Annotated in this window: 54 protein-coding genes and 1 pseudogene (2 of these 55 only partly in view); 25 read left to right on the top strand and 30 right to left on the bottom strand. The window is 68.0% G+C overall.

The features are described from left to right. On the top strand, positions 1 to 365 hold the 3' portion of the coding sequence (locus ACRARE_RS18525) for a bifunctional folylpolyglutamate synthase/dihydrofolate synthase (RefSeq protein WP_432658061.1). 874 nt of this gene lie to the left of the window's left edge; the window shows 365 of its 1,239 coding nt (coding positions 875-1,239); its start codon lies beyond the left edge, outside the window; it ends in the stop codon at positions 363 to 365. A 460-nt stretch (positions 366 to 825) separates the two neighbouring features. Here the strand turns inward: ACRARE_RS18525 and zapE are convergent, their stop codons facing one another. Continuing rightward, positions 826 to 1,893 carry a cell division protein ZapE gene (gene zapE, locus ACRARE_RS18520; RefSeq protein WP_432657949.1) on the bottom strand — a complete coding sequence of 356 codons (1,068 nt, stop codon included), beginning with the start codon at positions 1,891 to 1,893 and terminating at the stop codon, positions 826 to 828. 143 nt (positions 1,894 to 2,036) lie between these two features. Between zapE and ACRARE_RS18515 the strand changes: the two genes are divergently transcribed. Beyond that, positions 2,037 to 3,281, top strand: a complete 1,245-nt coding sequence (locus ACRARE_RS18515) for an MFS transporter (protein WP_432657948.1) — start codon at positions 2,037 to 2,039, stop codon at positions 3,279 to 3,281. Positions 3,282 to 3,298: 17 nt separating this feature from the next. Here the strand turns inward: ACRARE_RS18515 and ACRARE_RS18510 are convergent, their stop codons facing one another. Genes ACRARE_RS18510 through ACRARE_RS18490 form a run of 5 tightly spaced genes read right to left on the bottom strand, consistent with a single transcriptional unit; the run spans position 3,299 to position 6,982 of the window. Continuing rightward, positions 3,299 to 4,240 (bottom strand): alpha/beta fold hydrolase, encoded by a 942-nt coding sequence (locus ACRARE_RS18510; protein WP_432657947.1) that lies wholly within the window; start codon positions 4,238 to 4,240, stop codon positions 3,299 to 3,301. Between the two features lie 6 nt (positions 4,241 to 4,246). Then, positions 4,247 to 5,167: an ornithine cyclodeaminase family protein gene (locus ACRARE_RS18505; protein ID WP_432657946.1), complete on the bottom strand. Its 921-nt coding sequence runs from the start codon at positions 5,165 to 5,167 to the stop codon at positions 4,247 to 4,249. Further along, positions 5,164 to 5,793, bottom strand: a complete 630-nt coding sequence (locus ACRARE_RS18500) for an HAD family hydrolase (RefSeq protein WP_432657945.1) — start codon at positions 5,791 to 5,793, stop codon at positions 5,164 to 5,166. Before ACRARE_RS18500 ends, ACRARE_RS18505 begins: the two co-directional genes overlap by 4 nt. Positions 5,794 to 5,811: 18 nt before the next feature. After that, positions 5,812 to 6,264 carry a YaiI/YqxD family protein gene (locus ACRARE_RS18495; RefSeq protein ID WP_432657944.1) on the bottom strand — a complete coding sequence of 151 codons (453 nt, stop codon included), beginning with the start codon at positions 6,262 to 6,264 and terminating at the stop codon, positions 5,812 to 5,814. Between the two features lie 25 nt (positions 6,265 to 6,289). Continuing rightward, positions 6,290 to 6,982, bottom strand: a complete 693-nt coding sequence (locus tag ACRARE_RS18490; RefSeq protein WP_432657943.1) for a nitroreductase family protein — start codon at positions 6,980 to 6,982, stop codon at positions 6,290 to 6,292. A gap of 140 nt (positions 6,983 to 7,122) precedes the next feature. Between ACRARE_RS18490 and ACRARE_RS18485 the strand changes: the two genes are divergently transcribed. Continuing rightward, complete coding sequence (locus ACRARE_RS18485) at positions 7,123 to 7,758, top strand: TetR/AcrR family transcriptional regulator (RefSeq protein ID WP_432657942.1); 636 nt, start codon at positions 7,123 to 7,125, stop codon at positions 7,756 to 7,758. Continuing rightward, positions 7,755 to 8,042 (top strand): I78 family peptidase inhibitor, encoded by a 288-nt coding sequence (locus ACRARE_RS18480; RefSeq protein WP_432657941.1) that lies wholly within the window; start codon positions 7,755 to 7,757, stop codon positions 8,040 to 8,042. Before ACRARE_RS18485 ends, ACRARE_RS18480 begins: the two co-directional genes overlap by 4 nt. Positions 8,043 to 8,067: 25 nt before the next feature. On the opposite strand, the gene ACRARE_RS18475 is transcribed toward ACRARE_RS18480, so the two are convergent. Continuing rightward, complete coding sequence (locus ACRARE_RS18475; protein WP_432657940.1) at positions 8,068 to 8,505, bottom strand: c-type cytochrome; 438 nt, start codon at positions 8,503 to 8,505, stop codon at positions 8,068 to 8,070. Positions 8,506 to 8,746: 241 nt separating this feature from the next. Between ACRARE_RS18475 and ACRARE_RS18470 the strand changes: the two genes are divergently transcribed. Then, entirely contained in the window at positions 8,747 to 9,097 is a 351-nt protein-coding gene (locus ACRARE_RS18470) for a DUF2794 domain-containing protein (protein ID WP_432657939.1), read from the top strand. 27 nt (positions 9,098 to 9,124) lie between these two features. Here the strand turns inward: ACRARE_RS18470 and ACRARE_RS18465 are convergent, their stop codons facing one another. The 3 genes from ACRARE_RS18465 to ACRARE_RS18455 form a co-directional block, all read right to left on the bottom strand. Next, positions 9,125 to 9,988, bottom strand: coding sequence for a C40 family peptidase (locus ACRARE_RS18465; protein ID WP_432657938.1), 864 nt, complete (start codon positions 9,986 to 9,988; stop codon positions 9,125 to 9,127). Next, on the bottom strand, positions 9,985 to 11,391 hold the full coding sequence (locus ACRARE_RS18460; protein WP_432657937.1) for a leucyl aminopeptidase family protein: 1,407 nt from the start codon (positions 11,389 to 11,391) through the stop codon (positions 9,985 to 9,987). The genes ACRARE_RS18465 and ACRARE_RS18460 overlap by 4 nt, the downstream gene beginning before the upstream one ends. A gap of 125 nt (positions 11,392 to 11,516) precedes the next feature. Beyond that, positions 11,517 to 11,897 (bottom strand): hypothetical protein, encoded by a 381-nt coding sequence (locus ACRARE_RS18455; RefSeq protein ID WP_432657936.1) that lies wholly within the window; start codon positions 11,895 to 11,897, stop codon positions 11,517 to 11,519. A 257-nt stretch (positions 11,898 to 12,154) separates the two neighbouring features. Between ACRARE_RS18455 and ACRARE_RS18450 the strand changes: the two genes are divergently transcribed. After that, on the top strand, positions 12,155 to 12,805 hold the full coding sequence (locus ACRARE_RS18450; RefSeq protein WP_432657935.1) for a carbonic anhydrase: 651 nt from the start codon (positions 12,155 to 12,157) through the stop codon (positions 12,803 to 12,805). A 117-nt stretch (positions 12,806 to 12,922) separates the two neighbouring features. Here the strand turns inward: ACRARE_RS18450 and ACRARE_RS18445 are convergent, their stop codons facing one another. The 7 genes from ACRARE_RS18445 to ACRARE_RS18415 all read right to left on the bottom strand — a co-directional run bounded on the left by ACRARE_RS18445 (position 12,923) and on the right by ACRARE_RS18415 (position 21,605). After that, positions 12,923 to 14,578 (bottom strand): mucoidy inhibitor MuiA family protein, encoded by a 1,656-nt coding sequence (locus tag ACRARE_RS18445; protein WP_432657934.1) that lies wholly within the window; start codon positions 14,576 to 14,578, stop codon positions 12,923 to 12,925. Between the two features lie 252 nt (positions 14,579 to 14,830). Continuing rightward, a complete protein-coding gene (locus ACRARE_RS18440) occupies positions 14,831 to 15,853 on the bottom strand; it encodes an aspartate-semialdehyde dehydrogenase (protein WP_432657933.1) in 1,023 nt (340 codons plus the stop codon). A gap of 219 nt (positions 15,854 to 16,072) precedes the next feature. After that, entirely contained in the window at positions 16,073 to 16,309 is a 237-nt protein-coding gene (locus tag ACRARE_RS18435; protein ID WP_432657932.1) for a DUF2798 domain-containing protein, read from the bottom strand. Between the two features lie 124 nt (positions 16,310 to 16,433). Then, positions 16,434 to 18,023, bottom strand: coding sequence for an ABC transporter ATP-binding protein (locus tag ACRARE_RS18430; protein WP_432657931.1), 1,590 nt, complete (start codon positions 18,021 to 18,023; stop codon positions 16,434 to 16,436). Beyond that, a complete protein-coding gene (locus tag ACRARE_RS18425) occupies positions 18,020 to 18,910 on the bottom strand; it encodes an ABC transporter permease (RefSeq protein ID WP_432657930.1) in 891 nt (296 codons plus the stop codon). The genes ACRARE_RS18430 and ACRARE_RS18425 overlap by 4 nt, the downstream gene beginning before the upstream one ends. After that, positions 18,910 to 19,854, bottom strand: a complete 945-nt coding sequence (locus ACRARE_RS18420; RefSeq protein WP_432657929.1) for an ABC transporter permease — start codon at positions 19,852 to 19,854, stop codon at positions 18,910 to 18,912. Before ACRARE_RS18420 ends, ACRARE_RS18425 begins: the two co-directional genes overlap by 1 nt. Positions 19,855 to 20,105: 251 nt before the next feature. Further along, on the bottom strand, positions 20,106 to 21,605 hold the full coding sequence (locus ACRARE_RS18415) for an ABC transporter substrate-binding protein (RefSeq protein ID WP_432657928.1): 1,500 nt from the start codon (positions 21,603 to 21,605) through the stop codon (positions 20,106 to 20,108). A 172-nt stretch (positions 21,606 to 21,777) separates the two neighbouring features. Here ACRARE_RS18415 and panB point away from each other — a divergent pair. Further along, positions 21,778 to 22,605, top strand: a pseudogene (gene panB, locus ACRARE_RS18410) (3-methyl-2-oxobutanoate hydroxymethyltransferase); the annotation flags it as partial. Positions 22,606 to 22,629: 24 nt separating this feature from the next. After that, the gene (gene panC, locus ACRARE_RS18405) at positions 22,630 to 23,523 is read left to right on the top strand and encodes a pantoate--beta-alanine ligase (protein ID WP_432658060.1); all 894 of its coding nucleotides are present in this window, start codon (positions 22,630 to 22,632) and stop codon (positions 23,521 to 23,523) included. 43 nt (positions 23,524 to 23,566) lie between these two features. On the opposite strand, the gene ACRARE_RS18400 is transcribed toward panC, so the two are convergent. Then, a complete protein-coding gene (locus tag ACRARE_RS18400) occupies positions 23,567 to 24,865 on the bottom strand; it encodes an acetylornithine deacetylase/succinyl-diaminopimelate desuccinylase family protein (protein ID WP_432657927.1) in 1,299 nt (432 codons plus the stop codon). 71 nt (positions 24,866 to 24,936) lie between these two features. On the opposite strand from ACRARE_RS18400, the gene ACRARE_RS18395 reads away from it, so the two are divergent. Continuing rightward, entirely contained in the window at positions 24,937 to 25,494 is a 558-nt protein-coding gene (locus ACRARE_RS18395; RefSeq protein ID WP_432657926.1) for a helix-turn-helix transcriptional regulator, read from the top strand. A gap of 171 nt (positions 25,495 to 25,665) precedes the next feature. Beyond that, positions 25,666 to 26,784: a sensor histidine kinase gene (locus ACRARE_RS18390; protein ID WP_432657925.1), complete on the top strand. Its 1,119-nt coding sequence runs from the start codon at positions 25,666 to 25,668 to the stop codon at positions 26,782 to 26,784. A 104-nt stretch (positions 26,785 to 26,888) separates the two neighbouring features. Here ACRARE_RS18390 and ACRARE_RS18385 read toward each other — a convergent pair whose 3' ends face one another. The 5 genes from ACRARE_RS18385 to ACRARE_RS18365 form a co-directional block, all read right to left on the bottom strand. Further along, on the bottom strand, positions 26,889 to 27,917 hold the full coding sequence (locus tag ACRARE_RS18385; protein ID WP_432657924.1) for an LLM class flavin-dependent oxidoreductase: 1,029 nt from the start codon (positions 27,915 to 27,917) through the stop codon (positions 26,889 to 26,891). Positions 27,918 to 28,047: 130 nt separating this feature from the next. Next, on the bottom strand, positions 28,048 to 28,662 hold the full coding sequence (locus ACRARE_RS18380) for an alpha/beta family hydrolase (RefSeq protein ID WP_432657923.1): 615 nt from the start codon (positions 28,660 to 28,662) through the stop codon (positions 28,048 to 28,050). A gap of 63 nt (positions 28,663 to 28,725) precedes the next feature. Continuing rightward, entirely contained in the window at positions 28,726 to 29,415 is a 690-nt protein-coding gene (rpe, locus tag ACRARE_RS18375; protein ID WP_432657922.1) for a ribulose-phosphate 3-epimerase, read from the bottom strand. Positions 29,416 to 29,634: 219 nt separating this feature from the next. Further along, positions 29,635 to 30,576 (bottom strand): class 1 fructose-bisphosphatase, encoded by a 942-nt coding sequence (locus tag ACRARE_RS18370; protein WP_432657921.1) that lies wholly within the window; start codon positions 30,574 to 30,576, stop codon positions 29,635 to 29,637. A 363-nt stretch (positions 30,577 to 30,939) separates the two neighbouring features. Further along, a complete protein-coding gene (locus tag ACRARE_RS18365; RefSeq protein WP_432657920.1) occupies positions 30,940 to 32,160 on the bottom strand; it encodes an acyl-CoA dehydrogenase family protein in 1,221 nt (406 codons plus the stop codon). Positions 32,161 to 32,317: 157 nt separating this feature from the next. Between ACRARE_RS18365 and ACRARE_RS18360 the strand changes: the two genes are divergently transcribed. The 4 genes from ACRARE_RS18360 (at position 32,318) to ACRARE_RS18345 (ending at position 37,228) form a co-directional block, all read left to right on the top strand. After that, positions 32,318 to 33,868, top strand: a complete 1,551-nt coding sequence (locus ACRARE_RS18360; protein ID WP_432657919.1) for a class I adenylate-forming enzyme family protein — start codon at positions 32,318 to 32,320, stop codon at positions 33,866 to 33,868. A 3-nt stretch (positions 33,869 to 33,871) separates the two neighbouring features. Beyond that, entirely contained in the window at positions 33,872 to 34,654 is a 783-nt protein-coding gene (locus ACRARE_RS18355) for an SDR family NAD(P)-dependent oxidoreductase (RefSeq protein WP_432657918.1), read from the top strand. Next, positions 34,651 to 36,330: a long-chain-fatty-acid--CoA ligase gene (locus ACRARE_RS18350; RefSeq protein ID WP_432657917.1), complete on the top strand. Its 1,680-nt coding sequence runs from the start codon at positions 34,651 to 34,653 to the stop codon at positions 36,328 to 36,330. Before ACRARE_RS18355 ends, ACRARE_RS18350 begins: the two co-directional genes overlap by 4 nt. A 79-nt stretch (positions 36,331 to 36,409) precedes the next feature. Next, on the top strand, positions 36,410 to 37,228 hold the full coding sequence (locus tag ACRARE_RS18345) for an IclR family transcriptional regulator (RefSeq protein WP_432657916.1): 819 nt from the start codon (positions 36,410 to 36,412) through the stop codon (positions 37,226 to 37,228). A gap of 366 nt (positions 37,229 to 37,594) precedes the next feature. Here ACRARE_RS18345 and ACRARE_RS18340 read toward each other — a convergent pair whose 3' ends face one another. Next, on the bottom strand, positions 37,595 to 38,563 hold the full coding sequence (locus ACRARE_RS18340; RefSeq protein ID WP_432657915.1) for an NADPH:quinone oxidoreductase family protein: 969 nt from the start codon (positions 38,561 to 38,563) through the stop codon (positions 37,595 to 37,597). Between the two features lie 266 nt (positions 38,564 to 38,829). Between ACRARE_RS18340 and ACRARE_RS18335 the strand changes: the two genes are divergently transcribed. Then, complete coding sequence (locus ACRARE_RS18335) at positions 38,830 to 40,470, top strand: long-chain fatty acid--CoA ligase (protein WP_432657914.1); 1,641 nt, start codon at positions 38,830 to 38,832, stop codon at positions 40,468 to 40,470. Positions 40,471 to 40,689: 219 nt separating this feature from the next. Continuing rightward, a complete protein-coding gene (locus tag ACRARE_RS18330; protein WP_432657913.1) occupies positions 40,690 to 41,016 on the top strand; it encodes a DMT family transporter in 327 nt (108 codons plus the stop codon). A 422-nt stretch (positions 41,017 to 41,438) separates the two neighbouring features. On the opposite strand, the gene ACRARE_RS18325 is transcribed toward ACRARE_RS18330, so the two are convergent. From ACRARE_RS18325 to ACRARE_RS18305, 5 genes are all read right to left on the bottom strand, one after another. Continuing rightward, complete coding sequence (locus ACRARE_RS18325; RefSeq protein WP_432657912.1) at positions 41,439 to 42,161, bottom strand: ABC transporter ATP-binding protein; 723 nt, start codon at positions 42,159 to 42,161, stop codon at positions 41,439 to 41,441. Beyond that, positions 42,158 to 42,925, bottom strand: coding sequence for an ABC transporter ATP-binding protein (locus ACRARE_RS18320; RefSeq protein WP_432657911.1), 768 nt, complete (start codon positions 42,923 to 42,925; stop codon positions 42,158 to 42,160). The genes ACRARE_RS18325 and ACRARE_RS18320 overlap by 4 nt, the downstream gene beginning before the upstream one ends. Next, complete coding sequence (locus ACRARE_RS18315) at positions 42,922 to 44,172, bottom strand: branched-chain amino acid ABC transporter permease (RefSeq protein ID WP_432657910.1); 1,251 nt, start codon at positions 44,170 to 44,172, stop codon at positions 42,922 to 42,924. The genes ACRARE_RS18320 and ACRARE_RS18315 overlap by 4 nt, the downstream gene beginning before the upstream one ends. 5 nt (positions 44,173 to 44,177) lie before the next feature. Further along, positions 44,178 to 45,110 carry a branched-chain amino acid ABC transporter permease gene (locus ACRARE_RS18310; protein WP_432657909.1) on the bottom strand — a complete coding sequence of 311 codons (933 nt, stop codon included), beginning with the start codon at positions 45,108 to 45,110 and terminating at the stop codon, positions 44,178 to 44,180. A gap of 109 nt (positions 45,111 to 45,219) precedes the next feature. After that, positions 45,220 to 46,458: a branched-chain amino acid ABC transporter substrate-binding protein gene (locus tag ACRARE_RS18305; RefSeq protein ID WP_432657908.1), complete on the bottom strand. Its 1,239-nt coding sequence runs from the start codon at positions 46,456 to 46,458 to the stop codon at positions 45,220 to 45,222. 140 nt (positions 46,459 to 46,598) lie between these two features. Between ACRARE_RS18305 and ACRARE_RS18300 the strand changes: the two genes are divergently transcribed. The 9 genes from ACRARE_RS18300 (at position 46,599) to ACRARE_RS18260 (ending at position 54,516) form a co-directional block, all read left to right on the top strand. After that, positions 46,599 to 47,792 (top strand): acyl-CoA dehydrogenase family protein, encoded by a 1,194-nt coding sequence (locus ACRARE_RS18300; RefSeq protein ID WP_432657907.1) that lies wholly within the window; start codon positions 46,599 to 46,601, stop codon positions 47,790 to 47,792. Between the two features lie 10 nt (positions 47,793 to 47,802). Further along, positions 47,803 to 48,924: an acyl-CoA dehydrogenase family protein gene (locus ACRARE_RS18295; RefSeq protein WP_432657906.1), complete on the top strand. Its 1,122-nt coding sequence runs from the start codon at positions 47,803 to 47,805 to the stop codon at positions 48,922 to 48,924. Continuing rightward, positions 48,924 to 49,748 carry an SDR family NAD(P)-dependent oxidoreductase gene (locus ACRARE_RS18290; RefSeq protein WP_432657905.1) on the top strand — a complete coding sequence of 275 codons (825 nt, stop codon included), beginning with the start codon at positions 48,924 to 48,926 and terminating at the stop codon, positions 49,746 to 49,748. Before ACRARE_RS18295 ends, ACRARE_RS18290 begins: the two co-directional genes overlap by 1 nt. Beyond that, positions 49,745 to 50,209, top strand: a complete 465-nt coding sequence (locus ACRARE_RS18285) for a MaoC family dehydratase (RefSeq protein ID WP_432657904.1) — start codon at positions 49,745 to 49,747, stop codon at positions 50,207 to 50,209. Before ACRARE_RS18290 ends, ACRARE_RS18285 begins: the two co-directional genes overlap by 4 nt. Next, entirely contained in the window at positions 50,206 to 51,129 is a 924-nt protein-coding gene (locus ACRARE_RS18280) for an SDR family NAD(P)-dependent oxidoreductase (protein ID WP_432657903.1), read from the top strand. The genes ACRARE_RS18285 and ACRARE_RS18280 overlap by 4 nt, the downstream gene beginning before the upstream one ends. Positions 51,130 to 51,194: 65 nt before the next feature. Then, positions 51,195 to 52,397 carry an acetyl-CoA C-acyltransferase gene (locus ACRARE_RS18275; RefSeq protein ID WP_432657902.1) on the top strand — a complete coding sequence of 401 codons (1,203 nt, stop codon included), beginning with the start codon at positions 51,195 to 51,197 and terminating at the stop codon, positions 52,395 to 52,397. Then, a complete protein-coding gene (locus ACRARE_RS18270) occupies positions 52,397 to 53,059 on the top strand; it encodes a histidine phosphatase family protein (RefSeq protein WP_432657901.1) in 663 nt (220 codons plus the stop codon). The genes ACRARE_RS18275 and ACRARE_RS18270 overlap by 1 nt, the downstream gene beginning before the upstream one ends. 9 nt (positions 53,060 to 53,068) lie before the next feature. Further along, complete coding sequence (locus tag ACRARE_RS18265) at positions 53,069 to 54,094, top strand: phosphotransferase (RefSeq protein ID WP_432657900.1); 1,026 nt, start codon at positions 53,069 to 53,071, stop codon at positions 54,092 to 54,094. A 20-nt stretch (positions 54,095 to 54,114) separates the two neighbouring features. Continuing rightward, positions 54,115 to 54,516 carry a PaaI family thioesterase gene (locus tag ACRARE_RS18260; RefSeq protein ID WP_432657899.1) on the top strand — a complete coding sequence of 134 codons (402 nt, stop codon included), beginning with the start codon at positions 54,115 to 54,117 and terminating at the stop codon, positions 54,514 to 54,516. Positions 54,517 to 54,801: 285 nt separating this feature from the next. Here the strand turns inward: ACRARE_RS18260 and ACRARE_RS18255 are convergent, their stop codons facing one another. Beyond that, positions 54,802 to 55,155 carry the 3' end of an NAD(P)/FAD-dependent oxidoreductase gene (locus ACRARE_RS18255; RefSeq protein ID WP_432657898.1) on the bottom strand. Its footprint extends 687 nt past the window's final position, so the window shows 354 of its 1,041 coding nt (coding positions 688-1,041); the start codon falls outside the window, past its right edge; it ends in the stop codon at positions 54,802 to 54,804.

Genomic DNA, 55,155 nt, shown 5'->3' with positions numbered 1-55,155 from the left:
AGATCTGGCTGGACGGCGGGCACAACCCGGCGGCGGGCGAGGCCCTGGCCGAGTTCCTGGCCACCCGCCCGGCGCGACCCACCCATCTGATCTGCGGGATGCTGAACACCAAGGACGCCAGCGGCTATCTGCGCCCCCTGGCCGCCCGGGCCGACAGCCTGACCGCCGTGACCATCCCGGGCGAGGAAAACTCCCTGCCCGCCGAGGCCCTGGCCGCCACCGCCCGCGCCTGCGGGCTGGAGGCCGGGACCGCCGACAGCGCCGAGACCGCCCTGGCCGTCCTCACGGCGCGCGACCCCAAGGCGCGGGTGATGTTCTGCGGATCGCTGTATTTCGCGGGCGAGGTGCTGCGCCGGAATGGCTGAGACGCCCCCGGCGCGCTCCCGGCCCCCGCAGCCCCACGATTGCGGAAAAAACCGTCACTTCAAGAGCGACTCGTAACACCCTGATCCGAATCGGGTTTCCGAATCATCGCTTGACCGGGGTCGCGAAACCCTTGGTGAACCGATTCGTTTTGCATTGACCGATTCGACCCGATTCGCATAAAGTCCTTTTAGATCAGGCGTTCATCTGCATGGGTCGTTTCGCACAGCAGCCTATCACCGCGATTCGCATCATGTCGCAGACTTGGGATCTATCGGGCAGAACACAGGGGGTCGGACAACGACCCCCTTTTTGCTTTGTGGCGGCGCCCCTGTGGGGCGACGGGCCGGACAACGACCCCCTTTTGCTTTGTGGCGGCGCCCCTGTGGGGCGACGGGTCGGACAACGACCCCCTTTTACGTTCAGGCCAGCTGCTGTCAGCACGGCGGGATAAATCCCGCCCTACGTCTCCGCGCCCCAATCCTTGTCCTGCATCTCGCGCAGGCGCGAGGCGGTGCGCTCGAACTCGAAGACGCCCTCGCCCTCCATGTAAAGGCTTTCGGGCTGGTCGGCGGCGGAGCAGATCAGCCGCACCTTGGCCTCATACAGCGCGTCGATCAGCGTGACGAAACGTTTCGCCTCGTTGAAATTCGTCCGCCCCAGGCAGGGGATATCTTCCAGGATCAGCACCTCGACCGCCTCTGCCACGGCCAGGTAATCGCCCGGGCCCAGCATGGCACCGCAGAGATCGTGGAACCGCGCCCGGCCGACGCCCGAGCGGTAGGCGGGCAGCACCACTTCGCGCCCCTTCACCTTCAGCACCAGCGGCGCGCCCTTGCCGGTATCCCCGGTCAGATCGTGCCAATAGGCCTCGATCTGGGCGCGGGCCTCGGCATTGGCGGGGGTGAAATAGACCTGGGCGCCCGACAGGCGGTGCTGGCGGTAGTCATGCGGGCTTTCCAGCTCATGCACCACCAGCCGGTCCTTGATCAGCGCGATGAAGGGCAGGAACAGCTGCCGGTTCAGCCCGTTCTTGTACAGATCATCGGGGATCCGGTTGGAGGTCGTGACCACCACCACCCCCGCCTCGAACAGCGCCTCGAACAGGCGGCCCACGATCATGGCATCGGTGATGTCGGTGATCTGCATCTCGTCGAAGGCCAGCACCCGCAGCTCGGTGGTGATCTTTTCCACGACGGGTTTCAGGCTGTCCTCGACCCCCGCCTGGCGGGCGGCGTACATCCCTTCGTGGATCTCTTGCATGAAGGCGTGGAAATGGACCCGGCGCACCGGCACCTCCAGGCTTTCGACGAAGAGATCCATCAACATGGACTTGCCGCGCCCGACACCGCCCCACAGGTACAGGCCCTTCGGCGCCTCGGGGGCCTTCTTACGCCCGAAGAAGCCGCGCTTCACCGGCTGGGCAGTCAGCCCCTCGCGGATACGGTCGAACTCGGGCAGGACATGTTCCTGCGCGGGATCGGGGCGGATCTCTCCGCTGGCGACGCGGGCGTGATAGATGTCGGACATGCATTGGGTCATGGGGGGCTAGATAATACGCCGCCCCCGGCTGGGAAAGCGCACATTCGCGAATGGCCCACCTCACGAAGGCTGAATTGACTGCGCGCGACCAAAGTCTAATCTGCGCCCAATCTTTGGAGGAGATCCCCACCATGACAGCCGCCCCGCGCCTGCTGACCCCCGTGCTGATTGTCGGCTGCCTGATCATCCTGGTGAACTTCGCCATTCGCGCCAGTTTCGGGGTCTTCCAGATCCCGATCGCCGAGGAATTCAACTGGATGCGCGCCGACTTCTCGCTGGCCATCGCGATCCAGAACCTCGCCTGGGGGATCGGCCAGCCGCTGTTCGGTGCCTTCGCGGAAAAGCTGGGCGACCGGCGGGCCATCATCCTGGGCGCGGTGATCTATGCCGCCGGCCTCGTGGCCTCGTCCTTTGCGGTGACCCCCGAGGCCCATTGGGGGCTGGAGGTCTTGGTGGGCTTTGGCATCGCGGGCACCGGCTTTGGCGTGATCCTGGCGGTGGTGGGCCGCGCCGCGGCGCCCGAGCACCGGTCCATGGCGCTGGCCATTGCCACGGCGGCGGGCAGCGCGGGCCAGGTGGTGGGCGCGCCGGTGGCCGAATTCCTGCTGGGCATGATGCCCTGGCAGAACGTCTTCCTGGTCTTTGCCGCCGCGATCCTGGCGGTGCTGCTGTTCCTGCCGCTGATGCGCAGCCCGACACCCCCCGCCAGCAAGGCCGAGCTGGAAGAGACCCTGGGCCAGATCCTGCTGCGCGCGGGCAAGGATCCGACCTTTGCCATGATCTTCCTGGGCTTCTTTTCCTGCGGCTATCAGCTGGCCTTCATCACGGCGCATTTCCCGGCCTTCGTGACCGAGCTTTGCGGGCCCATTGCCTCGGGCGGGATCCTGGCCTCGCTGGGGATCACCACAACCTCGGCCCTTGGCGCCATCGCGATCTCGCTGATCGGCATCTTCAACATCGCGGGCACGCTGACGGCGGGCTGGCTGGGCAACCGGCTGCCGAAGAAATACCTGCTGGCGGGGATCTATACCCTGCGGACCATCGTGGCGGGGACCTTTATCGTGCTGCCGATCACCCCGGCCTCGGTGCTGATCTTCTCGGCCCTGATGGGCGGGCTGTGGCTGGCCACGGTGCCGCTGACCAGCGGGTTGATCGCCCATATCTACGGGATGCGCTACATGGGCACGCTTTACGGGATCGTCTTCCTCAGCCACCAGATCGGCGGCTTCCTAGGGGTCTGGCTGGGCGGCAAGATGTACGACATCCACGGCGATTACACGCTGGTCTGGTGGGTCGGCGTGGGCGTCGGCGCCTTCTCGGCGCTGATCCACCTGCCGGTGCGGGAAAACCGGCCCGGGCTGCCTGCCTCGGCCTGACCCCAGGGGCGGCGGGATCAGATCTCGCCGTCTTCCCACAGCCAGTCGCGGAAGGCGCGCACCACCGCCTCGGGGTGTGACAGGGGCAGCCAGTGGCCCGCCCCCGCCACCTCTTTCTGCACCGAGGCGCGGTTCCAGCGCGAGATGACGCCCATCCCCTCCAACGGGATCACGCGGTCTTCGCTGGCCCAGATCGACAGCAGCGGCAGGCCTTCCTTGGCGATCTTGCGATGTTCCAGCGCCATCGGATCGCGCAGCACCCCGCGCAGGGCCGACAGGACGGCGGGGGTAAAGCCGCGCCAGTCGGCCTCGGCGGCCTGCATCCGGGCATAGCTGCGCGACACGCCCTCGGCCTCGGCGGTGCGGGCGCTGCGGCGGTGCTGGCGCGGGTAGAGCAGATGGAACAGCCAGCGCCCGGTCCAGCCGCCATCGCGCATCCAGCGGGTCAGCCCGGTGGGAAAGCCCCCCATGCCCGCCGGGGCCACCAGCACCAGTTTCTCGATCTGCGCCGGATAGCGCGCGGCAAAGGCCGCCGCGATGGCGCCGCCCATGGAATAGCCAAACAGGGTCACCGGCTCGGCCACGCTCAGCGCCTCCAGCAGGTCGACCAACTGGGTCAGGAAGAAATCGGCATCCTGCGCGCCCGGCGGCCGGTCGGACCAGCCGCGCCCGTACAGATCATAGCTCAGCACCCGGTAGCCCATGTCGACCAGCCCCGGCACCACCCCGTCCCAGACATAGGACGGCGTGGTCAGCCCGTGGATCAGCACGGCGACCGGCGCGTCCTCATCCTCGCCATGCCAGCGGTAATGGGTGCGCCCCTGGGGCAGATCGGCCACCTCGCCCGGCGCCTTGTCGCGGCGTTCGCTGGCGCGGGGGCGGGCATCCTCGGCCAGGAAGGGCGCCCAGGCCAGCGCCCCGCCGCCCAACAGCAGACCGATCAGGGGCGCGACGGTCATCTCAGGTCACCGGGCCGCGCGCCAGGCGTCCAGCACATGGCGCGCCGTCATCAGGTCCAGGTGCGCGCCACCGCCGTTCTTGAACAGGGTGATCTCGTCGTCGCTGCCCCGGGTGAAGGCGCCTAGGTCGTAGTAATCGGCCAGCAGGTCGGCGCGGGTGATGGCGCCGCTGTCCAGCGGGATCTGGATCTCGCCGATATGGCCAATGGTCGTGTCGAAACTGTCGACGAAGATCCGCGCCCGTTGCAGCACGCTGTCCATCGCCTCGCGCATGTCGGGGCGATAGGCGCCGATCAGGTCCACATGGGTTCCAGGGCGCAGCCAGGCACCGTCCAGATAGGGCTGGGTCGCCATGGTGGCGCAGGTGACGATGTCGGCCTGGGCCACGGCCGCCGCCAGATCTGTCACCGCCTCGACGCCTGGGTAGCGCGCCGCCAGGGCCTCGGCCCCCGCAGGCGTGCGGTTCCAGACCAGGAACCGCGCCTGCGGGAAGGCCGCACCATAGGCTTCGCGCAGCGAGGCGGCGACGGCCCCCGCGCCGACGATCAGGATGACCTGGCTGTCGGGCCGCGCCAGGCGGCGCGCCGCCAGCAGGCTGTCGCCGGCGGTCTTCCACTTGGTCACCAGGTGAAAGTCAACAATGGCCTCCAGCGTGCCGTCGGCGTCCGACATCAGGTTCACCGCCCCGTTCACCGCCGGTTTGCCGACCGCCTTGTTGCCCGGAAAGATCGTCGCCGCCTTCACCGCCACGCCCAGCCCGTCGATCCAGGCCGAGCGGGTCAGCAGCGTGTCGTCACCGCGATAAAGGAAGGTATCCCCGATCTCGGCCTTGGGCAGGTCATGGGCGGCGGCCAGGGCATCGGTCAGCCGCAGCCAGTCGAGGACGCTTTCGCCCTCTTGATAAGAGATCATGGCAATGTCGCTCATGCCGCCTCCTCCTCGCTCAGCAGCCCCTCCGCCACCAGGCGCGTGGCCAAGCCTTCGGGGTGTTCGAACTGATGGGTGCGCCAGCCGCGCGCGGCGGCGGCGGCGATATTGTCGCCCCGGTCGTCGGTGAACAGCAGCGCCGCGCCCGACAGCCCGCTGCCCTCTTCCAGGATCTCGTAGATGCGCGGATCGGGCTTGATCACGCCCAGGTGCCCCGAGACATAGCCCTGATCGAATTCATCCAGCACCGGGTATTCGGCGCGGGCGATCTCATAGGTGCCGATGCCGAAGTTCGAGAGAGAGAAGACCGGGATCCCCTTGGCGCGCAGCGCCCGCAGCAGGCGCCAGGAATGGGGAATGGCGGGCGAGCACATGGTCAGCCAGTCCTCGTGCCAGGTCATGATCTCATCGTGCCATTCGGGATGGTCGGCGGCCAGGCGGCGGGTCAGCTCGCCCATGTCCTCGCCGCGATCGACGCGGTCGTTCATGGCGGACAGATCGACGGCGGCGAAGATCTCGCGCCGTTTCTCTTCGCCGTATTTGGCGTCGTAATGCGCCTCCGGGTGCCACTCTAGCAGAACGTTGCCGATGTCGAAGACGACGGCCTTGATGGGCGTTGCGGTCATAGGTCTTTGGTCCGTTTTCTATTTCGCAGCGCTGCGCAGTGCGGTTTCCAGAGCATCCAGAAAACGAGAGCGGTCCGCCTTTGTAAAGCCCTTGCCCCCGCCGCCCGCACCCAGGGGATTGGCGGCGCGCAGATCGGCCATCAGATCGCGCATCGCCAGCTGCTGGCCGATGTTGGCTTCGGTGAACCGCTCGCCGTTATGGCGCAGACAGGTGGCCCCGGCGGCGACGCATTTCGCCGCCAGTGGGATGTCCCCGGTGACCACCACATCGCCCGGGCCCGCCCGCTCGGCGATCCACATGTCGGCCACGTCGGGCCCTTCGGCCACGATCTGGTGGCGCACGTAAGGATTGGCCGAGGGGCGCAGCCCGCCGTTCGACACCATCCACAGGGTCACCTTGTGGCGGGTCGCCACCTTCTCGGCCTCGGCCTTCACCGGGCAGGCGTCGGCATCAACGTAGATCTGGGTCATCGGGCTCCGTTTCGGGGGTCGGGGGTCAGGGACAAAGGGTCAAGATCTCGTCCAGGGGTTTCTTGATCTTGGCCACCTCGGGCACCGTGGCCTCTGCCGCCGGGTGGCCCACGGCCAGGATCATCACCGGCTTTTCATGCTCGGGCCGGTCGCAAAGATCGTTGAGGAACCGCATCGGGTTGGGCGTATGGGTCAGGCAGGACAGGCCCGCCGTATGCAGCGCGGTGATCAACATCCCCGTGGCGATGCCGACGCTTTCGGGCACGTAATAATTCTTGTAGCGCTCGCCCTCCTGGGTCAGCCCGTAGCGCTGCGCGAAGATGACGATCAGCCAGGGCGCGACCTCAAGATGCGGCTTGTCCACGCCGGTCCCGATGGGTTCCAGCGCGGCCAGCCATTCGTCGCCCGCGCCCCCCGCATAGAACCTTTCCTCTTCGGCCTCGGCGGCGGCACGGATGCGCGCCTTCATCGCCGGATCGGCGATGGCCACGAAATGCCAGGGCTGGTGGTTGGCCCCAGAGGGCGCCAGCCCTGCGGCGGCCACACAGGTGGAAATCACCTCGGCCGCCACGGGCCGATCGCTGAACTCGCGCACCGAATGGCGCTGCGCCATCAGGGCGCGAAAGGCCTCGGCCTCGGCCTGCATCTGCGCCGGCTCCAGATCGCGCCGGTCCGGCAATGGCAGCGCGCGATAGGCCACCTGTCCCTTGCTGTACATCGTCCCTCCCTCCGGGCGGCAACAGCCCGGTTTCTTTGCGCCCGATCATCGCAGAGGCGCCTGTGGCGTCAACCACCGCCCGCAAGGCTTGCCGTACCCCCGCGCAGCGGCCATTATCCCTGCGCAAGCGCGGAGGTTACATGACCCGTCAAACATCCCCCGGCCGTCGGGGGCGCAAATACGATCAGGTTCTGGAAGGCGCCCGGCGCATCTTCCTGAAGGACGGGTTCGACAATGCCAATGTCGACGACATCGCCAAAGAGGCCGGGGTGTCGAAGGCGACGCTGTACAGCTATTTCCCCGACAAGCGCCTGCTGTTCATCGAGATCGCCCGCAGCGAATGCCGCGCCCAGGCCGAGGCCGCGCGCCAGTTCGTCCTGCCGGACCTGCCCGCCAAGGAGCTGCTGACGGCGGCGGCGCGGCGCATGGTGCAGAACCTCAGCTCGCCCCTGGTGGTGTCGATGTTCCGCCTGGCCGCCGCCGAGGCCAATCGCTTTCCCGACCTCGCCCAGGCCTTTTACGAGGCCGGGCCGCAGATGGCGCGGACCAAGATCGCGGCCTTTCTGCGCGATGCCACCGCAGCGGGCGAGCTGAACGTCGACGACCCCGAGCTGGCCGCGGACCAGTTCATCGAGATGTGCAAGGCGCGGATCATGCCGAAATTGCTGTTCGGCATCATCGAGGCGGTCCCCGCCGCCGAGGGCGAACATATCGCCGACGAGGCGGTAAAGACCTTCCTGTGCCGCTATGGCGTTCCGGCAAAGGCCCCGGCATGAGGGGCCGCCGGATCCACCTGGCCCCGAGCCTGACCCTGTGCCTGGCGCTGCTGGCCAGCCCCGGCGCCGCCCTGGCGATGAGCGCGGGGCCAAAGACCCCCTGCGGCATGGAAAAGCTGGACCACATTCTGGGGCAGCCATGGTCCGAGGATCTGATCCCGCCGCGCGACGGGCGCGTGCGGGTGCTGCGGCCCGGCGACATGATGACGATGGATCACCTGCCGGACCGCCTGAACGTGCATCTGGATACCGACGACCGGGTGGCCGAGCTGCGCTGCGGCTAGGCACCCACCGTCCGCGCGTCCCGCGTCAGTCGACGCGATAGGCCTGATGGCAGGCGCCACAGCTGCCACCGATCGGGCGGAACCCGGCCTGCACGCTTTCCAGCGAGGCGGTGTCCAGCGCCGCCACGGCAGCCTCGAAATCGGCGGCATCGGCGGTGAAGCCCTCCCAGTCGTCCCAGATCGCCGGGGCGGCCTCGGATTCGGGGTCGGTCTCGTTGGCCTCGAATTTCGCCGGGATCATCGCGGCGGCGGCGGCCAGGGCGGCCTTGGCCTCGGCGGCGGTGGCGGCTTCGAAGGCGGTCTTGCCCTGCACCATGCCGCCCAGGGTGGCAAAGTTGGTGCGGATCTCGCCCATCAGGGCCATCCGCTCTTTGACGACGGGATTGGCGACATCGGCATGGGCCAGGGCGGCGGCGCCAAAGGTGACGGTGGCGGCCGCGAGGGCGAGGGTCTTCAGCTGCATCGGAGGGTCTCCACGTTGCGAAAAGGGGCGTTGCGGATCACCTTACAGCCATTGCACGCAGGACCAAATGCCGCAGTCCGCAGATCACGAAAAGGTCAGGATCCCGCCGCCGGTTCCGGCCCGAGGGCCCGGCCCTGCGTCCGCCTGATCGCGCGAATTTGAGGCACTCTCGCCCCTGATCGGGCCGGGCCGGGGGCGAAACCTGCTTGCTTTTGCCCCGGGGCGGGCGCAGGCTCGGCGGATGAACATGCAGACCAATGCCCCGATCCCGGGCGTTTCCGCCGACCAGGTCGCCTTTCACCGCACCGAGCTGAGCGTGATCCTGTCGCTCTACGGGCGGTTCGTGGCGGCGGGCGAATGGCGCGACTACGGCATTTCCAGCCTGCGCGAAGTGGCGGTCTTTTCGGTGTTCCGCCGCTCTGCCGAATTCCCCCTCTACCGGATCGAGAAGCGGCCCAAGCTGCGCAACAAGCAGGGCATGTATGCGGTGGTGGGCATGGACGGCCAGGTGCTGCGCCGAGGCCATGACCTGAAGACCGTGCTGCGGGTGCTGGAACGCAAGCTGATCCGCGCGGTGGACGCGGCAGACTGAGGGCCCGCGCCCCGGTTCGCGGGCCTCTTACCCGGGCAGCCGTCGCCGCGCCGTCACCGGCCCCTCGCCCGCCGCCGCGATCCGCGCGCAGGCCGCCCCCAGCCCCTCATAGGCCACCGACATGCTGTGGGCATTGGCGTGCAGGATCCGGTCCGGCCCCGCCACCCAGGCCACATGGCCTTTCCAGAACAACAGATCACCGCGCCGCAGCGCAGCCCCCTCGGGCAGGGCCTCGCCCAGCTCGGCGGCCTGCTGATCGCTGTCGCCAGGGCAGGGAATACCCGCGGCCTGACAGGCCAGTTGCACCAACCCGGAACAGTCGATGCCGCCTGCGCCATTGGCGCCCCAGAGATAGGGCAGGCCCAGCAGACGCTCGGCCAGGGCCACCGGATCGGCGCCCTGCACCGCGCTTTGGCTCAGATGCGACAGGGGGATATGACCCGCGTCGGTCTCGGCCCAGCCCTCGGCCTGGGCCAGCACCCGCACCCCCGCCCCGAAGGACAGCCGGGCGCGGGCCATGGCGCGGGCCTTGGGCGCCTCCCACCCCAGGGTTTCGCGGATCGCCACCCAGGCATCTGGCGCGGGCGCGCCCTCGGGCGCCAGCATGTCGGCGGCGACATAGCCGGTATAGCCGTCCGCCTCGGCCTCGACGAAGGCGACCCCCTGGTGGATCTCATAGACCCTGAGGGCCACGCCGCGCAGCAGCTGCCGGTCGCGCGCCCCGCCCGGCGCCGCCAGCAGATCCGCCGCCGGGGCGCCCAGCAGGCGGCGGGTGCCCTCGACATAGGCCACGTCGCCCGCCCGTCCCTGCAAGTGCCGCGCCGCCACCCGGGCATTGGCGGGCCAGCGGCGCCGGTCTGCGCCCGGCGGAACCGCCCCCGCCGCGCTCACAGCGCCAGGATCCCCGGCAGGGCGGCGTGCAGGGCGCGGATCCCCTGCCCCGCGCCGCCCTTGGGCCGCCCGGGCAGCGAGCTGGGCACCCAGCCGTAGATGTCGAAATGGGTATAGCGCACCCCGGGCCCGGCAAAGCGGCGCAGGAACAGCGCGGCGGTGATCGCGCCGGCAAAGCCGCCCTTGGGCGCATTGTCCAGATCCGCGATGCCCGGTTCGATCATCGTCTCGTAGGGCTCGTGGAAGGGCAGTTGCCAGACCGGATCGGCCACCACAGGCCCGGCCGAGGCCAGGGCCGAGGCGACATTGACGTCATCGGTGAAGAAGGGCGCGATATCGGGGCCCACGGCCACCCGCGCCGCGCCGGTCAGCGTGGCGAAAGAGATCATCAGGTCGGGGGTGTCCTCGGCCCCCAGGGCCAGGGCATCGGCCAGCACCAGCCGCCCCTCGGCGTCGGTGTTGTTGATCTCGACCGTCAGCCCGTTGCGCGCCGTCAGGATGTCCTGCGGGCGGAAGGCATCGCCCGCCACGGCGTTTTCCACCGCCGGGATCAGCACCCGCAGGCGCAGCGGCAAACCCCGCGCCATCAGGATCTTGGCCAGCCCCAGCACATTGGCCGCGCCGCCCATGTCCTTCTTCATCAACCCCATCGAGGCTGCGGGCTTCAGGTCCAGCCCGCCGGTGTCGAAACAGACCCCCTTGCCCACCAGGGTCAGCGCCGGGCCGTCATCGCCCCAGCGGATGTCGATCAGACGCGGCGCGCGCGCCTCGGTCGCGGCACGGCCCACGGCGTGGATCATGGGAAAGTTCTGCGCCAGCAGCGCGGCGCCGGTGGTGACGGCGATGCTGGCCCCATGGGCCTGGGCCAGCTCGCGCGCCGCCGCTTCCAGCTCGGCCGGGCCCATGTCGGCGGCGGGGGTGTTGATCAGGTCGCGCGCCAGGGCCTCGCCCGCCGCGATCGCCTCGATCCGGGCGGCGTCCACACCTTCGGGCGCCACCAGGCGGGCGCCATGGGCGGGCTGGGCGCGGTAGCGGTCGAAACTGTAGGCCGCGAACAGCCAGCCGGTCGCCTCGGCCTCCAGCGTCTCATGGGGCAGCGGGGTTGCCAGGCGATAGGCGCCCGCAGGCAGTTTCGCCGCCGCGCCCCCCAGCCAGAACCGGCCGCGCGCCCGCGCCGCCGCCTCGCCATAGCCCACCAGGGCCAGGGCGGGCTGCCCCTCGACCCCCGGCACCATCAGGACCTGGCCAAGCGCCCCGGCAAAGCCATTGGCCCGCACCCAGGCGCCGACCGGATCGGGCTGGTCGGCCAGAAAGCCCTCCAGCGCGTCGGCCTCGATCAGGTGCAGCGGCAGGGCGTCGCCCGCGGCATCGGCGGGCAGGAAGGTCATCATGTCGGATGTCATCGGGGGGCTCCGGATCTTGTACGGCCCTCAGCCTAGCCCGGGCGCGGCGCGCCGCAAGGGCAATCCGCGCCGGACCCGCCGCAGCGACGCCCGCCCAGACAGCGACCCCCGCCCCCGGGCCGGGGTTACAGCGAGGCGTCCTGCAAATCCCAGATCGCGGTCAAAGAGCGTTCGCCCACACGCAACAGCCGCGCCAGGGTGGCGGCCAGGGCCACCGGGTCGCGGGCATCGACGCAGCGGGTCACATCCTCGGCCACCCGCGACAGGGCGCGCATCCCCACCTGATCGGCGATCGCCACCAGGGACCGGGCCGATTTGCGCATGTCGCACAGCCTGTCCTGCCGATACAGCCGTTCAGTATGGGACAGGCGCACCGCGATCTCTTCCATCGCCCGGCACACCACATCCTCGGCCCCCGCCTCGCCCAGGCGCGTGTACAGCTCTTGCAGCCGGCCCGGATCCACCCGGACAGGCTCCTCCTGCGTCAGAACCAGGATATGCTCCACGGTCTCACCCCTTTCCCATTCACCCCCACGGCAGCGGGCACCATCGCGCGCGGAAGTTCTCAAATCCTTGCGAGGGGGCGGGAAAGCCTGCGCGATTTGGGCGAAATTCACCCCGGATTTGCTGTGGATTTGCCGCGATTCGGCGCGGGCTCGGCCGCGCCGCAGCCGCCAGGCCGCCCCCGAACCTTCATTCGGATTTGCCGTCGCGCGGCAGAGGATTATAACCATCGAAACGAAACAGATCTGCGGAGTCGCCAATGCACAGAGCCAAGCCCCTGCCGTCGCTGCTGGTCCAGCGCTATCATGGCTGGAAAGCGACCACCTTTGCGGAGAACAAATCCTGGTACAAGCGCCTGGCCGACGAAGGCCAGCGCCCGAAGACCATGATCATCTCCTGCTGCGACAGCCGCGTGCATGTGACTTCGCTCTTCGGCGCCGATCAGGGCGAGTTCTTCATTCACCGCAACATCGCCAACCTGGTGCCGCCCTATGAGCCCGACGGCAACCAGCACGGCACCTCGGCAGCGGTGGAATATGCGGTGACGGCGCTGAAGGTGGCGCATCTGATCGTCATGGGCCACAGCTCTTGCGGGGGCGTGGCGGGCTGCCATGCCATGTGCTCGGGCCAGGCGCCGGAACTGGACGAGAAATCCTCTTTCGTCGGTCGCTGGATGGACCTGCTGCGCCCGGGTTACGAGCGGATCAAGGATATCGAGGGTGAAGAAGCGCAGCGCGACGCGCTGGAACGCCAGGCGGTGCTGATCTCGCTGGAGAACCTGATGACCTTCCCCTTCCTGCGCGACCGGGTGGAAACGGGCGACCTGTCGGTGCACGGGCTGTGGCACGACATCGGCAATGGCACGCTGGAGCAATACCTGCCCAGCGAAGGCGCCTTCGCCGCGATCTGAGGCCGAATCCGCGCCGCTGCGCGCGCCTTTCGAGCCTGGCAAAGATGGCCCCGTCGGAGACGTTGGCCCGGCGCCACCCTTGCCCCGCTGGGGCTTTGGGGCGCCAGGCCAGCCCCCTCAGCGCAGGACCATGTCCTCGGGCCAGGTGACCTCGTGCGACAGGGAGATTTCCTGCTCGGCGCCGGGCGCCAGCTCGAACTGCCATTCAAGCACGCCGCGGCGGTCGTCGTAATCCTGCACATCGGGCATGGGCGCGGCCTGCCAGGCGATCTCCAGGTCTTCCTGCTCGGAATAGGGCACGCGGTCCAGCAGGCGCAGGTCCCAGGCCTGGTCGCTGCGGTTTTCGGCGGTCAGGGTCACCGCCTCGCGGCGTTCGTTGGCGCGGCGGATGACGCCCCGGTCCCCCTCCATCCGGTCGTCCAGCTGGCGGGTGACGCGCAGCCCGTCGATCGGCCCGAAGGCCCATTCGGCCTCTTCCCCCAGGGGCAGCATCGCCAGGTTGCTGCGGCCCACATAGGTGCCATCGCGGTAAAGCTGCGCCGGGCCCGGCAACAGCATCTCGCCGCTGTCATTGGTCAGCTGGGCCACCAGATAGGCGGTGGCATCGTAAAGCGGCACGGCGCGGGCAAAGACCTCGGGCGTCAGGGCCAGGCGGCCCAGTTCGATCTTCGCCGCCTCGGCGCCATTGGCCAGGGTGACCGGCTGCGGCGCGGCATAGGTGACGTTGACCCCGTCGAAGCCGGCGCGGGCCTCTTCCATCACCGGCTCGGCCATCACCATCATGTCCATCTCGGCGCCGGCGGCGCGGCTGAACAGCTCGGGCATCTTGGGCTGCGGCGCCTCTGGGTCCTCGATGCGCAGGCGCTGGCCCGCGATCCCGCTGGGGGCGATCTGGTCCGAGGGGCGCGCGGTGGACAGCGTCAGGGCCACGTCCTGCCAGTCCTCGCCGGTCGACTGGCTGAGGTAGGCGCCGCGGCGCAGGTCCAGCGCGGGCGCATCGCCGGTGGCGAGGTAGAGGTCATAGGCCGGATACCAGGAGGCCTCCCAGCTGGCATAGCGCAGGGTCAGCTCGCCCGCGACCGGCGCCTCGGCCGTGACTTCAACCAGCAGCACGGCCTTGTCCTCGGAGGCGGTCAAGAGCGCCTCCAGCGCCGCCCGGGCCTCGGTCAGATCCTTCTCCAGCGGCTCTGCCTCGTCGCGGATCGCGCGGGCGCGCTGCTCGGCCTCCTGAGCGGTGCGGCGGGCCGAGAGGCCCTCTTCGCCGACCAGCTCCAGCAGCATTTGCAGGCGCTCGCGATCGGCGCTGCCCGCCGCCTCGGAGCCGCCCAGCCCGGTGAGGAAGGCGATGCGGTCGCGGGCCGCCTCGGCCTCCAGCTCGGCGGTGCGGGCGCGGTCCTCGACGGCCTGGATCTGGTCCTCGATCCCGGCAATGCGGTCGCGGGCGGCCTGGATCTCGGGGGTCTCGGCGCGGCCCGAGGGCGGCACCTGGCGGTCGCGGTAGGACAGGGTGCCGATGGTCAGGCCGGGGGCGGTCAGGCGCAGGCTGTCCAGCGCAATGAGCGGCATGTCGGTCAGCACCAGGGTATGGCGCCCGGCGGGCAGGTCGAAGGCCGCCTCGCGGGTCAGCGTGGCGCCCTGGGGGTAAAGCGTGGCGGCGGTCACCGCGCTGGCGGTGTCGAAACTGTCGGCCTGGGCGGCGCTGGCGGCCAGGGCGGCGGCCAGGGCCAGGGCGCTGGTGGTCAGCGCACGGGCGGGCTGGGAACGGGTGGGCATCGGCTCTCCTCCGGTGGTCTTTGCGCCAGAGGACATGAGCGCGCGGCAAAGGCCAAGTGACGTTTTGCGTTACCTGGGCCTTTGGGCGGGTTTCGGCGCGGGCGGCGCAGCCTGGCGCTGTACCGGCTGGGGGACGCGGCGCGGCGTTGCAGGGCGTCCGAGCTGGGCGTCAGCCTGGCCAGCCTGCAAAGGCAAATCGGCGCCCCCTTTTCAGGGGACGCCGATCCGTCTCTGTCATGACAGGGCGGAAAATCAGCCCTTCTTCAGGACCTTCTGGCCCAGGGTCTCGGCGATCTGAACCGCGTTCAGCGCCGCGCCCTTGCGCAGGTTATCCGAGACGCACCACAGGTTGATGCCGTTCTCGACGGTCACGTCCTGGCGGATGCGGCTGATGAAGGTGGCGAAATCGCCGACGCATTCGATGGGGGTGACGTAGCCGCCGTCCTCACGCTTGTCGATCACCATGATCCCCGGCGCCTCGCGCAGGATGTCGCGGGCCTCGTCCTCGTCCAGGAAGTCCTCGAACTCGATGTTGATCGATTCCGAGTGGCCGACGAAGACCGGCACGCGGACGCAGGTCGCGGTGACCTTCACCGAGGGGTCCAGGATCTTCTTGGTCTCGGTGACCATCTTCCATTCTTCCTTGGTGTCGCCGGAATCCAGGAAGACGTCGATATGCGGGATCACGTTGAAGGCGATCTGCTTGGGGTAGACCTTGGCCTGGTAGTCGTCGGTCGGGTTGTAGATCGACTTGGTCTGATCCCACAGCTCGTCGATGGCCTCTTTGCCCGAGCCGGAAACGGCCTGGTAGGTCGAGACCACGACGCGCTTGATCTTGGCGCGGTCATGCAGCGGCTTCAGCGCCACCACCATCTGCGCGGTCGAGCAGTTGGGGTTGGCGATGATGTTCTTCTTGGCATAGCCCAGCACCGCGTCGGCGTTCACTTCCGGCACCACCAGCGGCACGTCCGGGTCGTAGCGGTAGAGAGAGCTGTTATCGATCACGATACAGCCCGCCGCGGCGGCCTTGGGCGCATATTCCTTGGTCGGGCCCGAGCCCACGGCAAACAGCGCGATGTCCCAGCCGGTGAAATCGAAGGTGGCCAGATCCTGGGTCTTCAAAGTCTTGTCGCCGAAAGTCACCTCGGTCCCCAGCGACTTCCGGGATGCGAGGGCTGCGATCTCGTCCACCGGGAAGTGGCGCTCGGCCAGGATGTTCAGCATTTCGCGGCCCACGTTACCGGTGGCGCCTGCGACGACGACTTTATAGCCCATAATGGATGACTCCTTTCAATCGGGACGGGGGTGCATACCCCAGCTTTGCTTGGCTGGAAAGGGTATTGCGGTGATGCGTCATATCAAGGGGTGCGATCAGAGACCGTGCCGGAGGCGGGCAAAAGGGGCTCTACCCCCGGCGCCCGGCGGGCGCCTCCCCCGGAGTATTTCCGGCTGTCGGATGAGGGCGGGACCGGCACGGGCGACGCTGTCGCGCCCTTACTCGGGGCTGTAGCGGGCGACCAGCCGCGCGGCCAGCCCCCCGACCCGGGGCCCCAGCAGGATGACCAGCACACAGGCCAGCGGCCAGGCAATGACCCAGCTGTGCATCCAGGCCGAAGGCCATTCGGGCACGAAGCCCAGGGGCAGCCAGCTGAGGAAGCCCGACAGGCAGAAGGACATGATCCCCGACATGATGACGGCGGCCAGGATGGCGATCTTGCGTTGCTGGGACATGCGCCCCCCTCTGAGGCAAATCTCTACCCGCCCAGATGCCCCCTGCGGCGGCGAATGCCAAGGGCACGCAATGTGCGCCCGCGCGCAGGGCCGTCGCGCCTGCGCCCCGGGGCCGGGCGCGCCCTCAGGCGGCCACGTCCGCGGGCAGGGTCGGGGCGGCGGCCACCAGGGCCTGGGTATAGGGGTGCTGCGGGTTGTCGAAGACCTGCTCGGTCGGCCCTTCCTCGACGATCTCGCCGGTCTTCATCACCAGCACCCGGTCGGTGATCGAGCGCACCACCGACAGGTCATGCGAGATGAAGAGATAGGACAGGCCAAACCGGTCCGACAGATCCGCCAGCAGGTCGAGGATCTGCGCCCGCACCTGCACGTCCAGCGCGCTGACCGCCTCGTCCAGCAGGATCAGCTCGGGGCGCGTGATCAGGGCGCGGGCGATGGCGATACGCTGGCGCTGCCCGCCCGAGAACTCGTGGATGTACTTGGCGCCATCGGTGGCCGTCAGCCCCACGGCCTCCAGCGCCTCGGCCACGGCGCGGTCCCGCTCGGCCCGGGGCGTGTCGGGCACCTGGTGGAAGGGTTCGGCCACCAGCCGGGCCACCCTGTGGCGGGGGTTGAAGCTGCCGTAGGGGTCCTGGAAGACCACCTGCATCTTGCGCCGCACCTCGGGGTTGGGCTTGTGGCCGGTGAAGACCGGGGCGCCGTCCAGCAGAATCTCGCCCGACTGCACCTCTTCCAGCCCGAGGATGGCGCGGGTCAGGGTCGACTTGCCGCAGCCCGATTCGCCCACGAGGCCAAGGCTTTCGCCGCGCTTCAGGGTGAAGGACACGCCCTTCACCGCCTCGATCTCGCGGCGCGGGCCGAAGAGGGTCTTGGCGGGCAGGGCATAGCTGCGCCGCACCTTGCGCACCTCCAGCAAGGGCGTCTCGGCCACCTCGGCGCCGCGCTCTGGCGCATGGGTCGAGGCCGCCAGCAGGGCCTTGGAATAGGGGTGCTGCATCTCGCGGAAGAGGGTGTCGGCGGGGCCCTTCTCGACCACCCGGCCCTTTTGCATGATGGCGATCTCATCGGCCATGTCGGCCACGACCGCCAGGTCATGCGAGATCATCATCAGCCCCATGCCTTCCTCGCGCACCAGCTTCTTCAGCAGGGTCAGGATCTGGGCCTGGGTGGTGACGTCCAGCGCCGTGGTCGGCTCATCCGCGATCAGCAGGCGCGGGCGCAGGGCAATGGCCATGGCGATGACGACCCGCTGGCGTTGCCCGCCCGACAGCTCGTGCGGGAAGCGGGTCATGGGGAATTTCTCGGGCGGCAGCTCGGCCCGGCGCAGGGCCTGCGCCGCGCGTTCCATGGCGGCGCGGCGGGGGATGCGCTCGTGCTGGCAGATGGTTTCCGCCACCTGGTCGCCGATCCGCTTCAGCGGGTTCAGCGCCGTCATCGGTTCCTGGAAGACCATGCCGATCTCGCGGCCCCGCACGGCGCACATATCCCGCTCGGTCCGGCTGAGGATCTCTTGCCCATCCAGCAGGATCTGCCCCGTGGCCTCTGCCCCCTGCGGCAAGAGCTGCATGGTCGAAAAGGCGGTCATCGACTTGCCCGAGCCGCTCTCGCCGATCACGCCCAGGATGCGGCCGGGTTCCAGGGTCAGCGAGACGTCATGCAGGATCGGCGTGCCATGGATCGACAGCGACAGGTTGCGAATGTCGAGCAGGGTCATGTGCGGCCCCTCCGCAGCTTGGGATCGAAGAGGTCACGCAGACCGTCGCCCATCAGGTTGAGGCCCAGCACGGTCAAGAGGATCGCCAGGCCCGGGAACAGGGCCATATGCGGCGCGAAGCTGATGAAGGTCTGGCTGTCGGCCAGCATCCGGCCCCAGCTGGGCGTGGGGGGCTGCGCGCCCAGGCCCACGTAGCTGAGGCCCGCCTCGGCCAGGATACCGAGGCTGAACTGGATGGTGCCCTGCACGATCAGCAGGTTCAGCACGTTGGGCAGGATATGTTCAAAGCTGATCCGCGCCGAGCCCTTGCCCGCCACCCGGGCGGCCAGGATGAAATCGCGGGTCCAGAGCGTCAGCGCGCCGGATCGGGTGATGCGGGCAAAGACGGGGATGTTGAAGATGCCGATGGCCACGATGGCATTGGTGGCCGAGGGGCCGAAGGCCGCCGTGATCATCACCGCGATGACCAGGCTGGGGAAGGCAAAGACCAGATCGTTGCCGCGCATGATGATCTCGTCCATCAGCGAGCCGCGCCGCGCCGCCGCCCAAAGGCCCAGGGGCACACCGACGATCATCCCGATGCCCACGGCCAGCACCGCCACGGCGATGGAGGTGCGCGCGCCGACCATCAGCATGGACAGGATATCGCGCCCGTAGTGGTCGGTGCCCAGCAGGTGGTCGGCATAGGGCGGCTTGATCTTGTTGGCGATCTCCATCTGGATGACGTCATAGGGCACCCAGAGGAAGCTCAGCAGCGCCGCGCCCAGGAAGACGAGGGTCAAGAGACCGCCCAGGATCAGGTTGCGATTGCGCAGGGCGGCGGCCAGCGGGCCCTGTTCGGCGGGCGCGCCGGTCTCGGGGGCGGTTTCGGTCTGGGTCTCGGACATCAGCGGGCCCTCAGTCGGGGGTCGACGGCGGCATAGGCCAGCTCGACCAGAAAGTTCACGACGATCACGGCGAAGACCAGCAGCATCACCACGCTTTCCACCACGATCAGGTCACGGGCGGAAATCGCCTGGAAGATCAACCGGCCGAGGCCCGGCAGGTAGAAGACGTTTTCAATGATGATGCCGCCCGCCAGCAGGAAGGAGAACTGCATCCCGATGATCGTCAGCACCGGGATCAGCGCATTGCGCAGGGCGTGGCGCCACAGGGCCTCGCGCCGCGACAGGCCCTTGGCGCGGGCGGTGCGGATGAAGTCCTCGCTCAGCGTGTCCAGCAGGGCCGAGCGCATGACGCGGGCCAGGATCGAGGCCTGCGGCAGGGCCAGGGCAATGGCCGGCAGGGTCAGGGATTTCAGCGCGGGCAGCAGGCCCGCATCCCAGCCGGCGAACCCGCCGGCGCTGAACCATTGCAGGTTGATGGCAAAGACCAGCACCATCAGCATGGCGAACCAGAAGTTCGGGATGGCGACGCCCAGCTGGGTCAGCCCCATGATCGCCACATCGGCCACCGAGCCGCGCCGTGCGGCGGCCCAGATCCCCACCGGGAAGGCGATCACCACGGTCAGCGCCAGCGAGAACAGCGCCAGCGGCAGCGACACCGCCAGGCGGTCGCCGATCATCTCGGCCACCGGGGTACGGTAGGTGTAGGAAATGCCGAAATCACCCCGAAGAAGCCCCCCGATCCAGTCCAGGTAGCGGGCCGCCATGGGCTGATCCAGCCCCAGTTCGGCGCGCAGCGCGGCCAGGGTGTCGGGCTGGGCATTCACCCCCAGCATGATCGAGGCCGGATCGCCGGGCAGCACCTCGATGGCGGCGAAGATCACCACCGAGGCCACCGCCAGGCTGAGGCAGAGTGAAAGAAGTCGGGTCAGCGTAAAGCGCAGCATATAAGGGTCGTTGGTCCCATAGTTCGAAGGGGTCGGGGGCGCTGCCCCCGTCTCCGTGCCGGAGACTCCCCCGGAGTATTTTCAGCCATCGAATGGAACAGGAAGCTGTTATCGGGACAGCCCGTTCTCTCTATTCGATGGCTGGAAATACTCCCGCCGGAGGCATCCGCCGCGTGCCGGAAGAGACCGGCCAGCGGCGGGGCGGTCAGGGGGCCGCCGGAAACGGCCCCCCGGTGATCACTTGGCCCAGTTCATTTGGCCCAATGCACGGCGGTCAGATCCGTGGCCTGGGTGGGCATGTTGACCCAAAGGCCCTCGACGCCGGTCTTGGCAACCGTGTGCAGCGGCAGTTCGAAGAGGAAGCCCGCGACATAGTCCTCGGCCAGCATGGTCTGCGCCTCTTTCAGCAGCTCCGAGCGCACGGCCGGGTCGCTTTCCACGCCGACCTTCTCGATCACCTCGGCGAAGGCCGGGTTGTCGTAGCCGGTGTAGTAGTCGGGGTTGGCCAGGCTGCTGATGTCCATCGGCTCGGTGTGGCTGATGATCGTCAGGTCGTAGTCATGGGCGTTGCGGAAGGTGTTTTCCAGCCACTGGGCCCATTCGACATTCTCGATCTCGGGCTCGATGCCCACGGCGCGCAGCTGTGCGGCCACGATCTCGCCGCCACGCCGGGCGTAGGAGGGCGGCGGCAGGGTCATCTTGACCTTCAGCGGCAGGGTGACCCCGGCCTCTTCCAGCAGCGCCTTGGCCTTTTCGGGGTCATAGCCGCTGAGGTCCGTCAGGTCGACGTAGTCGGGGTTGTGCGGGGCAAAGAAGGTGCCAATGGGCGTGCCATAGCCGAACATGGCGCCGTCGATGATGTCCTGGCGGTTGATGGCATGGGCCACCGCCTCGCGCACCAGCTTGTTGTCGAAGGGCGGGCGGGCGTTGTTCATCGCCACGATGGTCTCGCCCTCGGTGTTGCCCACCAGGACGTTATAGCGCGGGTCGGCGTCGAACTGCGGCAGGTTCTCCGGCGCGGGGAAGGCCACGAAGACATCGACGTCACCGGCCATCATCGCCGCGAAGGCCGCGGTCGGGTCCGAGATGAATTTGAAGGTGGCGCTGTCCAGCAGGGCCGGTTCGCCCCAGTAGTCGGCGTTCTTCTGAAGGGTGATCGAATCGCCCTGCACCCAGTTGCCGAAGGTGAAGGCACCGGTGCCCACCGGGTTGGTGGCGATGGTCTCGATCGACTCGGGCGCCACGATCACGGCGTCCCCCCAGGCCATCTTGAACAGGAACAGCCCATCGGGGGCCGAGAGGGTCACCTGCACGGTGGCCGGATCCAGCGCCTCGACGCTTTCGATGCCCGCAAAGAGGGATTTCTGCGCGTTCACGCTGTCTTCGGCGCGGGCACGGTCCAGCGAGAAGACCACGTCGGTGGCCTCGAAATCGGTGCCGTCATGGAACTTGGCGCCTTCCACCAGGTGGAAGGTGTAGGTCAGACCGTCCTCGGAAATGTCCCAGCTGGTCGCCAGACCGGGGTTCACAGACCCGTCGGAGCCGAAGCGGGTCAGCCCTTCGAAGACGTTGGCATAGACCACCTGGTCGATGGCGCCCGCGGCAGCCGAGGTCGGGTCCATATGCGGCGGTTCCAGTTGCAGGCCCAGCGTCAGGCTGTCCTGGGCCATGGCCGTTCCGGCCCCGGCCGCCAGCGCGATCACGCTGGCCGCTGCCGCGGTTTTTACCGCGGTTCTCAACGTGTTGGTCATGGGATCCACTCCTGTTTCTGCGGGGCCTGTTCCCGGCGCCCTTCCCTATTGTCTGCACATGCTTGACCCGCACCGAAGCGGGGTCAAGCCTTTACGGTTCCTGTAGTCTATGGACCCCGTTGCGCAATATTGTTACTCGGCGGGCGCCTGATTGCTGTTGGAGGAGCAAAGCATGAGCGCGACGGCCCGCAGGACCGCCCCCCTTCCCGATGACATCCGTGCCCTGAAGGGCGACCGGCCCATCGTGTCCCTGACCGCCTATACCACGCCGATGGCGGCGCTGATGGATGAGGTCTGCGATTTCGTCCTGGTGGGCGACAGCCTGGGCATGGTGCAGCACGGGCTGCCATCCACCCTGCCGGTGACGATGGAGATGATGGTGCTGCACGGCCAGGCCGTGGCGCGGGGGCTGAGCCGCGCCATGATGGTCCTCGACATGCCCTTCGGCAGCTACGAGGAAGGCCCCGCCCAGGCCTTTCGCAATGCCGCGCGGCTGATGGCCGAGACCGGCGCGGCGGCGGTGAAGCTGGAGGGTGGCGTCGAGATGGCGCCGACCATCGCCTTTCTGGTGGCGCGCGGCATTCCGGTGATGGCCCATGTCGGGCTGACGCCCCAGGCGATCAACACCCTGGGCGGCTACAAGGTGCAGGGCCGCGGCGCGGCGGCGGGCGAGGCGCTTCTGGCCGATGCCCGGGCGGTGGCCGAGGCCGGCGCCTTTGCCGTGGTGCTGGAAAAGGTCCCCGCAGCGCTGGCCGATCGCATCACCGCCGACCTGGCCATTCCCACCATCGGCATTGGCGCCGGCGCGGGCTGCGACGGGCAGATCCTGGTGGTCGACGACATGCTGGGCCTCTTCACCGCCTTCAAGCCGAAGTTCGTCAAGCGCTACGCCCGCCTGGGCCGTCAGGCCGAGGCCGCCATCGCCGCCTATGCCGAAGAGGTCCGCGCGCGGCGCTTCCCCGGCCCAGAGCACGCCTTTGCCGAAGAGGCGGGCGCCAGGCCCGCCGAGACCGGCGCCGGAAAGATCCTGCGCACCCTGCCGGAGCTGCGCGCCCTGACCCGCGACTGGCGCCGCTGCGGCGAGGTGGTGGGCGTCGTGCCGACCATGGGCGCCCTGCACGAGGGGCACCTGTCGCTGGTGCGCGCGGCCCGGGCGGAGTGCGACCGGGTGATCGTGACGATCTTCGTCAACCCGCGCCAGTTCAACAACCCCGAGGACCTGGCCAACTACCCGCGCACGGAATTCGAGGATGCCGAAAAGCTCGCCCCGCTGGGCGTCGACGTGATCTACGTCCCCGATGGCGAGCAGGTCTATCCGCCGGGCTTCGCCACCTCGGTTCAGGTCGCGGGGCTGACGGATGTCCTGTGCGGCGCGCATCGGCCCGGGCATTTCGACGGCATGGCCACCGTGGTGGTGAAGCTGTTTACCCAGACCCAGGCGGACCGGGCCTATTTCGGGCGCAAGGACTGGCAGCAATTGCAGGTGGTGCGCCGCATGGCCCGCGATCTGGACCTTGAGATCGAGGTGGTCGGCTGCCCCACGGTGCGCGAAGAGGACGGGCTGGCCATGTCCTCGCGCAATCTGCGGCTGGATGCCCAGGCCCGGGCGATTGCGCCGAGGCTGGGCATGGTGATGCGCGACATGGCGGCGGCCCTGCGCCAGGGCGCGGCCCTCTCGGCGCTGCTGCCCGATGCCCGGGCACGCCTGGCCACCGCCGGTTTCGGCGACATCGACTATCTGGAGCTGCGCGAGGCCGCCACGCTGGAGGCCCGCGACCACGCCACGGGCGACACGCGCCTTTTCGCCGCCGTCTGGCTGGGCGATGTGCGGCTGATCGACAATATCCCGGTCTCGGGCGAGGGCACGGAAACGGGCACGCGCGCAGGAGCGGGCACGGGCACACAGCCGACGGGCTGAGGCCCGCCGCCGGGGCCGGATATGCCGCGCCGCGCTCACCCGCTCAGCCGGTCAGCAGGTCGGCCAGGGACAGCGCCATGACCTCGGCCGACTGCATCATGTCGTCAACACCGACGTATTCGTCGGGCTTGTGCGCCAGATCCAGGATGCCGGGGCCGTAGGCGATGCAGTTCTTCAGCCGCCCGATGCGGTCGATATGTTTCTGGTCGTAGGTGCCGGGGCTGACCACGTACTGCGGCGCGGCGCCCATCGTGTCCTGGATGGCACGGCTGACCGATTGCACCACCGGCGCGTCGCGCTCGGTCATGGTGGGCAGCACGCGCATCATCTCGCGCATCTGGTAGCTAAAGCTGGGGCGCTCGGACGAGACCTTGTCCAGCACCTTCTGCATCTCGCCGATCACATCCTCGATGTCTTCCTCGATCAGGAAACGGCGGTCGATCACCATGCGTGCGCTGTCGGGGACGCAAGGGCTGGGCAGCGCGTTCACGTCGCGCGGGATCTCGGCCTGACCGCCATGCAGCGAGTTGATGTTCAGCGTGGATTGCTTGGCGCCCTCGGGCACCACCGGCATGTCGGTACGTTTCGCCGCCAGGGCGGGAAAGAGGCTTTCTTCCATCTCGTGCAGCACCGCGCCCATGTGGCGCACGGCGCAGTCGCCCAGGAAGGGCATCGAGCCATGGGCGATCTCGCCGTGGGTCTCGATCTCGGCCCACCAGACGCCGCGGTGGCCCAGGCAGATCCGGTCCTTGTTCAGCGGCTCGGGGATGATGACGTGATCAACCTTGGCGTAGAACCCCTGCTCGGCCAGGTAGGCCACACCGCCGAAACCGCCCGATTCCTCATCCGCCGTGCCCGAGATCTCGATGGCGCCGCTGAAATCGGGACAGGTGGCGATAAAGGCCTCGGCCGCGATGATCGAGGCCGCCAGGCCCCCCTTCATGTCGCAGGCGCCCCGGCCGTAGATCTTGCCGTCCTTCAGCTCGCCGCCGAAGGGGTCGGTGGTCCAGCCCCGGCCCACGTCGACCACGTCGATATGGCTGTTGAAATGCACGCAGTCGCCCGAGCGCGCGCCCTCCTTGCGGGCCACGATGTTCCAACGCGGATATTTGTCGCTGTCGCCCACGGCGCCCAGGGCGCGCACCAGTTGGGTTTCGAACCCCTTGCCGCGCAGACGGCGGTCCAGGTATTCGCAGATCTCGCGGTAATTCTCGCCCGGCGGGTTCAAGGTGGGAATACGGATCAGATCCTGGGTCAACGCGATCAGCTCGTCACGGCGAGCCAGGATCGCCTCGTGCAGGCGCGTCTTCAGTTCGGGCGGGGTCGTTTGGGCTGTGGTCATGACTGGCAGGTTTTGCCGGGACGGGCTACGGTCTCAATACCGTAGAACCACGGTGTGAGATAATATAACAGATGCTTCAGCCCCCTCTTGATGCCATGGAACGCCTGGCCTGGGATCACGCCCCCATGGGCCTGGTCCTGGCCGAGAACAGGGTGATCCGCGCCTGCAACCTGCCCTTTGCCCAGATGGTGGGGCGCAGCCGTAACACACTGGTGGGGCAGAGTTTTCGCGTCCTCTACTCTTCGGATCAGGAATTCGAGACGATCCGCGACATCGGCCTTTCGGCCCTGTCGGGCAGCGGCGTCTATTCCGACGAACGGATGATGCGGCACCCCGAAACCGGCGCCTTCTGGGTGCGTTTCCGGGCCCGCACCCTGACCCCCGAAGCACCGCTGAGCCAGGTGGTGATGAGTTTCGCGCCGCTTTTGCGGACCGAGGACAGCCGCCTGACGCCGCGCGAACGCGATGTGGTGGCCGGGCTAGAACGCGGCGAGACCTCGAAAGAGATCGCCCGCGTCCTGCACCTGTCGCCACGCACGGTCGAGGATGTGCGCGCCCGTCTGCTGAAGAAATACGGGGTGCGCAGCGCCGCCGGGCTGATCCGCCGCCTGGCCGGTCCGGGCCTGTGATCGGCGGCGGGCGACGGCGGCACCATACGCAACCACCTGTATACACTTAACTTTTCAGGACAGGCTGCCGCAGGGAAAACACCCGGAACGTGACAAATTATTTTGCAAGGACGCCTTTGCGGGGTATTGCTCGGGTCGGCACAATTGCCCGCCCAATCAAGGGACCCGACGATGACCCCCGCCCTGCATCCAGACGAAGCGCGCCGCCTGGCGATCCTGCACGCCTTCGAAATCCTCGACACGGATCCCGAGGCGCCCTTCGATGATGTGGTCAAGCTGGCCGCGGCGTTGTGCGACACGCCGGTGGCGGTGATCAGCCTGGTGGATGCCGACCGGCAATGGTTCAAGGCGCGCCATGGCCTCGACCTGCCCGGCACGCCGCGCGACCAATCGATCTGCGCCCATGCCATCCTGCAAGAGGATGACGACCTGCTGGAGATTCGCGACTGCCGGCAGGATCCGCGCACCGCCGACAATCCGCTGGTCACCGGGCCGGACCGGCTGCGCTTTTACGCCGGGGTGGTGCTGCGCAGCAGCGAGGGGGCGCCCCTGGGCACGCTCTGCGTGCTGGACCGCCGCCCCGGCCAGTTGACAGCGCTGCAACGGGATGCGCTGCGCGTTCTGGCGGCCCAGGTCATCGCCCAGATGGAGCTGAAACGCGCCCTGTCCCAGGCCAAGCTGATGCGTCGCGAGGTGGATCACCGGGTGAAGAACTCGTTGCAATCGGTCTCGGCCCTGACCCGGATGCAGGCCCGCAGCACCGAGAACGAGGACACCCGCCTGGCCCTGCTTCAGGTCGGCCGACGGATCGAGACGGTGGCGGCGCTGCACGAACAGCTTTACCGCGCCGACCAGGCCGAGACGATCTCGCTGGCCCGCTTCGGCCCCTCGGTCTGCAAGCTGATCGGCCAGTCCGCCCCGCCGCAGATCGCGCTAAGCGCCTCGGAATGGCCCGAGGCCGCCCTGGATCCCAGCGTTGCCGCCGCCCTGGGGGTGATCCTGAACGAGTTTGCCTCGAACGCCATCAAGCACGCCTTCCCCGATGGCCGCGCGGGCCAGATCAGCTGTCGGGTGGATCCGCCGGTAGAGGGGCGCTGCACCCTGACCCTGGCCGACAACGGCGTCGGCCTGCCCGAGGGGGTGACCGCGAAACAGGGGCTGGGAATGCAGGTGATCGAGGCCTCGGCGCGTCAGCTGGGCGGCACCTTCGCCCTGGCCTCGGGGCCCGAGGGGACGACGATCACCCTCGACTTTCCCTTGCAAGTGGCCGAGGCGGCGCCCGGCGACTGAGCGCAGGCCGGGGGCCAGCCCCCGGACCCCCGGAGTATTTCCAGCCATCGAATAGAAGCAGGGGCGCGGCGCCCGGCCTGATAGGGCGCGCCCTCGCTGTGGCCTCAGCCCGCCCTGCGCAGCTCGGGGGCCACCTTGGTGCCCACGGTCTCGATCGCCTTCAGCATCTCGGCGTGGTCGATCACCCCGATGGCCATTTGCAGGGTCACCCGGTCAAAGCCCAGATCCTCTTTCAGCCCCAGGATCTTGTCGACGATCTGCGCCGGGCTGCCGACGAAATTCGCCCCCTCGGGGGTGATCGAGGCGTCGAACTGGGCCCGGCTTTGCGGCGGCCCGCCGCGTTCGCGGCCGATCTGATCCATCACCTCTTTCTGCGCCGGGAAGAAGAGGTCGGCGGCGCGCTGGCTGTCGTCATGGACGAAACCATGCACGTTCAGCGACACCCGCGCCTTGTCCGCATGGCCCGCCTGGGCGGCGGCGCGGCGGTAGAGATCGGCCAGGGGCGCGAAGCGGCGCGGTTGGCCGCCGATGATCGCCAGGGCCAGCGGCGCGCCATAGCCGCCCGCGCGCACCATGGATTGCGGCGTGCCCCCGGCGGCGATCCAGATCGGCAGGCGCCCGTTGACAGGACGGGGATAGATCCCCTCGCCATTGACCGCCTGGGTGTGGGTCGTGCCCGGCCAGGTCAGGGTCTCGCCCTCGTTCAGGGCCATCAGCATGGCCAGCTTTTCCTCGAAAAGCGCGTCGTAGTCGCGCAGGTCATAGCCGAAGAGAGGGAAGCTTTCGATGAAGCTGCCGCGCCCGGCCATGATCTCGGCCCGGCCGCCTGACAGCCCGTCGATGGTGGCGAATTGCTGGTAGACGCGGATCGGATCCTCGGAGCTGAGCACGGTCACCGCGCTGCTGAGGCGAATGTTGCGGGTCTGGGCGGCGGCGGCGGCCAGCACCGTGGCCGGGCTGGAGATGGCGTAGTTCGGGCGGTGATGCTCGCCCAGGCCGAAGACATCGAGGCCGACCTCATCCGCCAGCCGGATCTCTTCCAGCAGGCGGGTCAACCGGGTGGGGGCATCCACCTCTTCGCCGGTGACCGGGTTCCGGCCGACATCGCCGAATGTGTAAAGACCAACCTCCATGGGGCGCCTCCGTGCCAGACCGCCCCCGCGCCTGTCGCCGGGGCCATTGGCGGGAAGGTAGGGCAGCAGGGCGCGGCGCGCCACCGTGGGGCATCGCACAGGCGCTGTGCAAAGCCGCGACGCGGCGCCCTCAGGTGGCGCGGCGCTTGATCCAGCCCGCCACCACCTGCGCGGTCTCGGCCAGGTGATCGTCGAGCGTCCGGCCCGTTTCGCGCTTGCGCGGCTTCAGGTCGTGATCGCCGTCCGCGAGCCAGTGCAGCTCTATGGCGTCGGAGAGGGCATAGCCCGCCACCTCTGCTGCCGTGCCGAAGGGGTCGCGGGTGCCCTGACAGATCAGGGTGGGCGTTTGCAGCCCGGCCAGATGCGCGGTGCGCAGTTTCTCGGGCTGGCCCTGGGGGTGGAAGGGATAGCCCAGGCAGACCAGACCCGCCACGCCCGCGCTGTCGGCGATCAGGCTGGCGACGCGGCCCCCCATGCTTTTCCCGCCGATGAAGAGCGGCCCCTCGGCGGCCAGGGCGGCAATGGCGGCGCGGTATTCCTCGGCCAGGGCCTCGACCCTAGGCGGCGGGCGTTTCGCCCCGCCGGTGCGGCGCCCGGCCATATAGGCGAATTCGAACCGCACCACGCGCAGCCCGTGGCCCGCCAGCATGGCGCTCAGCGCGGTCATCCAGGGCGTATCCATCGCGGCCCCGGCCCCGTGGGCCAGCAGCAGGGTCGGCCCCTCGCCCTCGATCAGGAAGTCCATCGCCGCTCTCCCATAGGCAAAGGGCGCCTCGCGGGCGCCCTTATGGTCTCCGTCGCGGCCCTCTCAGACCAGCGTATCGCAGCTGGTGCGGATCGCCCGGATGTTCTCGCCATAGGGCGCCGGATTGGCGACCGAGCCGCCCTTGAAGACCGCAGAGCCCGCCACCAGCACATCCGCGCCCGCCGCCCGCATCAGCGGCGCGGTCTCCGGCGTGATGCCGCCGTCGATCTCGATATGCACCGGGCGGTCGCCGATCATGGCGCGCAGCTTCTCGACCTTGGCGATCTGGCTATGGATGAACTTCTGCCCGCCGAAGCCGGGGTTCACGGTCATCACGCAAATCAGGTCGACCATGTCGATCAGGTACTCGACCGCCTCGATCGGCGTGCCGGGGTTCAGCGCCAGCCCGGCCTTGACGCCCGCCGCACGGATCGCCTGCAGGGTGCGGTGAATATGCGGCCCCGCTTCCAGATGGGCCGTCAGCACATCGGCGCCCGCATCGACAAAGGCGTCGATATAGGGGTCGACCGGCGCGATCATCAGGTGCACGTCCATCACCGTGTGGATATGCTTGCGGATCGCCTTTACCAGCGGCGGGCCGAAGGTCAGGTTGGGCACGAAATGCCCGTCCATCACATCCACATGGATCCAGTCGGCGCCCTGCGCCTCCACCGCCTCGATCTCGGCGCCGAAATTGGCGAAATCGGCGGACAGGATCGACGGGGCGATCTTCAGGTTGCGATCAAAGGACATGGGCGGCCTCCAGTGGTTTCGCTGCGCATATAGCGGCAGCGGCGGGGTATTGGAAGCACCGGCGCCGGGAGCGAGAAATCCATAAGGGAGGGGGCCCCGCCCCCGCCGCTCCGTGCCGGAGCGACTCCCCCGGAGTATTTTCAGCCGTCGAATGGAAGAAGGGCGGGGCGACCGAGGCCGCGCCCCGCCGTAGGGTGGATGAAATCCACCGGTCCGGGATCAGCCGTGCAGCTCGGCGATCCGCGCCACCTCTTCCCTGGAGCCGAAGACGAAGGGGCGGCGTTCGTGCAGCGCCTCGGCGCTCAGCGACAGGATCGGGCGGACGCCGTCGGTGGCCTGGCCGCCTGCCTGTTCCACGAGGAAGGCCATGGGCGCCACCTCATAGACCATGCGCAGCCGCCCGTTCTCGTACTTGGGCCGCGCGTCGGAGGGGTAGAGGAAGGTGCCGCCCCGGGTCAGGATGCGGTGGGTCTCCGCCACCAGGCTGCCGACCCAGCGGAAATTCATGTCCTTGCCCTTGGGCCCGGTCTTGCCCGCCTCGTTCTCCTCCACATAGGCCAGCACCGGCGCGGTCCAGTGGCGGCGGTTGGAGGAGTTGATGGAGAATTCCTTCGCCGCCTCGGGCAGGGCCATCTTCTCCTCGGCCAGGGCGAAACTGCCGGTCTCGGGGTCCAGCACATAGAGCAGCGTGCCCTCGCCCCAGGTCAGCGCCAGCAGGCATTGCGGCCCATAGGCGATGTAGCCCGCCGCCACCTGCTCCGACGCCGGGCGCAGGAAGCTCTCATTGGCCCCGTCCTTCGCCTCGAAGATCGAGAAGATCGTGCCGATGGTGACGTTCACGTCGATATTCGACGAGCCATCCAGCGGATCGGCCGCCACGGCGTACTTGCCGCCGGGCACCAGATCCAGCACCTCTTCCTGCTCTTCCGAGGCGTAAAAGCGCACACCTGCCTGACGCAGGGCGGCCTCGAACATCTCGTCGGCCAGCACATCCAGCGCCTTTTGCTGGTCGCCATCGCTGTTCTCGCCCACGCCCGCGCCCAGGGCCTGCCCCAGGGGGCCGCGCGCCACGATGCGGGCCACGGCGGCGCCGGTGGCGCAAAGCGCGTCGAGGACGGGAACCAGATCGGCGGGAAGACGGGCGGGATCAATGGCGGGCATGGAAAACTCCTTGGGCTTCGCCCGCGTTATTCCACAACTCCGCCAGCGGCAAAACGGCTTTTCGCGGCCCCTGGCCGATGAGAACGCTAACGCCCCCTCCGCAGGGCCGGACATCCGGGCAGTGCCCCCGACTTTGGCAAGAGGCCCCTGCCCCGGGACTCACCCGGGCGCGCCAGTCCCCTCCGACGTGCCCCGCCCCTCTCTTCTCATTGCCAAAAATATCCCGGGGGGAGTCGCCGGAACGGCGACGGGGGGCAGAGCCCCCCGCTTCCTTCTACGTGTCGCCAAAGGCGACGGGGGGCCAGAGCCCCCCGCCTTCCTCTACGTGTCGCGCCCTGCGCGACGGGGGCAGCCCCCTAGGCTTCAGTTGCGGTACTGTTTCAGTTCCAGCTTGGCGATGGTCTCGCGGTGCACCTCGTCGGGGCCGTCGACCAGGCGCATGGTGCGGGCATTGGCAAAGGCCGCGGCCAGGAAGGTGTCCTGGCAGACGCCCTGCGCCCCGTGCACCTGGATGGCACGGTCAACGACGCGCTGCACCATGTTGGCGCCCACGACCTTGATCATGGCGATCTCCTTGCGGGCCGCCTTGTTGCCCACGGTGTCCATCATATAGGCCGCGTGCAGGGTCAGCAGGCGGGCCTGTTCGATCTCGCAGCGGCTTTCGGCGATCCAGTGCTTGGTGACCCCCATCTCGGCAATCGGCTTGCCAAAGGCGGTGCGCGCCATGCCGCGTTCGCAGATCGCCTGCAAGGCCCGTTCCGCCTGGCCGATCGAGCGCATGCAATGGTGGATGCGGCCCGGTCCAAGGCGGCCCTGGGCGATCTCGAAGCCGCGGCCCTCGCCCAGCAGGATATTCTCGACCGGCACACGGACGTTTTCGTAGAGGATCTCGGCGTGGCCATGGGGCGCGTGGTCATAGCCGATCACCTCCAGCGGGCGCACCACGGTCACGCCGGGGGTGTCCAGCGGCACCAGGATCATGCTTTGCTGGCGGTGCTTCTCGGCCGTGGGATCGGTCTTGCCCATGACGATGGCGATCTTGCAGCGCGGATCGTTGCCGCCCGAGGACCACCACTTGCGCCCGTTGATCACGTAGTGATCGCCGTCGCGCTCGATCCGGGTTTCAATGTTGGTGGCGTCGGAACTGGCCACCGCCGGTTCGGTCATCGAAAAGCAAGAGCGGATCTCGCCCGCCATCAGCGGCTTCAGCCACTTTTCGCGATGCGCATCGGTGCCATAGGCAAAGATCGTTTCCATGTTGCCGGTATCGGGCGCCGAGCAGTTGAAGGGTTCCGACCCGATGGCCGAGCGGCCCATCAGCTCGCACAGGGTGCCATATTCCACATTGGTCAGGCCCATCCCCTCGTAGCCCGGCTTGGAATGGGGCAGGAACATGTTCCACAGCCCCGCCGCGCGGGCCTTCTCCTTCAGCTCTTCCATGATCGGCACCGGCTGCCAGCGGTCGCCTTCGGCCACCTGGGCGGCATAGGTCGCCTCGGCCGGAAAGATATGCTCGTCCATGAAGGCGATAAGCTTTTCGCGCAGCTCTTTCGCCCGATCGGATATCGGGAAATGGTCGTACATCTGGGTCTCCTCCACTCTTGCCCATCTTGATGCCCGGCGGGGGACCGCCCGTCAAGTTGCGGAATGATTTTCCGATCTGCGGGATATTGACGCGCTCGCCGCCCCCGTGCCAGTCTTCCCGGACCAGAGGAGAACTCCTGGGGAGGAGGGGTCCATCATGACCAACATGACAGAGGTCCGGCTGCGCGCGGCGCAGGTTCCGGACGAAATATTCGTGAACTTCGGCCAGACGCTGGCCGCCAATGCCGCCCGTCTGGGCGAGCGTCCGGCGGTGACCGACGAGACCGGCACGCTGAGCTGGGCCGAATTCGCCGCCCTGGTGGCGCGTGTCGCCGGACGGCTGGCCGAACGCGGCATCGGCCCGGGCCACCGCGTCGCCTCGCTGTCGGAAAACTCGGCCGCCCATCTGGCGGTCTACGCGGGCGTGCTGTCGGCGGGGGCCTGCATGGTGCCGCTGCCCTTCTCGGCCTCGGACGAGGCCCTGGTGAAGATGCGCGCCGATTGCGACGCCGAGCTGCTCTTTGCCTCGGCCCCCCAGGCCGACCGGGCCGCCACCCTGGGCGCCGAGGTCGTGGCGCTGGAGGATCTGGCCGCCTGGGCCGAGGGCCCCGAGGCCGCGCCCCGCGACGTGACCCCGGACGACCTGTTCGACATCATCTATTCCTCGGGCACCACCGGCACCCCCAAGGGCATCCAGCACGAACACCGCTTCCGCTCGCGCCAGTTCGGGCGGTTCACCGTCTTCGGCCTCGACCCGGACGCGGTGCAGATCATGTCGACCCCGCTGTATTCCAACACCACCCTGGTGGCCGCGCTATCGGGGCTGATCGGCGGCGGCCAGGTGGTGTCGATGAAGAAATTCGACACCCTGGGCTTCCTGGAGCTGGCGGCGCGCCACCGCGCCACCCATGCCATGCTGGTCCCGGTGCAATACATGCGCCTGATGAAGGAACCGCGTTTCGACGAGTTCGACCTGTCGGCCTTCCAGTGCAAATTCTCGACCTCGGCCCCGCTGCCCGGGATCCTGATCAAGCAGGTGATGACCCGCTGGCCCGGCAACCTGGTGGAGTTCTACGGCATGACCGAGGGCGGCGTGACCACGGTGCTGGATTGCGCCGCGCACCCCGACAAATGGGACACCGCCGGCATTGTGCCCGAGGGCAACGAGGTCAAGATCATCGACGAAGAGGGCCGCGAACTGCCCCCCGGCGATTTCGGCGAGATCGTGGGCCGGTCGGGCTCGATGACGCCGGGCTATCTGAACCTGCCCGACAAGACCGCCGAACTGCTGTGGCGCGACGCGGCAGGCAACGATTTCATCCGCACCGGCGACATGGGCCGGATCGACGAGGACGGCTTCCTGCACCTGATGGACCGCCGCAAGGACATGATCATTTCCGGCGGCTTCAACGTCTATGCCGCCGATCTGGAGGCCGTCTTGCGCCATCACCCGGCGGTGGCCGATGTGGCGGTGATCGCCGTGCCCTCCGAGGACTGGGGCGAGACGCCCCTGGCCCTGGTGGTGCCCGAAGGCAGCCCCGACCCGGAAGAGATCCGCACCTGGGCCAACGCCCGGCTGGGCAAGCTGCAACGCATTTCCCAGGTCGAGTTCCGCGACCATCTGCCCCGCTCCGAGATCGGCAAGATCCTGAAACGAGAGCTGCGCGTGCCCTACTGGGACGCGGTGAAAACCGCAGAGGAGGTCTGAGCCATGGCCGCGATCACCCGCTTTGAAGGCAAATATGCCATCGTCACCGGCGCCGCCTCGGGCATCGGGCGCGCCACCGCCGCGCGCCTGGCCGAAGAGGGCGCCCGCGTCCTGCTCTTGGACCGCAACGCCGAGGCCCTGGCCGAGGCTGCGCCTGCGGGCGACCACCTGACCCGCGCCTGCGATGTCTCGGACGAGGCCCAGGTGGCCGAGGCCGTGGCCTATGCGGTGGCCCAGTTCGGCCGCATCGACGCCCTGGCCAATAACGCGGGCATCATCTGCGACCGCTCGCCGATCACCGAGACCGACAAGGCCACCTGGGAACGCACCCTGGGGGTCAACCTGATCGGGGCCGCCCTTATGCTGAAACACGTAGGACAGGTGATGGTGGCGCAGCGCGCGGGCGCGGTGGTCAACACCGCCTCGGTGGCGGGCATCCGGTCCGGCGCGGGGGGCAATGCCTATTCCGCCTCTAAGGCCGGGGTGATCTCGCTGACCATGACCTCGGCCTGCGATCTGGGCCAGTACGGGGTGCGGGTGAACGCCGTCTGCCCCGGGCTGATCGAGACCGGCATGACCGCGCCGGTCTTCGACTATGCCCGCTCGGCGGGGAAAGAGGAAAAGCTGGGCGCGCGCGCCGAGCTGCGCCGCTATGGCCAGCCCTCGGAAATCGCGGCGGCCATCGCCTTCCTCGCCTCCGACGACGCCTCTTTCGTCACCGGCCAGGCCCTGCCGGTGGATGGCGGCAATACCGCCTCGCTGAACCTGCCGGGGATGAAGGTATGACGACGCGCCACCATGCCCACTGGCCCCCGGGCCTGCCGATGGATTTCCCCCTGCCGCAGGAGTCGGTGGCCCTGAACCTGGAACGCTCCGCCGCCCGGGTGCCGGATCAGACCGCGCTGAGCTATCATGGCCACCGGCTGAGTTATGCCGAGCTGAACGATGCCGTGCAGCGCCTGGCGGGCTGGCTTCAGGCCCATGGGGTGGCGAAGGGAGATCGCGTCTTGCTCTACATGCAGAACGCGCCGCAATACGTCATCGCCTATTACGCCATCCTGCGCGCCGATGCCGCCGTGATCCCGGTGAACCCGATGAATCGCCTGGCCGAGCTGGAACATCTGGCCCGCGACACTGGCGCCCGGGTGGCGATCTGCGGCACCGAACTTCTGCCCCATATTCAGCCCCTGGCCGAGGCAGGCCTCTTGGATCACATCCTGGCCGCCGCCTATGCGGACATGGCCGACCCCGACCATGACATCCCCCTGCACGACACCCTGCGCGGGCACAGTGACGCGGGCGCCCGCGGCCCCGGCACCCTGCCCTTCCGCGCGGCGCTGGCCGCCGGTCACGCCCCCGGGCCGATCACCGCCGGGGCCCAGGATCTGGCAGTGATCCCCTATTCCTCGGGCACCACCGGCCACCCCAAGGGCTGCGTGCATACCCACGCCTCGGTCCAGGCCACGATCCACGGCGGCGCCGCCTGGAATCCGTCCGAGGGTGAGGACGAGGTGCATCTGACCACCCTGCCCCTGTTCCATGTGACGGGGATGCAGAACGGCATGTCCATTCCCATCCTGATGGGCCAGGAAATCGTGCTGATGTCCCGCTGGGACCGGGCGGCGGCCTGCGCGCTGATCGACCGGCACCGGGTGACCCGCTGGCGCAACATCGCCACCATGGCGATTGACCTGTTGCAGGTGCCGAACCTGTCGGATTACGACCTCAGCTCGCTGCGCGGCATCGGCGGCGGCGGGGCCGCCATGCCCGAGGCGGTGGCGGCCAAGCTGCACGGGCTGACGGGGCTCGACTATATCGAAGGCTACGGGTTGTCGGAAACCATGGCCGGCACCCACATCAACCCCACCCACCGGCCGAAACGGCAATGCCTGGGCATCCCGGTGATGGGCGTCGACAGCCGTGTCATCGACCCCGAAACGCTGGAGGAGCTGCCCCCCGGCGAAACCGGCGAGATCATCACCCATGCGCCGCAGGTCTTCCAGGGCTACTGGAACCGCCCCGAAGAGACCGCGGCGGCCTTTCTCACGCGCGACGGCAAAAGGTTCTTCCGCACCGGCGATCTGGGGTATCATGACGAGGAAGGCTATTTCTTCATGGTCGACCGGGTGAAACGGATGATCAACGCCTCGGGCTTCAAGGTCTGGCCGGCCGAGGTCGAGGCGATGATGCACGCCCACCCGGATCTGGCCGAGGTCTGCATCATCGGCGCGCCGGACCCGCGCCGGGGCGAAACGGTAAAGGCCGTCGCCGTGCCGCGCGCAGGGGCCGAAGGCCTGACTGAGGCGCAGGTGATCGACTGGTGCCGGGCCCAGATGGCGGCCTATAAATGCCCGAAATCAGTAGATTTCGTGGACAACCTGCCGAAATCCGCCTCGGGCAAGGTGCTGTGGCGGGAACTGGCGGAAAAAGAGGCGCGCCGGGACAGCGCGCCGGTCACATGACCATACGGCAGGCAGGGCGCCTTGACCCCCTGCCCGCCGCTTTGTAGCTGCGTCGAGACGCGCATCGGGGAAAGAGTACATGCGGAAACGGGTAAGCGAGACGGGAACCGAGGTTGAAAAGGGCGATGGCGACCGCCAGTTCGTCACCGCGCTGTACCGGGGGCTGGAAATCCTCAAGGCCTTCCGCCCGGCAGACAAGGCGGGCCTGGGCAATTCGGAACTGGCCGAACGCACCGGCCTGCCGAACTCGACCGTCTCGCGACTGACCTTCACCCTGCTGAAATCCGGCTACCTGGTCTATGACGAGGGCACGGGCCGCTACCGCATGGGCCTGCCGGTGCTGTCGCTGGGCTATGCCTGCCTGGCGGGGATGCAGGTGCGGGAAACGGCCCAGGTCTACATGCAGAAACTGGCCGACGACTGCGGCGACGGGGTGCTGGTGGCGCTCGGCGGGCGCGACGACATGGCGGTCACCTATATCGCCGCGGCGCGCTCCGAAGGGGTGATCTCGCTGCAACTGAACGTCGGCTCGCGCATCTCGCTGGCGCGCTCGGCCATGGGCCGGGCCTATATCGCGGGCACCCATGAGGCCGAACGGGCCGAGATCCTGGATCGCATCCGCGCCCGCTATGAGGGCGAACAGCTGACCGAGGTGCTGCGCGGCATCGAGGACGCCCAGGAACAGATCGCCCGCAAGGGCTTTTACGCCAATTTCGGCGACTGGCAGCGCGACGTGCACGCGGTCTCTGTCCCCTACCGCTCGCCCCAGCCCGACACGCCGATGCTGGCCTTCAACCTGGGCGGCTATGCCTTCTCGCTGACCCGCGACCGGCTGGAACACGAGTTGGGCCCGAAACTGGTCGACCTGTCGCGCATGGTCAGCCGCACGGGGTACTGAGCGCGCCACGCCCGGCCCCAGGGGCGCGTTCCGCGACTGTTTTCCAAGCAGCGTCTCGCGATTGTTTTCCAAGCGCGCGTTCCGCGCGACCCTGCTCTTATCCGATAGCCAGAAATACTCTCGGGGGGAGACGCCCCAAAGGGGCGGCGGGGGGCCGACGGCCCCCTTTGCGACCTCGCGCCCCTTCGCCCCCGATCGCAGGGGGGCGCTGCCCCCGCCCGCCTGCGGCGGCCTCCCCCGGAGTATTTCCAGCCATCGAATAGAAGAAGCCCGCCACCACCGGGCGCGCCTCTCTTTCCCTATTCGATGGCCAAAAATACTCCCGCCGGAGGCATCGGCCGCAAGGCCGATACCCGCAGGCGCCCGTCAGGGCACCAGCGCGATCTTGCCCGTGGCGCCGCGGCCCAGCACCCGGGTCAGCACCTCGGGCGCGCTCTGCATCGGATAGCGGCCCTCGATCAGCGGCTTCACCTGGCCCGTCGCGTACCAATCCAGCAGTTCCACCATATTGGCGCGGTAGGCCTCCGGCTCGGCACGGGTCCAGTTGCCCCAGAAGACGCCGACCACGGCAAATTCCTTCACCAGGGCCAGGTTCACCGGGAACTTCGGGATCTCGCCGCTGGCAAAACCGATGACCAGCAGCCGCCCGTTCCGCGCCATAAGCCGCGTCGCGGCGTCGAAGGCCGCCCCGCCCACCGGGTCATAGACCACATCGACCCCGCGCCCGTCGGTCAGGGCCTTCACCTCGGCCTTCAGATCGTCATAGCCGATGGCGTGATCGGCGCCGTTCTCCAGCGCGATGGCCCGCTTTTCCTCGGTCGAGCAGACGGCGATCACCCGCGCGCCCATGACCTTGCCGATCTGGACCGCCGCAATGCCGGTTGCCCCCGCCGCGCCGAAGACCAGCAGCCATTCGCCCGCCGCCAGCGCCCCGCGCTGTTTCAGCGCGTGATGCGAGGTGCCATAGGCCACCAGCAGGGCGCAGGCCTCGGCCGCGTCCATCCCCTCGGGCAGCGGCAGACAGCGCGCCGCCGGGCAGACCGCCTTTTCCGCGTAGCCGCCCATCTGCACCGCCGCCAGCACCCGGTCGCCCGGCGCCAGGCCGGTGACACCTGCGCCGACGCTTTCGATCTCGCCCGCGACCTCCATCCCCGGAGAGAAGGGACGGTCGGGTTTCACCTGGTAAAGCCCCTGCACCAGCAGCCCGTCGGGGTAGTTGACCCCCGCGGCCTCGGTGCGGATCAGCACCTCTCCGGGCCCCGGCACCGGGTCGGCAACCTCTTCCCAGGCCAGATCTTCCAGCGGTCCGAATTCATGACAGACGATGGCTTTCACGTCGCTCCTCCCTTGCGATTCGCCGGGGCCGCGCCAGGCGGCCCCCTTCGCCGACAGATTAGGCCCAGATCGCGGATATGGCATTGAAAACGCTACGGAATGCGCGGAAATGCACCGATTTTCCACGCCGCGCCGCAGCAATGCCGCCCTCTTTTCCGCCGCGCGGAATTTCGGCGGAAAAATATTCCGCAGACGCTGCGTCGCCTCTTGGGGGTGGCCCGGTCGAAGGATACATTAGACCCCAGAGTTCAGGGAGGAACCCCGCCATGGAAGGCATGATGATGCACCGGCCGCTGCTGGTGTCGAACATTCTCGAATATGCGATGAACGCGCACCGCAAGGCCGGCATCACCTCGGCCCGGACCGAGGGCGACATCCATTCCTACACCTACCCCGAGGCTGGCGCCCGCATCGCCCAGCTGGCCCATGCCCTGCGCCGCCGCGGCATCCAGATCGGCGACCGCGTGGCGACCCTGGCCTGGAACGGCTACCGGCATTTCGAACTCTACTATGCCATCGGCGGCATCGGCGCGGTCTGCCACACGATCAACCCGCGCCTCTCGGCGGAACAGCTGATCTATATCGTCAACCATGCCGAGGACCGCATCCTGTTCCTCGACACCACCTTCGTGCCGGTGATCGCGGCGGTGAAGGATCACCTGCCCGACGACCTGACCTATGTGATCATGACCGACCGGGCGCATATGCCCGACGCCCCCTTCGAGGCGCTGTGCTACGAAGAGCTGCTGGAGGGCGAAGACACCGTGATCGCCTGGCCCGAGCTGGACGAGAACACCGCCTGCGGGCTGTGCTATACCTCCGGCACCACCGGCAATCCGAAGGGCGCGCTTTACTCCAACCGCTCTTCGGTGCTGCACGCCTTCACCCTGATGGTCAGCCAGAAGCGCAGTTTCGAAGAGGGCAAGCCGATCCTGCCCGTGGTGCCCCTGTTCCACGTCAACGCCTGGGGCCTGCCCTTTGCCGCGCCCATGGTCGGGGCCTCGCTGGTGATGCCGGGGCCGGCGCTGGACGGGCCGAACCTGTTCAAGCTGATGGACCAGGAAAAGGTCTATTCCGCCTGGGGCGTGCCCACCGTCTGGATGGGCCTTCTGGCCGAGATCGAGGCCCAGGGCCGCATCCCGCAGGGCTTCGGCGACGTGGTCATCGGTGGCTCGGCGGCGCCGCGCAGCATGATCGAGGCCTTCGAGACCCGCGACGTCAAGGTGGGCCATGCCTGGGGCATGACCGAGATGTCGCCCATTGGCACCCACGGCTGCCTGCCCGCCTGGATGGAAGAGCTGCCCTTCGAGGAACGCATCGACGCCAAGACCAAGCAGGGCCGCCGCTGTTTCGGCGTCGACCTGAAGATCGTCGACGAGGACGGCAAGGTGTTGCCCCAGGACGGCAAGGCCGTGGGCGAGCTTTACGTGCGCGGCAATGCCGTGGTCGCGGGCTATTTCCGCAACCCCGAGGCCTCGGCCGACAGCCATGACGCCGACGGCTGGTTCGCCACCGGCGACGTGGCCACGGTCGACCCCGACGGCTTCCTGTCGATCCAGGACCGGGCGAAGGATCTGATCAAGTCGGGCGGCGAATGGATTTCCTCGATCGACCTGGAAAATGCCGCCACGGCCCATCCGGCCATCGCCCAATGCGCCGCCATCGGCGTGCCGCATCCCCGCTGGGACGAACGCCCGGTGCTGATCGCCGTCCCGTCGGGCGAGGCGCGCCCCACGGCCGAGGACCTGCACGCCTATCTGCAAGAGCATTTCGCCAAATGGCAGATGCCCGACGATATCATCTGGCTGGACAGCCTGCCGATGACCGCCACCGGCAAGGTGTCGAAACTGACCCTGCGCCAGCAACTGGGCGACTACAAACACCCCGAGCTGCGCGAGAACGCCTGATCTCGCGGGCCAGGACCTGTCACCATGGGCCGACACGGGCCCGACAAGAAGAAGGGGGCGTCCCGCGGGGCGCCCCCTTTGCACGGCCGCCATGGCCTGCCGCCATGGGGCGATGATTGACCGGGCCGCCCCCCGTTGCTAGGCCAAGGGCGCGGCGGGACGACCCGGCGCCAGGTGTTCACCCCGGGACGGCCCGGCCCCTTCACAGGAGGTCAGGTCATGCCCTGGCTCTATCTCACCCTTGCCGGCTGCCTGGAAATCGTCTGGGCCACCTCGATGAAGACATCCGCCGGGTTCACCCTGCTCTGGCCCAGCGTCCTCACCCTTGTCACCATGACCGCCAGTTTCGGCCTGCTGGCCCTGGCCATGCGCAGCCTGCCGCTCGGCACCGCCTATACGGTCTGGACCGGCATCGGCGCCCTCGGGGCCTTTGCCGTGGGGGTGCTGTGGATGGGCGAGGCGCTGACGCCGCTGCGCCTTCTGGCCGCCCTTCTGATCCTGTCGGGCCTGGTGCTGATGAAGCTCTCGACCGGCGGCGGGCACTGACGGCCCGGACGGCGGATCAGGGAAAGATCAGCTCCGGGCCTTCGTCGCCCTCGGCGCCGCCCTGCCGGTCAAGCCCCGCCCGGTTGGCGGACCTCTCCGCCCCCGCCCGCCGCCGGGGCTTCAAGGCGCCCCGCCCCCTCTTCTCATTGCCAAAAATATCCTCGCCGAAGGCATCGGCCGCAGGCCGATTTTCAACGGCTGCAAAGAGAAGACCCGGCCCTTTCGGGGCCGGGTCGTTGAGATCGGGAGGCATGGTTCGCGCTGACCCGTGATCGCCTCAGGCTGGGCTCCGCCCGTGATCTGCCCAAACCCTCCCCCGGAGGGTTTGCCCGAGCAAAGCCCGGTTCGGGAGGGGCTCCGCCCGTGATCTGCCCAAACCCTCCCCCGGAGGGTTTGCCCGGGCAAAGCCCGGGTCCGGCAGATCACACCTCCAGCCATTCCTTGCGGATGTCGTCGCGGGTGGCGAAATCGGCGGGGGTGCCGCCGTAGACGATCTCGCCATGGCCCATGACATAGACCCGGTCGGCGATCTTCAGCGCGATGGACAGCTTCTGTTCCACCAGCAGGATAGACACGCCCGCCTTGGCGATCTCGGCGATCATCTCGCCCACCTGTTGCACGATCAGCGGTGCCAACCCCTCGGTCGGCTCGTCGATGATGATCAGCTCGGGATCGCCCATCAGGGTCCGGCACATGGTCAGCATCTGCTTTTCGCCCCCCGACAGCACGCCTGCGGCGTTATCCGCCCGGCGGCCCAGGTTGGGGAACATCTCCAGCATCTGCTCGATCGACCACTTGCCGGGGCGGCGCATGTTCTTGATCCCCAGCATCAGGTTCTGCCGCACCGTCATGGTGGGGAAGATGTCCCGGCTTTCCGGCACATAGCCCAGGCCCAGGCGGGCGATGCGGTGATTGGCCATGCCGCCGATCTCCTGCCCCTTGAACCGGACAGAGCCGACAGGCGCCACCTCGCCCATGATCGCCTTGGCGGTGGTCGACCGACCCACGCCGTTGCGGCCCAAGAGGGCGATCACCTCGCCCGGCATGATCTCCATGTTGACGCCGTTCAACACATGGCTCTTGCCGTAATAGGCGTGCAGATCCGTCAGTTGCAGCATCGGTTCGGGTTTCGCGTCCAGGCTCATGCCACCCCCTCCAGAACATGGGCATCCTCGCCCAGATAGGCCTCGCGCACCTTCTCGTCGCCGCGGATCTCCTGCGGCGTGCCGGTGGCGATGATCTCGCCGTAGACCAGGACCGAGATCCGGTCGGCCATGCCGAAGACCACGCCCATGTCATGTTCGACGATCAGCAGGGTCTTGCCCTGGCTGGCCTTCTCGATCAGGGCCACGGCGCGGTCGGTTTCCGAATGGCTCATCCCCGCGGTCGGTTCGTCCAGCAGGATCACATCCGCCCCGCCCGCGATGGTGATCGCGATCTCCAGCGTGCGCTGGTCGGCATAGGGCAGCGAGGCGGCAGGCAGGTTCGCCTTGTCGATCAGCCCCACCTCTTCAAGGATATGGGCCGTCTTCTCGGACACCTCCTTCAGGTTGCCGATATTGCGCCAGAAGCTGTAGCCGTAGCCCATGGAATAGAGCACACCACAGCGCACGTTCTCGCGCACCGACATATTGGTGAAGATGTTCGACACCTGGAAAGAGCGCGACAGCCCCATCCGGTTGATCTCGAACGGGCGTTTGCCCGAGATCAGCTCGCCGTTCAGCTTCACCTCGCCCGAGGTCGGGAAGAACCGCCCCGAAATCAGGTTGAACAGCGTCGACTTGCCCGCCCCATTGGGGCCGATGATCGCATGGCGTTCGCCCTTTTCGATCTTCAGGTTCACGCCCTGGATGATCTTAGCCGGGCCAAAGTTCTTGCGCAGGTCGTTGATTTCCAGTGCCAGGGTCATTTGCTCTCTCCCTTCGCGGCGCGCATCAGGGCGATCACGCCCAGCACCAGCGGCACCACGCCCAATACCCAGGTCAGCGGGTTCTCGACCGTCAGTTGCAGGCCGAAGGGCTCGAACACCTCGCCGTAGCCGTCGGACCAGCGGAAGGCCACTTCGACGATGGTGATGATCGAGGCGGCGACCAGTGCCAGCCCCACAAGACGCAGCACCCAGGTGCGCCACATCTCGCCCGCCCGGCCCTTGCGGATCGTGTCGGCGGTGCCATAGACGATGCCCGCGATGCCATCAGGCAGGAACATCACCACCAGCACGAACATCAGCCCGAGGTACAGCAGCCAGCCGGCGGTGTAGTCGGAAAGGTTCGAGCCCATGTAGGTCATCACGATGGCGCCCATGATCGGACCGGTGAAATAGCGGATCCCGCCCACATAGGTGGCGATCAGGATCGCGCCCGAAGGGATCAGCGACAGGTTCTCGGGGGTGAAGATCTCGTCCTGCACGGCCGACATGCCCCCCGCCATGCCCGCGAAGGCGCCCGCGAAGATGAAGACCAGATAGCGCACGCGCTGCGGGCTGTAGCCCACGAACTCGACCCGTTCGGGGTTGTCGCGGGTGGCCTCCGACAGCTTGCCCAGAGGGGTGCGGGTGAAGGCATAGGTGCCCAACACGCCGATGAAGGTCCAGAAGGCGATGAACCAATAGACCTCGTCCACCGGGCCCAGCGACAGGCCGAACAGTTCCGGCCCGTTCATCCGGTCGCCCGAGATGCCCATCTCGCCGCCGAAGAGGCTGTCGAACATGAAGCCCGCGGCGGCGACCAGCTCGGCCACGCCGAGCGAGATCATGGCAAAGGGCGTACCCGCGCGGCGGCAGGACGGCCAGCCGATCACGGCCCCCGCCAGGGCGCCCGCGCCAAAGCCGAAGGCGGGCATCGAGAACATCGGGACCGAGCCCCAGACCCCCGAACCATCGGCGATCCAGTTCATCACGTGGACGGCGAAATAGCCGCCCAGACCCATGTAGACCGCGTGGCCGAAGGACAGCAGGCCCGCGCGACCCAGCAGCATGTTGTAGCTCAGCGCGAAGACGATCGTGATCCCCATGTGGTTCAGAAGGGTCACCATGCTGCGCGACGGGTTGAACAGCGGGATCACCAGCAGCACCACGGCGAACAGGATCAGCGGCACGGTGCGCTGGCGGAACTTCTCGGCGCGGGTCGGTTCCAGCGCGGCATAGGATGCAGTCATGTCAGTCATACTTCACGGTCCCCCATAAGGCCGCGGGGCCGGATCATCAGGATCAGCACCAGCAACAGGAAGGGCAGCATTGGCGCCATGGAGGCGATGGTGATCTCGCCCAGTTCGGTCTCGGCCCCCAGGCCGATGAAGCCGAAGATGTCGGCCAGCGAGGCATTGATGGAAATGGCCGAGGTTTGCAGCAGGCCAATCAGCATGGCGGCGACAAAGGCGCCCTCCAGGCTGCCCAGGCCGCCGACCACCACGACGACGAAGACGATGGGGCCCATCTGCACGGCCATGGCCGGGTCGGTGACAAAGTAGTTGCCGCCGATGACCCCCGCCAGACCGGCCAGCGCACAGCCGACGCCGAAGACGGACATGAAGATCAGCGGCACGTTATGGCCCAGGCTGCCCACCATGTGCGGATGGCTCAGCGCCGCCTGGATGATCAGGCCTGCGCGGGTTTTCTTCAGCAGATACCACAGCGAGACCAGCATGAAGGCCGCGACCAGCAGGATGAAGATCCGGTAGGCCGGGTATTGCGCCCCGTAGAGGGTGAAGAGCGGGAAATCCAGGATCTCGGGCACGCGGTAGTTCACCGCCGTGCGCCCCCAGAAGATCTTCACCAGCTCGTCGATCAGATAGGCCAGACCGAAGGTGAACAAGAGTTCCGCCACATGCCCCTGGGCATGGACCTTTCGCAGGCCGTAGCGTTCGACCACCATGCCGATCCCGCCCACCAGGACCGGCGCCAGGAACAGCGCGATCCAGAACGAGGTGCCCTCGGTGATCGTGAAGGCCAGGTAGGCCCCCAGCATGTAAAAGCTTGCATGGGCGAAGTTCAGCACGCCCATCATCGAGAAGATCAGCGTCAGCCCGCTGGACAGCATAAAGAGCAGAAGCCCGTAGATCACGCCGTTGAGCAGCGCGAAGACCAGAGTTTCCATGAGAGAAGTCCTGTGTTGCCCCACCCCGTCGGGCGAGGGCCCGGCGGATGGCGGATGTCACGGGCGGGTGGCGCCCCCCCGTGACATCGCGGTTTCAGTGCGGAAAGGCTTAGTCGGGCCGGTCCATTTCACAGGTGGTCGGCGTCGCCGCCGCCTCGGCCGAGATCACCCCGCCGTCCACCAGGCGCCAGCCCAGATCGGTGTTGTCGACCGTGTAGGTCACGTCATGGGCCACCGTGGTGATGTAGAGCGGCTGTTGCAGCTGGTGATCCTCGGCGCGCATGACCGCGGTGCCGTAGCCGCCGTCGATCGACAGCCCTTCCAGCGCATAGGCCACGTCCAGCGGATCGTTGCTGCCGGCCTGCTCGGCCGCCTTGTCGAACATGTCCAGGGTCACGAAGGCGCGGTGGTAGTAATAGTCGTAGTCCGGGAACCGCTCCTTGTACTCTTCCACCAGGGCATTCTGTTCAGCAGAGACGCCTTCCATGTTCGCGGCCAGTTCCGACACCTGGTACAGCGTGTCGACAGAGCCTTCGCCCAGGGCCGCCACGGCCCCGTTCGACCCGCCATAGAAAGTCAGGTATGGAATCTGCTGCCCCGCATCGGCGGCAGCCTTGACCAGTAGGGTCATGTCCTGACCCCAGTTGCCGGTGATCACCGCATCGGCGCCGGACGAGATGATCTTCTGCACGTAGGGGGTGAAATCCTTCACCTTGGCCAGCGGGTGCAGCTCGTTGCCGACGATCTCGATATCGGGGCGCTTCTCGGCCAGCTGGGTCTCGGCGGCATGGGCCACCGCTTCGCCGTGCACGTAGTCCTGGCCGATCAGGTAGACCTTCTTGATGTCCTCATGCGAGGCGATCCAGTCGGTGATCCCGTTCATCTTCATGTCCGTATGGGCATCGAAACGGAAGTGCCAGAAGCTGCACGCCTCGTTGGTGAACTCGGGCGTCACGGCCGCATAGTTGAAGAATACAACCTCTTCGCCCGGGTTGCGGCGGTTATGCTTGTTCACCGCGTCGATGATCGCCGAGGCCACGGACGAGCCGTTGCCCTGAATGATGTAGCGCGCGCCCTGGTCGATGGCCTTTTGCAGCTGGACCAGCGATTCCTTGGGGCTGATCTTGTTGTCCAGACCCAGGATCTCGATCATGTCGCCGTTCACACCGCCATTGGCGTTGATGTGTTCGGCGGCCAGAACGAAGCTTTGATAGGCGGGTTCACCCGAAGAGGCCATGGCGCCCGACAGCGGGTCGATGAAGGCCATCTTCAGGGTGTCAGCCTGTGCGGCCTGAACGGCGCACAGCGACACGGCAGCCGCAAGCGCGGCTTTCACGGTCGATTTCATAATGTTCTCCTCCCTAGATGGAAAACAGGGTATGTACGCCCCGTCTCCCTACCAAGATCAAAAGGTCTCGGCGGCGGCTTGTCAAGCAATGTGTGAAATTCTATTCTGCAATGCGAAAGATAACCGTTGGGGAGGACGGTATGCTGGACCACAGCGACGACCCGGAGGTCTTCCGGGCCAATATTTCTTCATGGATCGAGCAGAACTGCGCGTCAGAGCTGCGGGACGTTCCCCGGACGAATCAAGAGATCTGCTGGGGCGGGAAACGGTTCGAGTTTTCCAGCCCCGCGCAGAAGGCCTGGATGCAGGCGGCGGCGGACACTGGCCTGTCGGCGCCCCGCTGGCCGGTCGAATACGGCGGCGCGGGCCTGACGCGGCAGCAGGAAAAGATCTACCGCGAGGAACTGGCACGGCTGAACGCCCCCACGCCGCTGGAAAGCTTCGGCCTCTGGATGCTGGGCCCGGCCCTGCTGGAATTCGGCACCCACGAGCAGAAGCTGCACTACCTGCCGCAGATCACCCGGGGAGAGATTCGCTGGTGCCAGGGCTATTCCGAACCGGGCGCGGGCAGTGACCTGGCCTCGGTCCAGACCCGGGCCGAGGACAAGGGCGACCACTGGCTGGTCAACGGCTCGAAGATCTGGACCAGCTATGCCGACAAGGCCGACTGGATCTTCGCCCTGGTGCGCACCGACCGCGAGGCGCCCAAGCATCGCGGCATTTCGTTCATGCTGATCGACATGGCGGCCCCGGGCGTCACCACCAAACCCATCCGCCTGATCTCGGGCGCCTCGCCCTTCTGCGAGACCTTCTTCGACAACGTCGTCGTGCCGAAGGAAGACCCGGCGGGCCTGTCGCGCATCGTGGGCGAGCTGAACCGCGGCTGGGACGTGGCCAAGCATCTTCTGACCCACGAACGCGAAATGATCGGCGGCGGCGCGCAGGGCCTGCTGGGCACCCGCTCTCTGGGGGCCTTCCTGCAAGACCTGGACGATCAGGTGCTGGCCGACCCGGTGCTGCGGACCCGTGCCATGGAATTGGAGGTCGACAGCCTGGCCACCGCCATGACCCTGGACCGCTACAAGGACATGGCGAAACAGGGTGGCGTCGGCCATGCCTCTGCCATGCTGAAATACGCGGGCACCGAGCTGAACAAGCGCCGCTATGAACTGCTGATGTCCGTCACCGGCAGCGACGGACTGGACTGGGACGGGGCCCATGGCGCCCTGCCGTCCGAATGGCTGCGCACCAAGGCCAATTCGATCGAAGGCGGCACCTCGGAAGTGATGCTCGACATCCTGTCGAAACGCGTCCTCGACCTGCCCAGCCAATAGGAGATCCAAGATGACCGCTTCTCTTGTGCCCTCCGGGGACGAAGTGATGCTGCGCGACAGCGCCCGGGCCTTTCTGGCAGAGGCCAGCCCGGTCAGCGCCCTGCGCGCCAACCGCGACGGGGGCCGGGCCTATGATCCCGCCCTCTGGTCCGAGATGGTGAAGATGGGCTGGGCCGGTGTGCTGCTGCCAGAAACGGCAGGCGGGTCCGACATGGGCCACCGCGCCGCCGGGATCCTGGCCGAGGAGATGGGAGAGGTGCTGGCCGCCTCGCCCTTCCTGTCCTCCGCCGTGATTGCCGCCACCGCCCTGCGCGCGGCGGGCAGCGCGCGGCTGGCGGGCATCGCCGAGGGCGCCACCTATGCGCTGGCCCTCGACGAGACGTCGAAATTCGCGCCCGAGCGGGCGGGCCTACAGGCCACCCGCGCCGGGAACGGCTATCGCCTGTCGGGGCGCAAATGCTTTGTCGCCGATGGAGGCAGCGCCGAGCGTGTGCTGGTGCTGGCCCGCACCGCAGGCGCCCCGGGCGAGGCAGAGGGCCTGACCCTCTTTGATCTGGACGCCAGCCGCGCCGGGATCACCCGCACGGCCCGCGCCACCGTGGACAGCCGCGATCATGCCAATATCGACTTCGACGCGGTCGAGGCCACGGGCGAGGATGTGCTGGGCGAGGCCGACAATGCCATGGCCGTGCTGGCCCCCGCCCTGCGGGCCGGTCAGGCGGGGCTGTCGGCGGAGCTTCTAGGCCTGACCTCTGGCGCCTTCGCCATGACCGCCGCCTATCTGCGCGAACGCCGCCAGTTCGGCCGCACCATCGGGTCTTTCCAGGCCCTGCAACACCGCGCCGCGCATCTGTGGTGCGAGATCGAGGTCACCGCCTCGGCCGTCGCCAACGCGGGCCGGGTGCTGGACGAAGCGCCCGGCGAGGCCGATCTGGCCGTTTCCGTCGCCAAGGCCCGCGCCACCCAGACCGCGAAACTGGCGGTCAGCGAGGGCGTGCAGATGCATGGTGGCATCGGCATGACGGACGAGTTCGACATGGGGTTCTACATGAAACGCGCCCGGGTGGGCGCCGAATGGCTGGGCGACTACGGCTATCACGCCGCGCGTGTCGCCGCCGCAAGGGGGTTCTGATGAGCTTGAAACCATCCGATCTGAACGATCTGACCGGCAAGGTGGCGCTGGTGACCGGCGGCGCCACGGGCATTGGCCGCATGGCCGCCGAGGGGCTGGTGGCCGCAGGCGCCCGCGTGCTGATCGCCTCGCGCAAGGGCGAGGCCTGCGAGGCCGTGGCGGCAGAGCTGAACGCGCTGGACCTGCCGGGCAGCGCCGAGGGTTTCGCGGGCGACGTGGGCAGCGAGGCAGGCATCGCGGCGCTGGCCGAGGCCGTGGCCGCGCGCACCGGCCAATTGCATATCCTGATGAACAACGCGGGCCGCACTTGGGGGGCACCCCTGGGTGAGTTCCCGCACGAGGCCTGGGGCAAGGTGCTGGACCTGAACGTCACCGGCATGTTCCAGCTGACCCAGGCCCTGCTGCCCCTGCTGGAGGCCGCAGGCACGCCGGACGACCCGGCGCGCGTCATCAACGTGGGCTCTGTCATGGGCGAGATCCCGAAAGGTCAGGGCGCCTATTCCTACGCCACCTCGAAGGCGGCGGTGCACCACATGACCCGCATCCTGGCCAATGAGCTGACGCCGCGCGGCATCACCGTCAACGCCATCGCGCCGGGCCCCTTCATGTCCAAGATGATGGCCTTCGCCATCGGCCACGAAGAGGGGCGCCGCAAGACCGCCGCCACCGTCCCCGCAGGCCGCGTGGGTCGCGAGGAAGACGTAGCGGGCGTGCTGCAATTCCTTTGCGGGCGCGGCGGCAGCTATGTCTCGGGCGCGGTGATCCCGCTGTCCGGGGGGATGCAGGTCGCCACCGCACAGGCTGCCTTCCTGGAGGACGCATGACCGAACTTACGCTGGAAGAGTACACCGCCCTGACCGGCCAAGAGCTGGGCGTGTCGGACTGGATCGAGGTCACCCAGGCCCGCATCGACGCCTTCGCCGACTGCACCGAGGATCACCAGTATATCCACACCGACCCGGCCCGCGCCGCAGACAGCCCCTTTGGCGGCACCATTGCCCATGGCTTCCTCACCATGTCGCTGCTCTCGGCCATGACCTACCAGATGCCCAATATCACCGGCACCAGGATGGCGGTGAACTACGGCATGAACCGGATGCGCTTCGTCTCGCCCGTGCCCTCGGGCGCGCGCATCCGGGGCCGTTTCGTGCTGCAAAAGGTCGAAGAGATCCGCCCGGGCGAGATCCAGACCACCACCGAGGTCACGGTCGAGATCGAGGGACAGGACAAACCCGCGCTGGTCGCCGAATGGCTGGGCCGGCGGTATTTCGGAGAAACATCATGAGCATTTCCTTTGCGGGCCGCGTGGCCATCGTCACCGGCGCGGGCGTGGGCCTGGGCCGCAGCCATGCCCTGGGCCTCGCCGCGCGCGGCGCCAAGGTGGTGGTGAACGACCTGGGCGTGGCCACCGACGGCACCGGCCAAAGCTCGGCCGAGGCCCAGGCGGTGGTCGAAGAGATCCGCGCGGCGGGCGGCGAGGCCATGGCGCATGGCGCCAATGTGACCGACGCCGCCCAGGTGCAGGACATGGTCGATCAGGCCGTGGCCCAATGGGGCAAGGTCGATATCCTCGTCTGCAACGCGGGCATCCTGCGCGACAAGACCTTCACCAAGATGGAGCTGGACGATTTCGCCAAGGTGGTCGATGTCCACCTGATGGGCTCCGTGGTGCCGACCAAGGCGCTGTGGGATCACTTCCGTGCGCAGAATTACGGGCGCATCGTCTATACCACCTCGGCCTCGGGGCTTTACGGCAACTTCGGCCAGTCGAACTATGGCGCGGCCAAGGCGGCGCTGGTCGGGCTGATGAACGTGCTGACCCAGGAAGGGGCCAAGTACAACATCCGCGCCAACCTGCTGGCCCCCACGGCGGCCACCCGCATGACCGAAGGCCTGCTGCCCGAACAGGTGCTGGAGCTGCTGCGCCCCGAGACCATCACCCCGGGCCTTCTGACCCTGCTGCACGAGGACGCCCCCAGCCGGATGATCCTGGGCGCGGGCGGCGGCTGTTTCACCGAAACCCGCATCTACGAGACCCCCGGCGTCGCCTTTGCCGACGACGAGCTGGACCCCGACACGATCGCCGCCCGGATGGAGGAGATCCGCGCCGAAGAGGGCCAGGAAGTCATGCCGGGCGCCTTCGCCCAGACGCGCAAATATGCCGCCATGGCGGCCAAGCTGCGCGGCATCGCCCTGCCCGAATAACCGAAGAACACCTGGCGCGGCCCCCGGGCCGCGTCCCCCAACACAGTCTCAGGGAGGAGACCCCCATGCGTGACGCCGTCATCGTCTCGACCGCGCGTACCCCGATCGGCAAGGCCTTTCGCGGTGCCTTCAACAACACCCAGGCGCAGGAACTGATCGGCCATGCCGTCAGCCACGCCGTGGCCCGCGCCGGGCTGGACGGGTCCGAAGTACAGGACTGCGTCATCGGCTGCGCCATCCAGCAGGGCTCGACCGGGGGCAACATCGGCCGCCAGGCGGTGATCCGGGCGGGTCTGCCGACCTCGGTCGCGGGCTTCTCGATGGACCGGCAGTGCGCCTCGGGCATGATGGCCATCGCCACGGCGGCCAAGCAGATCATCACCGACGGGATGCAGGTCGCCATCGGTGGCGGGGTCGAATCGATCTCGCTGGTGCAGAACCAGAACATGCGCACCGACCGCGCCCGCGATCCCTGGATCATGGAACACCGCCCCGACATCTACATGTCCATGCTGGAAACCGCCGAGATCGTCGCCGAGCGCTACGGCGTCACCCGCGAAGACCAGGACGCCTATTCCCTGCGCTCGCAGCAACGCACCGCCGCCGCCCAGGAGGCGGGCAAGTTCGACGATGAAATCGTGCCGATGACCGCCACCATGGGCGTCATGGACAAGGAGACGAAAGAGGTCTCCTTCCACGAGGTGACCCTGGCCAAGGACGAGGGCAACCGCCCCTCGACCACGCTGGAGGGGCTGCAATCCCTGGCGCCGGTCTTCAAGGACGGCCAGAAGGTGAAAGAGGGCAAGTTCATCACCGCCGGCAATGCCTCGCAGCTCTCCGATGGCGCCTCCGCCTCGGTGCTGATGGAGGCGAAAGAGGCCGAGAAGCGCGGGCTGCAACCGCTGGGCCGCTACATTGGCGTCATGGCCGCCGGTCTGGACCCCGACGAGATGGGCATCGGCCCGATCTACGCGGTGCCCAGGCTGCTGGAGGCCCACGGGCTGAAGATGGACGACATCGGGCTGTGGGAACTGAACGAGGCCTTCGCCTGTCAGGTGCTGCATTCGGCGCGCGTTCTGGGCATCCCGGAAGAGATCCTGAACGTCAACGGCGGCGCCATTTCCGTGGGCCACCCCTATGGCATGTCCGGCGCCCGCATGGTCGGCCACGCCCTGATCGAGGGCAAGCGCCGCGGCGCCCGTTACGTGGTCTGCACCATGTGCGTGGGCGGCGGCATGGGGGCGGCGGGCCTCTTCGAAGTGCTCTGATGGGCACGCTCTACCTGATCCGGCATGGTCAGGCCTCCTTCGGCGCGGCGGATTACGACGTGCTGTCGGAGGTGGGCCATGCCCAGTCCCGCGCCCTGGGCGACTGGTTCGCCGCCCAGGGCATCCGGCCCGACAGGGTGGCCCATGGCGGGTTGAAACGCCAGCGCGACACGCTTTCGGGCGTGCTGGAGGGCATCGAGGGCGCGCCGGACCCCGAGGTGCACCCCGGCCTGTCGGAGTTCGACTTCAAGGCCCTGCTCGATGCGCGTTTCGCCAGGGGCGGCGCGCCTGAACATATGCACGACGACCGCCGCAGCCATTTCCGCACCCTGCGCGACACGGTGCTGATGTGGCAGCGGGACGAGGTGGAAAACCCGCCCGAACCCTGGGCCGACTTCGCCGCCCGGGTCGAGGCCGCCCGCGCCCACCTGATGCGCGACGGCGCCGAGACGGTCTTTGCCGTCTCTTCCGGGGGCGCGATCAGCCAGATGATCGCCGCCACCCTCGGCGCCCCCGGCCAGGCCCAGATCGAGCTGCAATTGCAGACCCGCAACTGCGCCGTCGCCCGCTTCGTCTTCTCGCCCCGCCGCCATTTCCTGAACGGCTTCAACGAGACGCCCTTCCTCGCCAGCCCCGGCGACCCGCTGCTGACCTATTCCTAGGAGGCCCCGATGACGACCCAGACCCTCGACCTTGCCGCCGTCGAAACCTGGCTGAAAGCCCATCTGCCGGGCTTCGACGGCCCGCTGTCGGCCGAGAAATTCGCCGTTGGCCAGTCGAACCCCACCTTCCGGCTGACCACCCCGACGAAGAACTACGTGCTGCGCCGCAAGCCGCCGGGGGTGCTGCTGAAATCCGCCCATGCGGTGGATCGCGAGTTTCGGGTGCAAAAGGCCCTGGCCGACACGGATGTGCCGGTGGCGAAGATGCATCTGCTGTGCGAGGACGACAGCGTCATCGGCTCGGCCTTCTACGTGATGGACGAGGTCCAGGGGCGGCATTTCAACCTGCCCGACCTGCCCGACCTGTCCCAGGACGACCGGCGCCCGATCCAGGCCGAGATGTCGCGGGTGCTGGCCGCGATCCACGGGGTGGACCTGACAGCCACCGGGCTGGATGACTATGGCCCCGCAGGCAACTACTACCGTCGCCAGATCGACCGCTGGACGAAACAGTACCGCGCCGCCGAGACCGAGACCCGCCCCGAGATGGACGAGTTGATGGCCTGGCTCGACACCAATATCCCCGCCGATGACGGGCTGCGCACCCTGGTCCATGGGGACTACCGCATCGACAACATGCTGTTCGAACGCGACCGCCCGTGCATCGCCGCCGTACTGGACTGGGAGCTGTCCACCACCGGCCACCCCTATGCGGACGTGGCCGCGGTGATCATGCAATGGTCCATGCCCCAGGGCCCGGACGGACGTGGCCTGGCGGGCGTGGACCGCCGCGCGGCAGGGCTGATGGAGGACGAGGAATTCCTCGCCGACTACTGCGCCCGCGCCGGTCTGCCGGGAATCGACGGCTTCGGCTTCTACCTGGCCTTCACCTTCTTCCGCATGGCTGGCATCATCCAGGGTGTCTACAAGCGCGCGCTGGACGGCAACGCGTCGAACCCGGAACGCGGCCGCCAGATGGGCGCGCTGGTGCCCCGCTTCGCCGCCGCCGGCCTGGAGGCCGCGAAAACCGTCTGACCAGAGACCCGGGAGAGGACATGGATCCGAAGCTCGTCGAAGACCCCTACGCCCTGCAACGCCATATCGGCTTTTACATCACCGACTGGCGCGAGGGTTACGCGCGGTTCGAACTGCCGATGGAAGACTTCCTGATGAACCGCTACGGCATCCTGCATGGCGGGGTGCATTCGATGATGTGCGACACCGCCATGGGCTTTGCCGGCTGCTATACCGGCGATCCGGAGGTCAAGCAGCTGGCGATGACCCTGAACCTCAGCGTCAATTTTCTGGGCCAGATGCAGGGCAAGATGCTGATCGCCGAGGGTTTCCGAACGGGGGGCGGCAAGCGGACCTTCTTCGCAGAGGCGAAGATCAGCGACGAGACCGGCGTTCTCGCCGCCACCGGCACCGGCGTCTTCCGCGTCCGGCAAGGCGGCTGAGGGGGATTTCGGCCCGTGCCGGGCCGAAGCCTCCGGCGGGGATATTTCTGGCAATGAGAAGCGCAAGGGGCTGGCACCTGAAAGCCCCGACCGCCCCCCGGCTGCGACGTAGACCAACCGGGCGCAGCGCTTTCGTTGGCGGACGTTTCAGCCGGGGGACCGCCCGGGGCTTTGCCGCGCCCCGCCCCTCTCTTCTCGTTTGCCAAAAATATCCCGGGGGGAATTGAGCCCGCCAGGGCTCAAGGGGGGCAGAGCCCCCTTCCCACTTTCCCAAGAGGCGGCGCGTCAGAACAGCGCCTCGGCGCGGAAGCCTTCGGGGATCGTGTCGCGGCCCTCCAGCACCAGATCGGCCATCACCGCCCCCACCTTGGGCCCCATGCCGAAGCCGATCTTGAAGCCGCCATTGGCAATGTAATGCCCCGCCCGCCCCGGCCAGGCGCCCAGCATCGGCGCGCGGGACCGGGCGCGGGGGCGCAGGCCCGCCCAGCGTTCGATCACCGGCGCCGCGCGCAGCACCGGCACCGCGGCGCGGGCCGCCTCGATGACCGCGTCGAGCTGGGCATCGGTGCCCAGGCCCTCGAACTCCCGCTCTGTGGTCGAGCCCACGGCCACCGTGCCATCCGCATGGGGCACCACATG

This window comes from Pseudooceanicola aquaeponti (assembly GCF_050897975.1).
Lineage (GTDB): Bacteria > Pseudomonadota > Alphaproteobacteria > Rhodobacterales > Rhodobacteraceae > Pseudooceanicola.
The sequence above is the reverse complement of the archived record's forward strand: the minus strand, read 5'-3'. Positions and strand labels throughout refer to the sequence as shown.

Coding starts and splice junctions, on each gene's coding strand:
- ACRARE_RS18435 (WP_432657932.1), bottom strand. CDS start 16,309: ATGTCCCAGCAACGCAAGATCGCCATCCTGGCCGCCGTCATCATGTCG.
- ACRARE_RS18440 (WP_432657933.1), bottom strand. CDS start 15,853: ATGGGCTATAAAGTCGTCGTCGCAGGCGCCACCGGTAACGTGGGCCGC.
- ACRARE_RS18380 (WP_432657923.1), bottom strand. CDS start 28,662: ATGGACTTCCTGATCGAGGGCGAGGGGCCGACCCTGCTGCTGGCCCAC.
- ACRARE_RS18385 (WP_432657924.1), bottom strand. CDS start 27,917: ATGGAGGTTGGTCTTTACACATTCGGCGATGTCGGCCGGAACCCGGTC.
- ACRARE_RS18260 (WP_432657899.1), top strand. CDS start 54,115: ATGGATCCGAAGCTCGTCGAAGACCCCTACGCCCTGCAACGCCATATC.
- ACRARE_RS18485 (WP_432657942.1), top strand. CDS start 7,123: ATGACCCGTCAAACATCCCCCGGCCGTCGGGGGCGCAAATACGATCAG.
- ACRARE_RS18275 (WP_432657902.1), top strand. CDS start 51,195: ATGCGTGACGCCGTCATCGTCTCGACCGCGCGTACCCCGATCGGCAAG.
- ACRARE_RS18290 (WP_432657905.1), top strand. CDS start 48,924: ATGAGCTTGAAACCATCCGATCTGAACGATCTGACCGGCAAGGTGGCG.
- ACRARE_RS18280 (WP_432657903.1), top strand. CDS start 50,206: ATGAGCATTTCCTTTGCGGGCCGCGTGGCCATCGTCACCGGCGCGGGC.
- ACRARE_RS18370 (WP_432657921.1), bottom strand. CDS start 30,576: ATGCCCGCCATTGATCCCGCCCGTCTTCCCGCCGATCTGGTTCCCGTC.
- ACRARE_RS18270 (WP_432657901.1), top strand. CDS start 52,397: ATGGGCACGCTCTACCTGATCCGGCATGGTCAGGCCTCCTTCGGCGCG.
- ACRARE_RS18265 (WP_432657900.1), top strand. CDS start 53,069: ATGACGACCCAGACCCTCGACCTTGCCGCCGTCGAAACCTGGCTGAAA.
- ACRARE_RS18305 (WP_432657908.1), bottom strand. CDS start 46,458: ATGAAATCGACCGTGAAAGCCGCGCTTGCGGCTGCCGTGTCGCTGTGC.
- ACRARE_RS18495 (WP_432657944.1), bottom strand. CDS start 6,264: ATGACCCAGATCTACGTTGATGCCGACGCCTGCCCGGTGAAGGCCGAG.
- ACRARE_RS18515 (WP_432657948.1), top strand. CDS start 2,037: ATGACAGCCGCCCCGCGCCTGCTGACCCCCGTGCTGATTGTCGGCTGC.
- ACRARE_RS18315 (WP_432657910.1), bottom strand. CDS start 44,172: ATGACTGCATCCTATGCCGCGCTGGAACCGACCCGCGCCGAGAAGTTC.
- ACRARE_RS18390 (WP_432657925.1), top strand. CDS start 25,666: ATGACCCCCGCCCTGCATCCAGACGAAGCGCGCCGCCTGGCGATCCTG.
- ACRARE_RS18355 (WP_432657918.1), top strand. CDS start 33,872: ATGGCCGCGATCACCCGCTTTGAAGGCAAATATGCCATCGTCACCGGC.
- ACRARE_RS18360 (WP_432657919.1), top strand. CDS start 32,318: ATGACCAACATGACAGAGGTCCGGCTGCGCGCGGCGCAGGTTCCGGAC.
- ACRARE_RS18470 (WP_432657939.1), top strand. CDS start 8,747: ATGAACATGCAGACCAATGCCCCGATCCCGGGCGTTTCCGCCGACCAG.
- ACRARE_RS18320 (WP_432657911.1), bottom strand. CDS start 42,925: ATGACCCTGGCACTGGAAATCAACGACCTGCGCAAGAACTTTGGCCCG.
- ACRARE_RS18335 (WP_432657914.1), top strand. CDS start 38,830: ATGGAAGGCATGATGATGCACCGGCCGCTGCTGGTGTCGAACATTCTC.
- ACRARE_RS18505 (WP_432657946.1), bottom strand. CDS start 5,167: ATGAGCGACATTGCCATGATCTCTTATCAAGAGGGCGAAAGCGTCCTC.
- ACRARE_RS18450 (WP_432657935.1), top strand. CDS start 12,155: ATGCACAGAGCCAAGCCCCTGCCGTCGCTGCTGGTCCAGCGCTATCAT.
- ACRARE_RS18475 (WP_432657940.1), bottom strand. CDS start 8,505: ATGCAGCTGAAGACCCTCGCCCTCGCGGCCGCCACCGTCACCTTTGGC.
- ACRARE_RS18500 (WP_432657945.1), bottom strand. CDS start 5,793: ATGACCGCAACGCCCATCAAGGCCGTCGTCTTCGACATCGGCAACGTT.
- ACRARE_RS18295 (WP_432657906.1), top strand. CDS start 47,803: ATGACCGCTTCTCTTGTGCCCTCCGGGGACGAAGTGATGCTGCGCGAC.
- ACRARE_RS18365 (WP_432657920.1), bottom strand. CDS start 32,160: ATGTACGACCATTTCCCGATATCCGATCGGGCGAAAGAGCTGCGCGAA.
- ACRARE_RS18345 (WP_432657916.1), top strand. CDS start 36,410: ATGCGGAAACGGGTAAGCGAGACGGGAACCGAGGTTGAAAAGGGCGAT.
- ACRARE_RS18415 (WP_432657928.1), bottom strand. CDS start 21,605: ATGACCAACACGTTGAGAACCGCGGTAAAAACCGCGGCAGCGGCCAGC.
- ACRARE_RS18420 (WP_432657929.1), bottom strand. CDS start 19,854: ATGCTGCGCTTTACGCTGACCCGACTTCTTTCACTCTGCCTCAGCCTG.
- ACRARE_RS18430 (WP_432657931.1), bottom strand. CDS start 18,023: ATGACCCTGCTCGACATTCGCAACCTGTCGCTGTCGATCCATGGCACG.
- ACRARE_RS18460 (WP_432657937.1), bottom strand. CDS start 11,391: ATGACATCCGACATGATGACCTTCCTGCCCGCCGATGCCGCGGGCGAC.
- ACRARE_RS18330 (WP_432657913.1), top strand. CDS start 40,690: ATGCCCTGGCTCTATCTCACCCTTGCCGGCTGCCTGGAAATCGTCTGG.
- ACRARE_RS18445 (WP_432657934.1), bottom strand. CDS start 14,578: ATGCCCACCCGTTCCCAGCCCGCCCGTGCGCTGACCACCAGCGCCCTG.
- ACRARE_RS18350 (WP_432657917.1), top strand. CDS start 34,651: ATGACGACGCGCCACCATGCCCACTGGCCCCCGGGCCTGCCGATGGAT.
- ACRARE_RS18510 (WP_432657947.1), bottom strand. CDS start 4,240: ATGACCGTCGCGCCCCTGATCGGTCTGCTGTTGGGCGGCGGGGCGCTG.
- rpe (WP_432657922.1), bottom strand. CDS start 29,415: ATGTCCTTTGATCGCAACCTGAAGATCGCCCCGTCGATCCTGTCCGCC.
- ACRARE_RS18285 (WP_432657904.1), top strand. CDS start 49,745: ATGACCGAACTTACGCTGGAAGAGTACACCGCCCTGACCGGCCAAGAG.
- ACRARE_RS18425 (WP_432657930.1), bottom strand. CDS start 18,910: ATGTCCGAGACCCAGACCGAAACCGCCCCCGAGACCGGCGCGCCCGCC.
- ACRARE_RS18480 (WP_432657941.1), top strand. CDS start 7,755: ATGAGGGGCCGCCGGATCCACCTGGCCCCGAGCCTGACCCTGTGCCTG.
- ACRARE_RS18490 (WP_432657943.1), bottom strand. CDS start 6,982: ATGTACAGCAAGGGACAGGTGGCCTATCGCGCGCTGCCATTGCCGGAC.
- ACRARE_RS18395 (WP_432657926.1), top strand. CDS start 24,937: ATGCTTCAGCCCCCTCTTGATGCCATGGAACGCCTGGCCTGGGATCAC.
- ACRARE_RS18310 (WP_432657909.1), bottom strand. CDS start 45,110: ATGGAAACTCTGGTCTTCGCGCTGCTCAACGGCGTGATCTACGGGCTT.
- ACRARE_RS18325 (WP_432657912.1), bottom strand. CDS start 42,161: ATGAGCCTGGACGCGAAACCCGAACCGATGCTGCAACTGACGGATCTG.
- zapE (WP_432657949.1), bottom strand. CDS start 1,893: ATGTCCGACATCTATCACGCCCGCGTCGCCAGCGGAGAGATCCGCCCC.
- ACRARE_RS18300 (WP_432657907.1), top strand. CDS start 46,599: ATGCTGGACCACAGCGACGACCCGGAGGTCTTCCGGGCCAATATTTCT.
- ACRARE_RS18400 (WP_432657927.1), bottom strand. CDS start 24,865: ATGACCACAGCCCAAACGACCCCGCCCGAACTGAAGACGCGCCTGCAC.